The following is a 55,139-nucleotide window of genomic DNA, read 5'->3' as shown; positions in this document are numbered from 1 at the left end:
GGCGGCTATAACCGCCGCGGCAGTAAAGACAGTCAGTTGAGATGAGCACCCGTCGGCGCTGGCCGACGACGTGCGTCTGACAAAGGTCGGATCAGGCGCTACGCGCCAGTGCGGCTTCAATGGCGTTGACCAGTCGGGCGTCGTCCGGTGTCACATCGGGCGCGAAGCGCTCGATCACTTCCCCCTCGCGGCTAACCAGAAATTTTTCGAAATTCCACTGCACCTCCGGAACGGGATTGGCTTCTATGCCGTAGCCCTTGAGTTTTTCGCGCATGGGGCCTTCGCCGGTGGCATTCGGTTTGGCAGCCGTGAGCGCTGCAAACAGCGGATGCTTGTCTTCGCCGACCACGGACACTTTCGAAAACAGCGGGAATGTCACTTCATACGTGGTGCTGCAAAACGTTTTGATCTCTTCATCGCTCCCAGGCTCCTGTTCCTTGAAGTCATTCGCGGGAAAGCCGAGGACTTCGAGGCCTGCGTCTTTGCGCTGCTCGTAGAGCGATTGCAGCGCCTCGTATTGCTTGGTAAGCCCGCATTTCGATGCAACGTTGACGATCAATAGCACCTTGCCCTGATAGTGGGACAGTGACGTCGCCGCGCCGTCGATGGTGGTTACCGGTATCTCATGTAGCGTGGTCATAGGGTTCTCCTGGTCGATGTGGGGCGGCTCTGCGTCGGCTCGACGCTTGTACCTCTTTGCGCCTAGTATGGCGCTGCTTTGCGCTGCACTCGCGGCGTGTTCATGTGCCTTTTTAAAGGAAGTACGATGTCCGTATTCAATCGTCAAACCCTGTTCGCTCTCATGGCCGCTGCGGCGATGCTGGTCGCTGGCGAGCGTTCTGCGCTTGCGCAGGCTGCCGCTGGTGATTTCGATGCGGCTCAACAGGACGCGATCGGCAAGATTGCCGCACAGTACCTGATCGATCACCCGGAGGTCCTGGTTCAGGTCAGCCAGGCGTTGCAACAGAAGCAACAACAGCAACAAACCGAGCAGATGCTGCAGGGCGCCATCAAGTCGGCGTCCGAACTGACCAGTGATGCTGCCACGCCTGCCACAGGCCCTAAGAACGCCAAAGTCGCCGTCGTACAGTTCTTCGACTACCAATGCATCTACTGTTTCAAGATGTCCAGCGCCGTCGAGCAATTGATGGAGAAGAACGAGAACGTTCGCTTCGTCTTCAAGGAATTCCCCATCTTCGGCTCCCGCTGGCCTGCCTCCACGCTAGCCGCTGAAGCCGGCCTGCAAGTGTTCAAGAGCAAGGGTGCCGATGCCTACGTGAAGTACCACAACGGTCTTTACGCGACGGGCAAGAACGAAGGCAAGCTGACCGGGACCGATATCGAACAGGTAGCCAAGACTGCGGGCGTCTCGCTGGATGACGTGAAAAAGAACGCTGACGCACTGGATACACAACTGCAAAAACACATGACACTCGGCTCGAACGTCGGTGTTTCGGGGACGCCCACCTTTATCGTATTGCCGATCAAAGGTGCCAATGCCGACAACGTAACTGTTGTGCCTGGTGCTGCCGATCTCGCGACGCTGCAGCAGGCGATCGACAAAGCCAGCAAATGATTCGCGATTGAAAAAGCCCCGATGTGCGCAAGCGCATCGGGGCTTTTTTGTGCCGAATTGCCGCTGATCAGGGCTCGGCAATGTCCCAATCACCGTCCGCTTTACCGTCGCCAGTACGGTCCCCAGCTTTGGCATCCTTGGCATAGGTGTAAAGCGGATCGCCGTCGTAGGCCCACTGCATCGAGCCGTCGTTGCGGGTGATGATCGTCCACTCACCCATCGGCTTCGCGCCGTGCTCGGCTTTTAGCGGAGGCCAGTTTTCCGCGCATTTGTCGTTGCACATCGACTTGCCGTCGTCGTCCTTGTCGTAGGTGTACAGCGTCATACCCTTATGGTCGACGAGGATGCCGTCTTTTTCCATGCCGGGTGCGCCTGCGTGGTCTTGAGCGAACGCGGTTCCGGCAGTAGCGAGCAGCGCGCCCGCGAGCAAGTAATGAAGTTTCATAAGAGTCCTTGTTGTTCACGTTGTATAAAAACTTGCATTGCTCATTTTCGGACTTCGACGGGGAGAGAGACGTTCCACGCTCTCTCCATTGCCACTAAGCATTGAACCCTTCCATGCGATCGATAGCCGTATAGAGAACAGTGGCCTATCTTTTCGTAGAGCGCCTCTTGGTGGGCGTCCAAACTGCTTGAATGGCCTAGGGATATTGGGTTGAATGCCCCATTGGATGAGCGCAGGACAGGATGATCTTCATGAGGCGATGCGGCATCGTATGCGCGGTAATGGCGGGATTTTGGGCCGCTCAGGCTGGTGCGGCGTCAGGTGGGGTTCTGCCTGAGTGGGTGCGTTTCAGCGACGGTGCTAAGCGTTATACCGAAGAGAGCGCCCACTCGGCGGCGGGCAACGAGCACTTCATTTCGTTAGACATCGATGTCAGCTATCCCAATTACAAGATCATCCAGCGTGTCCAGCGTGAGGGGAACTACGCCGAGGTAGCACGGCGGGATGGTTACGGCGCTGGACAAATCGAAGGGCCAGCTGTCGAAAAACGCATCCTTCAGGCCTTTCATGGCTTCCTCTCCATTGACGACGAGTACGAACTCGGCGAACTCGAGTATCAGGAAGACGCCACTTTCCCACGCGGAAACTTCCGTATCGTCAGCGAGACGGTCGTCGCGTCAGCTCCGGGCGGACAACTCCGAGTCGAGCGTGACTGTCAGTTCGTCGAAACGGTGAAGGCGGAGACCCTGGTTTCCCGGCTCCCTGGCGACATCCACCAATATCGCTGCGATTCCAACATCGCAGGCACCACCACTCCGCCACCAGTCCTCCACTTTTTCTTTTCGGACTATCTCGACATGGTCATCAACCGTTACTACGACCATGAGCAGAAGGACGAACTTACCAACATGGAGAACAACCGCGAGCTGACCTTCATCGACAGCGAAGGGCAGAAACACGTTGCGCGGTACAGCAATTTCCCCATCTAAATTAAGCGTGACCCGCTCCTATCAAAAAAGTATCTCGTTGATTTTTAGGGGAAAAACTGAAGCGGTATAGATAGCCCATGTGGGAGCGAGCCGGGCTGCGATTAGCCATGCTCGCGATTGGCATGTGCACAACTTCATCGCGGGCATGGCCCGCTCCCACAAGGTCTGCACTCACTGCCATGTCCCTGTCTGCTGCGCGACAGCGCGGCGCCTCCTATAGTAAGAAGACGTATTTCGTCGTAGGCGGAAGGCGACGTTAATCCATGTGGGTAAGTTGCTTGTAATAAAGGGCAGTTGCGCAGTAGTGGCCTTTTGGATCAGCCGCATAGTCCGGGATTTCGCCTACCCGTTGGTATGCAAGCCGTTGATAGAGGCGCTCGGCATCCGAGTGAGCGAGGGTATCGAGATACAGTAACCGCCGACCGATTCCGCGTGCATGGCGTTCAACGGCTTGCATCAGGGCGGTTGCAATGCCGAGACGCCGAGCGCGGGAGTGGACGAGGAGCTTTTGCACTTCCGCTCGGTTCAGGCCGTTGGCTTTTGTTATCAGCGACAGTTGGACCGAGCCAACGAGCGCTTCTTCGCGCTCGGCGGCCCAAACCACAAGGTCACCCCGGGAAAGTCGTTCGCCTACCTCGTTCAGGTAGCGAGCCAACTCTTCGTCCGTCACATTCGCCAAGAAGCCAATTGAAGCTCCCGCCGCAACGCTGTCGCGTAGCAGCGAGGTCATGGCGTCACGTGAGATATCGAACGCGCGAGCGTCTAGCTGGCGTATGCGCATCAAGCGCGCGGCTCGAGGTTGAGCTGCATGAATGTTAAGTCTAGCCAACGTCCGAACTTCGTTCCGACCTCGCGCAGCTGTCCCACATGCAGGAAGCCCAGCTGCTGATGAAGATGAATCGAACCGCGATTGGCGCTTTCGATAGCACCCACCATTACATGCTTGCCATCCTGGCGCGCGAGGTCGATCAAGGTTTCCATCAGCGCGCGGCCGATTCCGCTGCCGCGCTGTCCTTCGCGAACGTATACCGAGTGCTCGACCGTATGCCGGAAACCATCGTGCGGGCGCCATGGCCCATAGGTCGCGTAACCGAGCACGCTGTCGTTATCGTCGGTGGCGACCAGCACGGGAAAGCCGTTCGCACGCCGCTCGGCAAACCACGCTTTACGGTTTTCAAGATCGACCGACGTGTCATTCCATATCGCGGTGCTGTTTTCCACAGCTTCGTTATAAATCTCGCGGATGCCTTTCAGATCGGCTTCCAGTGCGTCGCGAATGTGCATGTGTGATTCCGTCAGGCATTGGATCGAGGAAGAAACGGGAGCTATTGCTACCTGTTTCCATGAAAGTACACCGTTCATCAATAGTAAGCGGGAGGAACGGTAAAGTTCGACGTTCAGACAGCGCCGCTGCGTTCGAAACTGATAGCATGACCGCCGTCCGTTTCAGTGGCAACGCCCTAAAATCTGGACGCAAAGGTGCAGTCTCGCGGTAGGCGAATGCTTCTGGTCCACCTCAGATTTGCCCGTTTCGAGACCCTTCATGTTGGACGATCAAGACTCCACTCAATCCCCGGAGCGTCTGGCCGCACTGTATCGCTATCAGATACTGGACACGCCGCGCGAGCCCGCTTTCGATCAACTGGTGGAGCTCGCCGCCAGTATTTGTGAAGCCCCTATTTCGGTGATCAATCTTATCGAGGGGCATCGCCAGTGGTTCAAGGCTGAGGTCGGGTTGGGGATCCGCGAAACGCCGCTCGACATCTCGATTTGCCGCCACGTGTTGCTGCAGCCGGGTATCACGGTCATTGAGGATATGCGAGACGACCAGCGTCTCTGTTTTAACCCTTTGGTCAACAAAGACTCAGGGCTGCGTTTTTATGCAGGTTGCCTACTGGAAGATCCGAATGGTCAAGGCATAGGCACGCTATGCGTACTCGATCGCCGCCCTCGGGAGCTATCAGGTAGCCAGCGCAAGGCGCTAAAGACGCTCGCTGACCAAGTGCTCGCACAGATGGAGCTGCGGCTTGCGATCTCGCAGAAGAATGAATTGCTGGCGCAGAAGGATTTGCTGCTCCAGGAAGTCAATCACCGTACGAAGAACAATCTGCAACTGATCAGCTCTTTGATCCAGTTGCAGGCGCGGCGACTTACCAATCCGATCGCCAAAAAAGCGCTTATGGACACCCAAGCACGTATTTCGAGCATTGCCTTGATGCACGAGAAGCTTTATCAAGCGTCAGATACCGAGTCGGTGGACCTTAGTGTCTTCCTCGACTCGCTCATCGACGGCTTGAGGGATACGGTGTCCGCCAAAGTGCGCTTCGAGGTCGATACCGTTCCCGTTTACGTTTCACTGGACAAAGCGATACCGCTATCGCTGATCGTCAATGAGTTGATTACCAACGCCTTGAAGTACGCGTATCCAGGTGCAGGTGCAGGGACGGTATGGCTTTCGCTCGCCGAGCGCGATCAGCGCTTCGAGTTGCGTGTCTGGGATGAGGGTGTGGGGCTACCGCAGGGCTTCGATATCCATACCTCACGCTCGTTGGGTATGAAGCTGATTACCTCGCTGGCAAAACAGATCGGTTCCGAAGCCGAGTTGAAGGCGTTGAGCCCTGGCGTGGAGTGCCGGCTGCGATTCACTCGTTAAGGAGCGGTCGGCAAGTGCGTGTATCCATGCTTAATTCGAATGCCTCCGACGAATGACGGTTTCCGGCACTTGCCTGACCTGTTCAGCCTGATATCGATCAGCCATGATGCGCGCTTTCGATCTCCCCCATTTCTGACGCCTCTCCATGCTAAAGCGTATTCAAGTCACCGACCTCCAGCTCGGTATGTACGTCCAGGAGTTTTGCGGTTCCTGGATGGATCATCCTTTCTGGAAAGCCAAGTTTGTCGTCGATCAGCCGAAAGATCTGCAACGCATTCGCGAGTGTGGCATCACCGAGCTTTGGATCGATACCGAGAAGGGTAGGGATGTCGGGTGTGGCGAAAGCAGCGAAGCAGTCACTGCATCCACTAATGCGCTGTTGGCCGATGTGGCGCCCGTTGTTTCCTCTGCACCCGAGCCGCTACAAGTCGATTTTGAGGATGAGGCGCGTCGATCGCTCGCACTTTGCCGGCGCGCCAAGGGTGCCGTCATGAGCATGTTCAGTGACGCCCGAATGGGTAAGGCAGTCGATACCGAACAAGCCCTGGCGTTGGTCGAGGACATTTCCCAATCGGTGATGCGTAATCAAAGTGCGCTCATCAGCCTGGCACGTCTAAAAACGAGCGACGAGTACACCTACATGCACTCGGTGGCCGTTTGTGCGTTGATGATCGCGCTTGCCCGGCAGATGGGGTTGAACGCCGATCAGGTCCGCGAAGCGGGAATGGCGGGCCTGCTGCACGACCTCGGCAAGATGGTCATCCCCCTCAGCATTTTGAACAAACCAGGCAAGCTCACTGACGCAGAGTTCGCTGTCGTGCGCGGACACCCAGAGGCAGGCGCCCGCTTGTTGCAACAAGGTAGTGGTTTGATGGCGACCGTTATCGATGTTTGCCTTCATCACCACGAGAAAGTGGACGGCAGTGGGTATCCACACCGTCTCCAGGGCGACGCGATCAGTTTATTCGCCCGGATGGGCGCGGTGTGCGACGTGTACGACGCTGTTACCTCGAACCGCGCCTACAACCGTGGCTGGAATCCGGCCGAGGCCATTCGCAAGATGGCTGAGTGGAAGGGGCATTTCGATACCCAGGTGTTCAAGGCCTTCGTCAAAAGCGTAGGCATTTATCCGGTGGGCTCGCTGGTGCGTCTGGAAAGTGGCCGACTGGGCGTGGTGCTGGAGCAGAATGAGAAGTCGTTGTTGATGCCGCGGGTCCGGGTTTTTCTATCGGCGCGCTCGAAAGTGCCCATCCCCCAGCAGGTCGTCGATCTCGCGAAACCCATGGTCAATGACAAGATCGTTGGCGTTGAGTCTGCCGAGGCATGGGGCTTGAAGAACGTGGACGAAATCTGGTCTGGGATGCCGATGGGACAGGGATCGTTGTTCGGTTGATGAGTGATCGCCGCCCGGTCGCGCCTACAGGAGTGCCGCTGTTCGGAGGAATTGCGCAATGGATACATTCGCAGGTGGCTGCCTTTGTGGCAGCGTTCGCTTACTCGCATCGGGCCAGCCGTACCGTGTCGGCCTATGTCATTGCCTCGATTGCCGTAAACACCACGGCGCCCTTTTTTACGCCGCAGCCGTATTTCCCCTGGATGCCGTGGCGGTCGAGGGCGAAACACATCACTTTGCCGGGCGGCATTTTTGCCCGCGTTGCGGCTCGTCCGTATTCGCACGTACGGCGGATGAAATAGAAGTGAATCTCGGTTCCCTCGATGCGCCAGATCAGCTGATGCCAACCTACGAAAGCTGGGTCATTCGGCGCGAGGCCTGGCTCCCGTCATTCCCACTCAAAAGGCAATATGCGCGGGATCGCGATGCGTCGGGGTGTTTCGAAGAGTGAACGTCCGAGGCTTACGTACTTGATTCCGGATCGGTCGCGCAGCCTCTTTTGGCGAACGCCGGACTGACCCCGGCGATCTTGTCCACTGGCTCTAGGCGCGGGGTATTGAGCATTGCCTAATGGCGGAGTCGTGCCGGGAGTCAGCGAACATGTTGGTGTGTCTTGCATTCTTCGCGGGGCTCGTGCGGGGTTACAGCGGTTTCGGGTTTGCCATGCTGTTGTCGCTCGGCCTGCTGCTGCGGTATTCGCCTGCAGAAGCCGTACCCGTGGCCTTGATGCTAGACGTCGCAGCGAGCTTCAGCCTGTGGCCGTCCGCAATCAAGGCGTTTCATCGCCCGATCGGGATGCGCTTGATCGGCGGAATGTTGCTGGCGATTCCTCTGGGAACGGCCATGCTCAGCCACGTGCCTGCGCTCTGGATGACGCCGCTGGTGGGGTTGTTCTGCCTGATTGGCGGGGTACTTGTTTTGTGGCGGCCCGTGGTCTCCGCAGGCCCTGCTTCCAGCCATATGGCCTTGCCAGCAGGCGTGCTCGCGGGTTTGGCGATGTCGTTGGCGTCTTCGGGAGGGCCGCCGCTGATCCTGTACCTGCTACGAAGCGGCCTTGACCCCATTCGGCTTCGCGCCGTGGCCGTCGTCTTCTTCGCCGTTACCAGCACGGTATCGCTGTTGGGCTTCTGGTTGTTCGACGCATTGCATCATAGCCATGCATCGCTGGCCCTGACGCTGTTGCTGCCCGCATTGCTTGGGAATCTGGCCGGTCAATGGCTGTATCGGCGATGGCCTCCCGTTTCATTGCGCTGGGCGGTCGGTGGGCTGCTCGTCGTCATGTCCTCCATCGTCCTGTGTTCAGGGCTGTGGAAGCTTTATTGGTATGGCGGGTAAATCAGCAAGGTAGGGTGAATTAGCCGCCCCAAGGCGCAGCCCACCGCTCACCTCATCGCAGAGACTTCGCGGTAAACAGTGGAAGCCCTGCGTGTCTGAAACCTCACAGGTCCGGCGCGCTTTGGTAGGAGCGGCGGGGCGGCCATCCGCCTTGGCCGCGAAAGCGATCGCGAACATGGCTCGCTCATACAGAACAAACACTAGCGACTAGGCCCAGCAATGCCGGGGTGGATCAGCCACGCCGTGGCGTGATCCACCGTCCGCCGAATACCGCGGCTTATTTGTCGCGATCGACCGCGAACGGTGACCACGCCTGGCGGGAAGGCATGATCTCGAGGCGGTTGATGTTGATGTGGTCCGGCAGCGTGGCGACGTAATAGATCTGCTCGGCAATGTCTTCCGCCGTCAGGGGCGTCGTGCCCTGATAGAGCTTGTCGGAAGCAGCCTGGTCGCCGCGCGTGCGCACGAGGGTGAATTCGGTCTCGGCCATGCCGGGGGCGATGTCGGTGACGCGCACGCCAGTGGCGATCAGATCGCAACGCAGGTTGAAGCTGAACTGCTTCACGAACGCCTTGCTCGCGCCGTACACGTGGCCGCCTGGATAAGGCCACTCGCCTGCGACGGAGCCGAGGTTGACGATGCTCGCGCCTTTACCGGTCTCGAGCAGTTTTGGCAGTACGGCATGGGTGACGTTGACCAGGCCGGTAATGTTGGTGTCGATCATCGTGTGCCAGTCGGTGAGGTCGACGTTCTGCGAGGGTTGGGGCGCCAGGGCCAAGCCGGCATTGTTGATCAGCGCCTTGATTTGGGCGAACTCAGCGGGGAGGTCGGCTACTGCCTTCTTCACGGCTTCTGCGTCCCGTACGTCCAGCGTCGCGATATGGACAGGAACCTTGGCGCCCAGCTCGGCCTTGAGCTCTTCCAGACGCTCGCTGCGACGGCCTGTCAGCACCAGCGACCAGCCCGCTTCGGCGAAGCGCCGCGCAGTGGCACGGCCGAAACCGGAGGTAGCACCCGTGATGAAAACGACATTGCTCATGATTGACCTCGTTCTGGGGGAGTTTGGACCGGCGCACATCGGCACCGGCTCGAAATCTGGCCTTTTATAGCGTGTTGCGGCTTAAAAAGGGGCATGCATTTTTGTAGTGGCTGGCCGGCGGTGATCTTCTGTTGAAGAGCATCGCCAGCAAGCTAGCTCCTACAGGACCCCTGATAACATTTGACGATAGGGGTATCCGGCATATCCCTGGATGCGACCTAGTAGAAACCGCTCTCTTTATATGGGGAAGCTTCTCAGGCCGAAAGCTCCAGAAACCGGCGCACCCGCTCGGTCTCGGGCCTGGTGAAGAACTTTTCCGGCGCCGCTTTCTCGATGATCAGCCCCTTTTCCAGGAACACCACCTGGTCGGACACCGCACGGGCGAATTCCATTTCATGGGTGACCACGATCATGGTGTAGCCCTCGGCGGACAGGTTTTTCATCACCTGCAGCACTTCGCCTACCCGTTCCGGATCCAGTGCCGACGTCGGCTCGTCGAACAGAATCACTTCAGGGCTCATCGCCAGCGCGCGTGCGATCGCCACGCGTTGCTTCTGGCCGCCGGACAACGTGAAGGGGTAGGCATCGGCTTTTTCCGCCATGCCGACCTTCTCCAACAGGGCGCTGGCAACGGCGTGCGCCTCGTCTTTGTGCATGCCTTTGACCTGGATCGGTGACTCCATCACGTTTTGCAGCACGGTCAGGTGCGGCCACAGGTTGAAGCTCTGGAACACCATCCCCGTCCGTGCACGAATGGCGGCGAGCTCCCGATTGTTCATCTTGCGTCCCTTGTCGTCGACACCGATACGGGTACCAGCAATGCGAATGGTGCCCCTGTCCGGCTCTTCCAACCAGTTGATACAACGCAACATGGTGGACTTGCCGGAGCCAGAGGAACCCAGCACGCTGACGACCTCGCCCTTGTACACGGTCAGGTCCACATCACGCAGGACTTCGATACCGCCAAAACTCTTGGACAACCGATGAATCTGCACTGCCGGTGCGTCAGACATGTTCGAACCCTCGCTTGGCACCGAACCGGCCCGCCCACTTCAGGGCAAGCTCCAGCGCGATGCTGATGATCCAGTAGAAGAAGATGACCACCACGAAGGCTTCGGTCGGAATGAAATAGGTCGCCTGGACCGAATTCGCCGCGGCGGTGAGTTCCTGCACGGTGATGATGGTGAGGAACGCCGTGTCTTTGAGTGCGTAGATCAACTGGTTGCCCAGCAACGGGCGCGTCTTGATCACCAGTTGCGGCAGCAGAATGCGGTAGAACAGCCGGAAGGGGCGAAACCCGTGTGCTTTCGCCGCCTCGATTTGACCCGCCGGCAACACGATGCGGGCGCCGCGGAGGATCTCGGCGATATAGGCCGCGTGGTAGATCGTCAGCGCGATGAGGCCCGCAGTCCAGGCGCTCATGCGCAAACCGAGTTGCGGCAGACCGTAGTACAGGAGGTAGGCGAGAATCAGGAACGGCAACATGCGCATCAGGTTGATCACCCAGCGCAGCACGATCGACAGACGCGTACGCTCCTCCAGCAGGAACAGCATTCCGCAACCCAGAACGAACGCCGCCACGAACGACAGCACGAACAACACCAGCGTGTTCCATATACCCGCGAAAAACAGGTCGCGGGCCTCCCAGATAATGCTCCATTCGCTCATTCGTCTCGGACTCCCAATGGATCACATTGCCAGGCGATTGGCTTTTTTCTCGGCGATCGCCTGCAGTTTGAGCAGGGCGCCGATGATCAACATGTACAGCACCGCGGCCGCGAGGATCGGTGGTAGCGGCTCGTAGGTCACGGCGGTGATCCGGTTGGTGACGCGGGTCAGTTCGACCACACCGATGACGGCGATGGCCGGGCTGCTCTTGATCAGAAACGACATCTCATTGACCAGCCCCGGCAAGCTGCTGGTGAACATCTGCGGCAGCATGATGCGGCGAAAGAACGTGCCATTGGTCATGCCACAGGCCATGGCCGCTTCCTTTTGCTCGCGGGAAAAACTGAGAAATGCCGAACGCCAGACTTCTGCGTTGAACGCTGCGGTGTTCAACGTCAGGGCGAGTATCGCTGCGGTATTGCGGTCCATGGCGATCCCGAAGGTGGGGGTTGCCAGGAAGAGAAAAAGCGACAGCGTGACCAGGGGAGTGGCACGTGCAAGGCTCACGTAGAGCACGAGAATTTGGTCGATGAATGGGATGCGCGCCATGCGCACCATTGCGATGACCAGGCCAATGACCACGCCGAGCGCAATGGCGATTCCGGAGATCCAGACAGTGGTCCAGGCACCCTCCAACAACAACATCCAGGCCTGTCCGTTCATGGTGTCTCCTGTTTCGTGAACAAGCCCTCGGCGAATGCCGAGGGCGGGTGGATCACTTCATGCCGGCCAGTTCGTGGAATTGTTCGACGCTGCTGATGGGCGTCTTCGGCATCGCGGGGAACGCCTCGCCGAACCATTTGGTTTGCAGCTCGGCCAAGCGACCGTTGTCGCGAACGTGGTTCATGAAGCCGGTGAGGAACTCCAGCAGCTCCGGACTTTTCTTCGGCACCGGCCAGGCGGCGAAGCCGTCGCCGGAAACTGCGAAGCCTTTGGCGAAGGTATCGCCACGGGTTTTCACCAGGTCATTGATGGAAATGAGCGCGTTAATCACATAGTCGAGACGACCGTTGGCGAGATCTGCGTAGGCTTCCGGATAGGACTGGTACTCGACCACGTCGCCGGTTGCACAGCCTTCTTTTTCCAGCATGGCCTTGAGTTCGGGCAGACGTGCAAGCAGGGCGCTGCCGGCCTGCAAGCCGACGGTCTTACCGCACAGGCTCTTCATCTCGTCGGTAATGCTGCTGTCGTCCTTGCGCTTGGCGAAGAAGTGCTGGGCCGAGGCGAACGGCGGGGCGAAGTTGAACACGCGCAGGCGGTCATCCGTCACCAGGGCACCCGTGAAGGCCATGTCGTACTGGCCGGAAGAGACCGCTGCGAGCAAACCTGTCCACGGCAGGATTTCCTGCTTCACATCGAAGCCTTGTTCCTTGGCATAGGTTTTCAGGTCTTCGAGCAGCTCCTTGTGAAAGCCCTCAGGTTTGCCGTCGACGATGTAATTGAACGGCGCGTAATCATCTTCGGTGGCGACCGTCATCGTGCCCTTGCTCTTGATGTCGGACAGGTCGGCGTACGCCGTCAGTGACGCCGATAACAGGCACCCGGCCAGGGCAATCTTACGTACCAGCCCCCGCGACTTCGCGGCCATCGAATCCTTGCTCGAATACATCATGTGGGTGCTCCAGTCGTCGACAGTGTTCGGTTGGCCGTGCTCGCAGTCGACCACGGCTTCGTTTTCAACATAGAGAGCGGCCGGATCGCAGCGATAGGTGCAGTTCCTTGCAAAGGGCTGGCCAGTCGACGAACCGAGCGCGGCTGAGCGTCCGTGGCGTGCTAATTGCTACCGCAGGAGAGAGCAGGAGGGCGTGCCATGATCGACCATTTCATCCATCTCGATTTCGACCGGCAGCGTGGCTTGCAGGAGCAACTGCGCGAGTCGTTGGTCTCCACGATCCTGAGCGGTGGCTTTCCCGCCAACGAGCCGCTGCCGTCCTGCCGCAGGCTGTCGCAGCAACTCTCCATCTCGCGCAATACGGTGGCACTGGTTTACGAGAGCTTGTTGGATAACGGTTACCTGGTCAGTCGCCCTCGAAGCGGCTACTTCCTGCACCCGGATTATGCGATGGCTTCCGATCCGGTCTTGCGCATTACGCCGCTGTCGAAGACGGAAAATACGGCGGACAGTTCGATCGATCCTGCACCAAACTGGGGCGCGCGTTTGCGTATGCATCCTGGCTTGAAGCACGGCGTTCTACGGCCGACCAATTGGGCCAGCTTTACCTATCCTTTCGTTTACGGGCAGCCGATCCGAGACCTGTTTCCCCTCGAGCGGTGGCGCGAAGTTTCACGCAACAGTCTGCGCAGCGAGCGCGACCAGTGCTGGATGCGTGACCGCTTCGATCGCGATGACGAAATGCTGATCGAGCAGTTGCGTACGCGCGTGTTGCCCAAGCGCGGTATTTGGGCGCGGGCGGATGAAATCCTCGTCACCCTGGGGTCGCAGAACGCGTTGTATTTGCTGGCGACTTTGCTCATGGCCAAGGGCGTGAAGGTCGGCATGGAAAACCCCGGCTTTCGCGACGCGTTGAGTCTTTTCGAGTTGCAGGGCGCTGATGTGCAGCTGCAGGACGTGGATGAAGAAGGATTGGTCATCGACGCGCGGCTGAACGATTGCAGCTACCTGTACGTGACGCCAGGCCATCAGGTACCGACCGGGATCGCGATGAGCAGCGAGCGACGCGGTGCGCTACTCCGGCAGATTCGCACGCATGATCAAGTCGTCATCGAGGATGACTACGACGCGGAGTTCAACATCGACAACGGCGCGTTGCCGGCGCTCAAGGCCAGTGACAGCAATGGGCGCGTCATTTATTTCAGCAGCTTATCCAAGGCGTTTTCACCGGGTTTGCGTATCGGTTATCTCGTGGCCGATGCGGAGCTCATCGACGAGCTCCGCGCATTGCGGCGGCTCATGTACCGACATCCCCCGTTGAACAATCAACGCATGCTCGCGGAGTTTCTTTCTCAAGGGCATTACGATGCCCATCTTCGGCGCTTCCGTGAGGAACACCGGCGCCGGCGCGACGCCATGCAGCAAGCGTTGAGCGAGGCGCTCGGCAGTTGCCGCCAGATGGGCAGCTCAGGGGCGAGCGCCTTCTGGCTAGCGGCACCTGCGGGTGTCGACACGCAACGCCTGGCCTGGGCCGCAGCGCAACGCAGCGTGCTGATCGAATCGGGGGCGCAATTCTTCTTCGACGACGCTCCGCCGTCGAACTTCATGCGGTTGGGATTCCACGCCATCGACCTAGAGCGCATCCGGCCAGGCATAAGAGCCTTGGCGGAGGTGATGGAAGGGGTGTGACTCGGTGGGAATGGTCTTTCCTTGTGAGCGCAGGCGACTGAAGTCGCCCCTACAGGTACGGTAGCGCTCCCTTGTAGGGGCGACTTTAGTCGCCTGCGGTTTAAAGCCAAACCGCATCCCACCAAGGGTAATTGCCAATCCGCTTCACTTATCCTGCCCTAAGCGGGTTGGCAACGATGTACCGAGCGATGTCCGCGATATCCTCATCGTGACGCAGTGCGTGATCGTGGAAGCCCCGCTGCCAAAGCGTTTCAGTCAGGTACGTTCGCTCACGTATTTGGCGGGCGCTGGCGCCTTTTAAACGCTGAACGACTGTCGACACCGAAACGCTATTGCCCAACTCAAACAACCAGTGAAGGTGATCCGGCATCACCACCCATGCCAATGACTTAACCAAGTGTTCGTTATGTAACGCACGCATTTGCTGGATCAATAGCCGGGCACACGTCGCGTCTTGGAAAACCGCTCTGCGATCCGCCGTACACGTGGTGATGTGATAAACCCGGGCGCGTTCTGAATGCCGGCCCAATCGCAATCGATCTCTTGGCATGATCCTTTTGCCTTAACGAAAAGGATCGGACCTTACTCGCCCTCAGATAGCGCTGGCGTGTGACTTGTCCCATTTATCAGCGTTGCAACTAAGGGAGCCATGTAGAGGAGATTCCAGTGGCAATAGCCAATCCACATTCATGCGGCTGCGAATGGATAGAGCGGGGCACAGGATGTAAACCGCAGGCGACTAAAGTCGCCCCTACAGAGATCTGCGGTCTACTTGTAGACGGGCGTCTGCTTCCGTCGCTTGCGGCCTGCCCCGCCCTTAGCGACCTGCGTATTTCTCGGAGAACACCCTGATCACCTCATCCAGAATCGCTAGCGCATCCCCTACCTGTGCCGCCGTTACGATGCACGGCGGCACGACGTGCAGGCGGTTTTCCACGGTGAACGTCAGCAGGCCGCGCTGGATGAGTGCACTCTTCATCTCGGCAACGATAGGCCCGGCTAGCGGTGTCTTTGCCTTCGTATCGCTGACGAACTCTAGCGCCCAGAACAACCCAATCCCGCGCGCCTCGCCGATCAGCGGATATTTCTCCGCCAGCTTCGTCAGCCCCGGCGCCAGCACTTCCTGACCGATCTGCCGGGCATTGTCCACGATCCGTTCCTCGGCCATCGCGTCCAGCGTTGCGACGATGGCCGCCATGGCCAACGGATGACCCGAATAGGTCAGGCCACCTGGAAAGAAGTGGGTATCGAAATAATCGCAGATGGGCTTGGAGATCATTACGCCGCCTGCCGGCACATACCCCGAGTTGACGCCTTTGGCGAAGGTGATGAGGTCGGGTTTGGCGCCGAAGTTGTCGAGCGCCAGCCATTTTCCTGTGCGCCCGAAACCTGCCATCACTTCATCGAAAATCAGCAAGATGCCGTATTGATCGGCAAGCGCGCGGACGCCCTCCATATAGCCTTTAGGCGGTACGAGAATGCCTGCTGTACCCGGAATGCTTTCCAACAGGATTGCCGCGATCGCACCGGGACCTTCGCACTCGATCACACGATGCAGATGCTGCAAGGCACGTTCGCATTCTTCTTCTTCATTCGTCGCATGGAACTCTGTGCGGTACAGGTACGGGTTGAAGAAGTGCACGTGGCCACGCGCGTATTCGTTCGGCACTCGGCGTGGGTCACCCGTGGCGACGATCGCCGCGCCGGTACTGCCGTGATAGGAGCGATAGGCGGACAGGATCTTGTCACGGCCAGTGAACAGACGGGCCATGCGGATGGCGTTTTCGTTGGCGTCCGCACCCGCGTTGGTGAAAAACACCTTGCTGAAGCCTTCCGGCGCGTGGGCGAGAATGCGTTTGGCCGCCTCGCCGCGCATCAGGTTAGCGGTTGCCGGAGCGATGGTCACGAGCGTATCGGCCTGAGCCTTGATCGCCTCGATCACCTTGGGATGCTGATGTCCAATGTTGGTGTTCACCAGCTGGCTGCTGAAATCCAAATAATGTTTGCCATCGTAATCCCACAGTTCGCAGCCACGGCCGCCTGCGATCACAAGCGGGTTGAGGTTGCCCTGCGTCGACCATGAATGGAAAACGTGTTGGCGATCGAGATCGTAAACGTACTGATTGCTGACGGGCATGATGGCGGCCTTTGTCGGTGATAGGGCGGTATCGGCACCTTATGAACATCCACCGGTGCGACGTAGAGCCAGATCGCGCGGAAGGGCAGGTCAGCGCTGTCCCTTCTGATCCAGAGATCTGGCCCTACGGAGCAGTCGCTCAGCGGCTAGAGTGAGTGCACACCCATCTATCCGAGGCTGGCCCACATGGCACATGCATTCACCCCAGGCGCGATACGCGAAGGCAGCCCCATCTACGACACACTCGACAGTGCCGCCATACGGCAAGCACGCATAGACCTGGCGGCCTGTTTCCGTATGGCGGCGCGACTGGGCCTGGGGGAGGGTATCTGTAACCACTTTTCGTTCGTTCTGCCCGGACACCCCGACCTGTTTCTGGTGAACCCGTTCGGGCTGGCATTTGCCGAGGTCACGGCTCGTTCGCTATTGATCTGCGACTTCCATGGCAACGTCATCGCGGGTGATGGGCGCCCGGAAGCGACGGCGTTCTACATCCATGCCCAACTCCATCGGCTCAATCCGCGCGCAACCGCGGCTTTTCACACGCACATGCCGAATGCCACCGCCCTCTGCCTGTTGGAGGGCGCGCCTTTCGTCTGGGCAGGCCAGACTGCGCTCAAGTTCTACGATCGGCTGGTGGTCGACGAAGACTATAACGGGCTTGCGCTGGACAACGCCGAAGGCGAGCGCATCGCGCGTGCTGCGGGGGATGCGGATGTGGTGATGCTGAAAAACCATGGCCCGCTCGTGTTGGGACCGACGATCGCGGAAGCGTGGGACGACCTTTATTACCTGGAGCGCGCAGCAGAGGTGCAGCTCAAGGCGATGTCCAGTGGGCGGCCGCTGAAGACCGTGCCTCACGACGTCGCCCATGCTGCGTGCCAGCAGATGCTCGACGGCAACGCGGAAAGTGCCAGGCTGCATCTGGAAAGTGTGAAGCGGCAGTTGCTCGCGTCCGAGCCGGCTTTTGCAGAGTGAGCCGCGGAGTGAGCCGTTGCTGATGGAGCGTTAGCGGGGAGGGTGGCCGACATGGGAAGGAGTACCGCATCGCGAGCATGGCTCGCTCCCACCTATACACATGTGTACGGCCACCTAACGGAGCCAGCATGACACCTGTGGGAGCGGGCCATGCCTGCGACAGGTCCATCCAACCCTCACCTGCGAAGACAAAAACGCCACCCGAGGAGGTGGCGTTCTTGTTAGCGGAGCCGGCAGATCAATTGATACCGTCGAGCAGCCCGGCCATGTCATCCGCGTGCTCTTCTTCCTGGGCAAGGATGTCTTCGAAGATGCGGCGGGTGGTGGGGTCCTTGTCGCCAATGTACTGAACGATTTCGCGGTAGCTGTCGATGGCGATACGTTCGGCGATCAGGTTTTCCATCACCATCTCACGCAGGTTTTCACCTTCGACGTACTGGGCATGGGCGCGCTCGGTCAGGCCTTCGGGGTTGAAGTTAGGCTCGCCGCCCAATTGGACGATGCGCTCGGCCAGCCGATCGGCGTGTTCCTGCTCCTGGTCGGCGTGCTCCTGGAATTCATCCGCGACGACGCTGGCTTTGACGCCGTTGGCCATGAAGTAGTGACGCTTGTAGCGCATCCAGCACACCAGCTCGGTCGCTAGGGCTTCGTTCAGCAAGCGCAGGATGGTTTCGCGGTCGGCGGTGTAGGTTTCAGTGACGGCACCGTTTTCCACATGCTGTCGGGCGCGTTCGCGCAGGGTGTGCTTGTCGCTCAGTTGTACGTAGCTCATCTCGGTCTCCAACGTATCAGGGGGCGGTCTCTCGCTCGCAGGCGCCGCTATGTCGTCTCATCGATTGGAAAGCGGAGAGATGTAAAAAGTTTTATCGGCAAAGAGATCGACGTTTGTCGTTGACGCTGAACGGCATGTGCGTCGGCAAATCGAAAGAGGTGTGTCCAACGAAATGGCTAGGGGTGTCCCATGCCTCGCGGAGATAAGCGTAAATACACCGTCGAGCAACAGCGCAAGGCGGAGAAGATTGAAGAGAGCTACGAGCAACGCGGCGTTTCTTCGGAGGAAGCCGAAGCCCGGGCATGGGCGACGGTGAATAAACAGTCCGGCGGCGGCGAGCGCAAAGGCGGTTCGGGCCAGCGTAAAAGCGCATCCGCCAAGACCGCTGCCCGTGAGGACTCGGCGAAACGTGCCGTCGCGACCAAGCGCGGTCGTTCACCCAATAAAGGCTCGGCTCGTTCGTCCAACGGCGGCAGCGCGAATGACGGTTCGCTGGACGCGTTGACGGTCAGCGAGCTCAAGTCGCGTGCGGCCAAGAAGGGTATTAGCGGGCGGTCGACCATGCGCAAGCAGCAACTCATTCAAGCGCTGCGCGCGGCGTAATGGAGGCTTCTGTGGCCAATCGACTGGCTGATTCGGGCGTAATGCTCATCGTTGCAATGATGTTTGTCGTGACGGCGGTGCAGGTGTTTGCCTAGGGGTGAGGGGAGTCCGGGTACCCGTTGGAGCCGATGATGAAAGCATCGCGGGCATGGCCCGTTCCCACGGAATAGTGGTCTCTCATCCTCAGGGCGGCCTGGGCTGTCTGCGTCGTCTGCCGAGCGTCACGGTCATTCATGCTCCCTGCACCGACCTTGTGCAAAAAGTCCCATAGCCGCTACTGAAAACAAGTCGCATCACCGGCATACTGCCGTGCCCGAATGAATGGAGCGCAGGCATGGATGTGCAATGGTGGTACTGGCTGGTTGCGGCGGGTGTATTGATTGCAGCGGAGCTGCTCGTGCCTGCCTTCTTCGTGTTCTGGTTCGGTCTGGGGGCGGCGCTGGTCAGCGTCACGCTGTTGGTCGTGCCGGGGCTTTCGTTCGCCGCTCAGCTGTTGCTGTGGGCGGCCGCTTCTGCCCTCATGGTCGTCGTGTGGTTCCGCTTCTTCCGCAAGGAAGCACCGGCGGACCAGCGCTGGACTGCGCAAGCCTATGAAGGCACTTCGGGGATCATCCTGACTCCGGTGGATACCTTCACTAAAGGGCGAGTCCGCTTCGCCCGGTCAATCCTCGGCAGCGACGAATGGAGCTGCACGTCGAACGACAGTCTCGCTGTTGGCGAGCAGGTCATACTTGTCGAAATTCATGGAAACGTGGCGAAAGTCGCCCGCGCTTAAAGGAAGCTCCTATGCCTGAACTCATCGTAGCCGCCGTCATTCTCCTGCTCGTCGTCATTACCATTGGCGCCGGTGTGCGCCTTGTGCCGCAAGGGGAGGAGTGGGTCGTCGAGCGGCTGGGTCGGTACCGGGCGACGCTGCTGCCCGGTTTGAACCTGATCATTCCCTACGTCGATCGGGTGGCTTATCGGCTACCCACCAAAGATCTGATCCTCGATGTACCGCAGCAGGCGGTCATCACTAGCGATAACGCGGTGATCCTCGCGAATGCCATCGCGTTCATCAAAGTGACCGATCCCAAACAGGCGTCCTACGGCGTGGAAAATTATGCCCAGGCCGTCATCAGCCTAGCGACCACCTCGCTGCGCTCGATCATCGGTGAGATGGAGTTGGACAAGGCGCTGTCGTCGCGCGAGCAGATCAAGGCACAGCTCATCGATGCAATGGCGAACAGCACCGGCGATTGGGGCATCACGGTGCGTTCGGTCGAACTGCAGGACATCCAGCCGTCGGAATCCATGCAGCTCGCCATGGAGCAGCAAGCCGCTGCGGAGCGTCTGCGGAAGGCGGCGGTGACCAAGGCATCGGGTGAAAAAGAGGCGATGGTATTGGATGCGCAAGGGCGCCTCGAAGCCGCGAAGCTCGATGCCCATGCACAAGTTGCCCTCGCGCGGGCGTCTGCCGAAGCGATCCGCAGCGTGAAGGAGGCGCTGGGGGAAGACAGCAACGCGATGATGTACCTGCTCGGCGAGCGCTACATCAAGACCTTGGAAAACCTCGGTGACAGCAACAACTCGAAGCTGGTGGTGCTGCCTGCCGATCTGCCGGCAGCCATTCGCGGGTTCATGAAAAGTTGACCGACACGGCAGCCGCAGCGCTTCGGCATGCGCTGCCCCTTCTGGTACTGCTATTTGGTGCGTTAATAGGCTGCATCTCGGCTTCTGGCGTGCTGTCAGGGCTCGTCTTTATCGCGTTGGTTTTGCACGGCCGGCGATGGATGGGCGAGGTGTTCTGGAACGTTTTGATCTTGGTCGCGTCGATTGCGCTGGCCGCCCATGTGGTGCCGGGATTCCTTCCGCTGAACGTCCGTACGCCCTATACCGTCAGCGCCGATGCGCCGCCCTATCAATTGCGGTTGTCCTGGGACAAATGTCTGGTTGGCGCCGCGTTATTGGGGTTGTGGCCGTGGGGTGCGCCAGCGCGAGGTACTAGCCGATGCCGAATAGCCTCTGTGTGCATCGCGACGCTAATAGGCGTACCGGCGCTTGCGATGCTGATCGGGGTCGTAGGTTGGCAGCCCAAATGGCCAGAGATACTGCCTGTTTGGCTGGCGATCAACCTAGGCGTGGCGGTGCTAGCCGAAGAGTTGATCTTCCGCGGAATGTTGCAAGGGTTGCTCGTGCAACGTTGCGGAGCCGTCGTTGGCATCGGCCTGACAGCGGTGCTATTCGGGCTGGTGCACGTGCCGTTTAGCGCATCATTCGCGCTGGTCGCGGCTGTTGCCGGGCTTGGCTATGGATTGGCGTATCACTACAGCGGTCGACTATCTATCGCGATAGCGCTGCATGCGGCGGTGAACCTGCTGCACTTTCTCTTGTTGAGTTACCCGATTCGAATAGCGTGAGTCGTAGGGCGGGCGTAAACCGCGGCTTTTCGAGTCATTGGCGCGGATTGCCCCCACCCTACGAAAGCTGTCGTTCGGCTTAGAACATATAGCTCACCGTGCCTACCACCGCACGACGGTTGCCCGTAAAGCAGTCTCCACGTGCCAGGCAGGTCGTGTAGTAGGAGTCGTCCGCGAGGTTGGTGCCGGTGACGCTGAAGTCCCAGTTTTCGTAGCGATACCCTGCCATCGCGTCATAGAGCGTCGTCGAATCGGTCTTGATGGGGTCGTCGTAGCTGGCGCCGACATAACGAACGCCTGCGCCGACGCGAAAGCCGGGAATACCGGCGACGTTGAACCGATAGGTATTCCACAGTGACGCCATGTGCTGCGGCACGCTGGGCAAGCGATTGCCTTCGTCCACACCCGGCGTTCCCTTCAACACTTCAGTGTCGAGATAGGTGTAGTTGCCGATGACGTCCCAGGCGTCGGTCACGGCGACCTGTGCTTCCAACTCCAGCCCACGTACGCGGGATTCGCCCACTTGCGCCGACACCGTAGGGTCGGTCGGGTCCGGCACTTGTCGGTTTTCCTCGCGAACATCGAACACGGCAGCGGTGTAGAGGCTGTCCGTGCCGACCGGCTGGTATTTCACGCCGAGCTCCCATTGCTTGCCCATCAACGGCTTGTAGGACTCGCCCGTCACGGCATTCAAGCCGATGGTGGGTTGGAAGGATTCGCTGTAGCTGATGTAGGGCGCAATGCCACTGTCGAACAGATAGGTCAGCGCAACGCGCTTGGTCGTTTCGGTGTCCTTCTGCGCCTCGCTACCATCCACCGCGGTACGCGCCCAGTCCTTGCGGAAACCGAGCGTCAGCAACCAATGCTCGTCGAACTTGATCTGGTCTTGGACATAGATGCCCTTTTGCGCGATGCGCTGCTCCGGCTGCGCGGTCAACGTGATACCGCTGCCATCGAAGGAGCCATAGACGGGGTCGACGAGATCGATGGGCGTTGCCGTGCCCGAAGCCCTGTCGTCATTGGTAACGACGTGCTGATAGTCCAAGCCGAACAGCAGAGAGTGCTCGAAGCGCCCATGGTTGAAGCGGGTCTCCGCTTGATGATCCGCAGTCCAGACGGTGACCTCCGGCTTGGAAATGGAATAGACGCGGTTCATGGTTCGACCATCTGGATTGATCGTGGGTGGGAAGGCGCCGTACATCGTTTGGTAACTCACGTCACTGTTTTCCCAGCGCAGATTTTGGCGCAGCGTCCAGGCGTCATTCGGCTGATAGCTCATGAGCGACGTCACTGATTTGCGTTTGCTGTCGTACTCGTCGAAGCCGGGCTCACTGAAGAATCGATGGGTGGGGATGTGGCCGAACGGAGCGGAAAAGAGGGTGCCCTCGTGAGGGGGAAAGCCTGAGTTCGTACCGGATTCGTCCTTTTGGTAATCGGTCAAGACGGTCCATTCGAATGCGTCGTTCGGTCGCCAGGTAATGGATGGCGCCAGCAACAGGCGATCATCGTCTACATGGTCGACCTGGGTTTGGCTCTCGCGCTTGAGCGCTACCAGGCGATAGAGCAGGGTGCCGTCTTCATTCAAGGGTCCCGTCGTGTCGACGGCCAGTTGGCGACGATTGAAATTGCCGTACTGGAGCTGAATTTCACCTTTGCGTTCGGCTTGCGGACGCTTGGTCACCATGTTCAGCAATCCGCCCACCGGGCTTTGCCCGTACAACATCGACGAAGGGCCCTTTAGCACTTCGATGCGTTCGAGTTGAAACGGCTCCGGGCGGGTCGTGTTGAAAGAGCCGAACGTGCGTTGCAAGCCATCCTGAAACGTCGCCGGTGTGCTTCCCCGGACCAATGCGGAGTCGCCACGGCTGTCCTGGCCGTAGGCTTCACCTCGAACGCCGGAGACATAACGCAGCGCATCCTGCACGGTCAATGAGCCTTGGTCGCGCATGCGCTGTGCGGTGATGACCGAGACGGATTGCGGAACTTCGGTAATCGCCGCGTCGGTTTTACTCCCCGTGCGCGTTCGCTTGGCGGTGTACCCCTCTACGGGACCGTCACCGCGTTCTTCAATCTCTTCTGCGGTAATCGCTTGCGGTGCGAGTTCGAGGCTATCGGACTGGGCGTAGACATCGAATGCCGTCCAGGAAAGTGAGACGCTGGCCGCGCAAACGGCCAGGTTCAAGGGGCGGCGCAGGAAAGAGGAAGACATTCGTGGCTCCGGGCGGATCAGTGACGGAGCCTAAGTATTAATAATAAGGATTCTTATTTAAATCGTTGCGTTTTGCCACTGCAAAGCCGATAGAGACGGTGAAATGGCTCCGTTGCGATGCTCGGGAGCGCTTGGAAGTGGTGCTATGGCTTTTTCGGGACGCGCCTTACTGCTGCAAAAGATCGTGCAGCTCGACGAACTGCTGCGACAGTTTGTGGCGAGGGTCCAGATGAATCAAAGGTACGCACGCATGGTGGGATTCGCGCATCTTGACTGAGCTCATCAAATTCACCGGCAGGACGGGCAGGCCCTCGGCGACCAATTCGTCGATCATCTGCTGGGGCAGGCTGGCGCGCGGTTGGAATTGGTTCACCACGATGCCGTCTACCTCGAGGCTGTCGTTGTGGTCTTCCTTGAGCTCTTCGATTTCGCGGAGCAAGCCGTAAAGGGCGTTGCGGGAAAAACTATCGCAGTCGAAAGGGATGAGCACGCGGTTAGCGGCAATCAATGCCGATACGGTGTAGAAGTTCAGCGCCGGTGGGGTGTCCAGATAGATCTGGTCGTAGTCGTCTTCCAGGCTATCCAGTAATTTGCGCAGCTTGTTGATCTTGTGTTTCGACTCGAGCTTCGGCTGCAGGTCGGCAAGCTCGGGTGACGCCGTGACCAGGTGCAGGTTTTCGTGAGGTGTCTGGTAGATCTTGACCTTGCCTTTTTTGGCAGCAGGACCACCATCCAGCGAATGCTGAAAGAATTCGGCAATGCCGGTGGGGATATCGTCGACGTCCAGGCCCGTCAGGTAATGACTCGTGTTCGCCTGGGCGTCCAGATCCACGACTAATGTGCGGTAACCCTGCGATGCGCTAACCGCGGCCAGGTTGCACGTGATACTGGACTTGCCTACACCCCCTTTCTGATTGAACACCACGCGTCGCATCGCCTATTCGCTCCCTATTCCCTCTCTCTATAAGCGCTGGACTGTGCCACGTCTGCCGCGATGCGCGCTACCACGCTTGTATGACAATTGCGCGATAGGGGCGACATAGACGCGTGGCGATCGAAGCGCCCAGGGGGAGTGCCCGAACGTGGGCATAGCCCACTTAAAGAGAGCAGCTCAGGCCTCGCAGCGCGCCGTCAGGCGCGCATTGGCAGAGAATTAGAAAACGGGGACGTAGAGGAAGATCTGCGAGTCCTGCGCATCGATGCCGGTAAACGCTTCGGTGTAATGCTCGAAGCAGGCACCTGGCCGGGGCTGCAGGCCACGTGCGGGCAGCAGCTCTGCGAACAATCGGCGAAAGCTCGTGGCGACGCCAGGCGCGGTGCCCAAGTGGACGTAGCGGGCATAGCGGCCGGCGGGAATTTCTTGGCGCAGCAGCCCGGACGGCACGGAAGCGCCGGGCTCGGTCGCGACCGCAGCCAGGTAGTGAAGCGCCCCCGCCTGTTGCCAGCTGACACCGTACCAATCGCTATCCCCCACACGGTCTGGAATGGAGCCGACTTGGCTAGCAAAGCGCCGCCACAGTCCCGCGATGTCTTCGCCTTTGCCGGGTTCGAATAGCAGACCCATCACTTCGATAGAGGGATGGTCAACGATTTCAAGGGACATGGTGCAATCCTCGTTCAGAAACGGTCGACACCTTAACCGATTGCGGCCCGAGCAGCAGCCGCAACGCATTCCAACATCGCCGCCTTCCTGCGCCAGCCGCGCAGTCAATCGCCCGAGGAGGAAGCATGCCCCTGCGAAATGCAGTTCAGCTGATCACTTACCCAAACCGCCTGGGTCACAACCTCGGTCAACTGGCCGACTTTCTCGAACAGCATCTAGACGGCGCCGTCGGCGGCGTTCATATCCTGCCGTTGTATCCGTCCAATGCGGACGGCGGCTTTTCACCGTTGACGCATCTGGAAGTAGACCCGGCCTACGGCAGTTGGGCGGACGTCGAGCGAATCTCGGCTCGTTTCGATCTGTGTGTCGATCTCATCATCAGTCACATTGCTGACGCGTCACCCGAATTTCTCGACTATGTCGCGAAGGGCGACGCATCGGCGTACGCCGATTTGTTCGTGCAGGTGGAAACGTTGGGTGATATCTCGCAGGAAGACCTGGCGAAGATTCATATCCGCAAGGAAAAGGAGCCTTTTCGCGACGTCGAGCACGCTGACGGAACCGCCTCTCGCGTGTGGTGCACGTTCACCGAGCGCCAGATCGATCTCGATTACCGGTCACCGGAAACCTACCGCCTGATGGAGCGCTACCTGGCGTTTCTCGCGGCGCGCGGCGTGAAGCTGTTTCGTCTGGACGCATTCGGCTACACCACCAAGCGCGTTGGGACCAATTGTTTTCTGGTCGAACCGGATGTCTATCAGATCCTCGAGTGGTTTCGCGAAGCGGGGGCGAAACACGGCGCAGAAATGCTGCCGGAGGTACATGACCACATCAGCTACCAGTACGCCATTTCGCGGCGGGGGATGCGGCCCTACGGCTTTGCGTTGCCGCCGTTGGTGCTGCACGCGTTTCTTCAGGGCAGCAGCGTGCATCTCGAGCGCTGGCTACGGATGTGTCCGCGCAATCAGGTCACGGTGCTCGATACGCACGACGGTATCTGCATTCCCGATGTCGAAGGCTTGTTGCCGGAGGACGAAATTCGTCATTTGATCGAGCAAGTGTCCGCCCGTAGCGCGGACCCGATTATGCGTCGGTCTGCCGTCAATGTTCACAGCGTGGGTGCGATCTATCAGCTCACCTGCACGTTCTACGAGGCGTTGCAGAAGAACGACGACGCCTACGTAGCGGCGCGTGCGATCCAGTTGTTCGCACCCGGCATTCCACAGGTCTACTACGTCGGTTTGCTGGCCGGCAGCAATGATTTCGATCTGTGCGATGCGACGGGTGAGTCCCGGGACGTTAACCGCCACGTTTATACGCTAGAGGAGGCCGAAGCCGAGTTGCAGCGCCCAGTCGTACAGCGTGTGCTGGCGTTAATGCGCTTACGCAACGCGCACCCGGCCTTCGATGGGCGCTTCGAATTGCAGCAGTCGGGTCCGGGGCGTTTGGCGATGGGGTGGCGACAGGGCGACCATTTCTGTCGGCTGAGTGTCGACTTGAAGCACTACGAGACCCAGATCGAGGCATCGGGCAGCGGTAGCGGTTCGTACTGAAGATGCGCGACGTCCGGGCTGCGGACGCTTACTCGCGTAGCCAAGTTTGCGTTCGGCCCAGGGCCTCAATACCGATGTAGCCGCGTAGCTGAAGCTTTTCACCGTCCTCATCGAGGGTAAGCTTGGCGCGGTAGGTCTTGCCTTTCGACGGATCCAGTACGGTGCCACCGGACCAGACGTGGTCGCCATCCGGCTTGAGGTCCCAAAGGATGGTCATGCCTTCTATGGGCTGGTTCTTGCGCTCGCCATCGCAGGCGTCACAGAGGGGGTGAGGGCCTTTGTCGGATTGCAGGATCTGGACGACCTTACCGCTAAGCGTTCCGCTCGGTCCTGACTGTATTACGACGATGGATTTGGTGCGGCCCGTTTCATCATCGATGGTCTTCCAACGGCCTGTGGGCGACTCTGCACCAATGGCGGTACTGCAGAGCGCACCCAACGCCAGGGCGGTCACGACGGAGATACAAGTCTTGCGCATGTTTTGCTCCAGGGGTAAGGCGCGTACGGCGCCAGTTATCATCGACTCTATATCAAAGGCTGCTACCGCACTCACGTAGCTGCCCACCGGCGCACTGCATCAGATCGGTGTCGGCAATCGCTCGATCAGGCGAGCAAGGGCAATACGTTGGCTGTCGTCGGCATCGACGATTTGAAAGCCTGCCCAACCACCGATGCCATCACTGGCAGGGCGCGTCCACAAGCAATCCAGGGTGAGACTGACCGCTTCCGTCGGCGTGCCTGGAGAAGCAGGTACGAGTTGGCAAACCCAGACAGACTCTTCGACAGGGAGCGTTGGGCAAAACAGCATCGTACCGCCCACCGATAGATCCACCACCCGGCCCAACCGTGCGCCACTCGCGATATGAACCGCTTCCAACAACACGTCACCGCTGTACCGAATGTGCTTGCGACGCTCCATGCGTTCTCCTTGGTCAGTCACGCGTGGTCATCTTCGTGAGCATGCGGTGGATGGCGTGTATGGCGCGATCGACGAGCGAGGGCTGCTCGGTCTTGTCGAGCAGTCGTGCGCTACCCGATAGCATTTCCATGGCGAGCTGACGGATCGGCTTCACCGCGACCCGCTGGCCCATCTTGTCCACGAACATGTAGTTTTCCGTGGTTGGGCTGAACCACGATAGTTTCAGTTGAACCTTCCCGCCGTCTTGCTGGAATTCGAAATAGCGACCGTACTCGACGTGTTCGAGTACCCGCAGGTGTTCTTTCAGTGAATGCTCCAGCGCGGCATCCATCGGTGGTGTCATGGACGCTTCGGATGGCGGAGCGCTTGCGGCTGCCGGCGTGGCCACGGCAGCTCGGGTGGCAGCAGGCATCGGTGCCGATAAGGCACTGCCGAGCGCTTTCTGGATTTTCGCGATCTCCGTGCTCGAAAAGCGCCCGAGCAGGTTCAGGCCGGAGGCGATGCCCGCCATCAACGCTTCATGGCCCTGGGTGTTGCCAATGTGACGAGTATCGCCGCGTGCTAACGTCTGCGCGGTGCGCTGCGCAGCTTTGAAACTCTCGCTGTTTTCGCCTTCGCGCAGCTGAATGAACACCAGCACGTCGTTCCATGTAAGCCGCAGGAAGTCTTCGATCGCGGAAGGTAGCGCGTGGTCGGCCGTCAAGCGGGCAATGACCGCATTGGCCCGGCTCCGGGCGCTCGCAAGGCGGTCGTGACCTTTTGCGGTTTCCACTGCCCGTTGTTCCCGCAAGCGTGCTTTTTCTTCGAGCTCATTAATGAAACGGTCGACGGCGTCGGTCAGCTCGCGGATGGATGAAGGCGAGGGCAGGGCGTCGGCGAGCAGTGTGTTGTCGATCTGCCGAAATTCATCGATCAAACGGCTTTCGTTCGCTTCATTTCCCGCTGACAGGTCCACCGCGAGTGCTAGTCGATCGAGTAGGCGACGCAGGGGGTGCCCGGGATCGACGAACACGTCCGGCTCGTCCAGGGAGAACCGCAAAAACGGGATATGCAGCCGACCCAACGCCTGCTGGAACGTGTTGGGTACGCGGGCGTCGGCTTTTATATAGTCGAACAGCATGCCGACCAGATCGATTGTCTGCGCGTCGCCATCCGCCACGCGCCCTTTGGAGCGGTGACGCACGGCCAGCTCGCGTTGGAGCGCTTGCTTTAGATGTTCGGACGAGATTGATCCTGCCGTGTGGGTACGCGCCTGCTGTTGCAAATGGATCAGCAGGTCATCGATCGCCTCTCGCCCGATGACAGGCTCGCTCGTGGGTGCAGCGGATGTCAGCGGGTGACTGCCTCCGGGCAATCGTTGCGCCATGGACGTTTGTCGAACACGCTCGATGAGGTGCCGGATATCACTGACACGCTGGGCGGCGCGTGCGTATTCCGAGAGCGAGCTCGGGTCCACGGCGGTGCTGCCATGCGATTTGGCGGCTGGCGAGAAAGCTGCGTGGGTCGTTTGAGTCGCGGTTGGCTTTTGCGGCGGCTTCGCTGGCTTTTGGGGCGCCTTTAGTCCCGCCTGGGTGAAAAGTGCGTCAATTGCTTTATAGAGCGGGCCCGCTTCACGCATAACGTGTTGATCGAACAGCGTATAGACGACGCGTTTGACCTTCGAGGGCAGCGACGTCTGGCCGAGTGCGTGGTGGAAGCAGTCGGCGAGAGTGCGGGGCGTTAACGGCGATTCTCCGGACACTGCCGCGTGAGACACCAGCATATGCAGGCGCGCCTCTATGCCCGCTAGCAGCGCATGGTGCTCCTGCCGTGACCAGGCTACGGTGTTTTCGACCTGCAGCCGTTCTTCGAACAGGTCCTGCTCTATCAATGCCAGCGTGTCTGGGGCGGCAGCCGGTTCTGACGAGCGGATCCGGTTCGGCTGGAAATAGTGGACATAGCTTTGGCTCAGGCGCCGAATGAATGCCTGCTCGATCGCGCCATGTTGCTGGCGTACCGCGCGCAGGCTATCGAGAAACATCGTCTGCACCTGATTGTTCTCGGCGCGCTCGGCACATTCCAGAAGCGTGTCGTCGGCATGGGTAAAGACGTGTTCGAGGCCGGCAGCCACGTGGTCCAGTTGGAGTTTTCGACAGGTTTGAACCAGGAGACCGTATCCAAATCCGGGTTGGCTTCCCTTCGATGAGGAGGGCGGAAGTTCGTTCGACATAGTGGTGATCTTCAGGGCTGCGAGCGGCGCAGAGAACGTGCCTGACCGGGGCTCATATATAGCACTGTGCCAGTGGGCTGCAAATGCTTGAAGAAAAAAGAGGTTTTGGGGTTGACAGCGGTTCGCGGAAACGTAAAATGGCGCGCCTCTGAGACGCGAATCGCATTAGCGGGGCGGGTCAAGGAGGCTAGAAGTACTGTTCCGCGATAGCTCAGTCGGTAGAGCAAATGACTGTTAATCATTGGGTCCCTGGTTCGAGTCCAGGTCGCGGAGCCAACTTCTAATCGGGGTATAGCGCAGTCCGGTAGCGCGCCTGCTTTGGGAGCAGGATGTCGGGAGTTCGAATCTCTCTACCCCGACCAAGGGTCGTTAGCTCAGTCGGTAGAGCAGTTGGCTTTTAACCAATTGGTCGTAGGTTCGAATCCTACACGACCCACCACATTTCGATCGAAACCCTCCCTCGTGGAGGGTTTTGTCGTTCTGGGCTCGAATTCAGTCGGCACGCAAGCTGCTGCAGCGTGTAGGTAGATCCGGTCGGGTAGATCCGGTCGGGTAGGCCCGGACGGCGCAGGCGTCCGGGAATTCGTTGAGCGGCTACGGCTCGGTGGTCAACACCCTCGCTCGTTTCGTTCGAATGTTGGGGCATTGAAGGCTTCGTTCGACGAACTCCAACAACAGCCTCGCTGCGGTCGGCGTGGTGTCGAGGCCTTCGATCAAGGCCGTGACATTCAAGCCTTCAGCTTCCAGAACACTTCGCTTGCGTTCCAGGCACGTCGCCAAGAGTTCCGGTGTGAATTCCGGGTGGAACTGGCTGGACCAGGTCTCGCCGCCGTAATGAAGAATCTGGTGCGGATCTCGTTTCGTCCCGGCTAGCACGCGTGCGTCTGGTGGAAGGTCCAGTACGCTTTGCTCATGGCTAAGGATGGCGGTAAACGTGTCCGGGAAATGCGCGAGCCGCGGATGTGTCCGGCCCTCGGGGCTTAGCCTTACCGTATGGGCGCCAAGCTCTCGACCGCCAGGCAAGTAGTCGACGCGACCACCCAATGCATGTGCAATCAGCTGATGTCCGTAGCAAACGCCGAACAGTGGTACGTGCGCGGCGTGCATATCCTGAATCCACTGCGCAGTGCGTTCGCTCCAGTCCGCACGGTCAGTCACCATCGACCAGGACCCGCTGATGATGGCTGCGCCTACGCACGACGCGCTGGGCAGCGGTTCGCCCAAGTGCGGGCGGACGCAAACGGATTCGACCGGCAACTCTTCGAGCAAGGCGTTGAACCAGTCCAGTTGCTCGCCCACCTGTCGTCGTAGGTCTTCCGGAGGAACACTCATCTGAACGATCAGCAATGGTGCGAAAGCGGTGGCGGTCATCTCTCTACCTTTGAGTCGACGTGACCACCGTGTGGGCTGGCCACGAGGGAACGGAGTCCGCTCGAGCGCGTACGTGCCGGTTGGTCGTCACGCGCAAAAGCGGCGCTTTGGATCGTCAATGCAACTTCAGTCTTGGCTCCGTACTACGGCCAATTCGGTCGCTCAGCATCAGCAGGGCGGTACGAACCGGGCCGTAAAGCGCGGTTTGGTGCAGCCGGTACAGCGAGACGTAGAACATCCGAGCAAGCCAGCCTTCCAGTTTCACGCTGCCCATCAAGTTACCCATGAGGTTGCCCACGGCGCTGAAACGGGACAGCGAAATCAGTGACCCGTAATCCTTGTAACGGTAAGTTGACAGTGGTTTGCCTTGCAGCCGTTGTTGCAAGGATTTTGCCAGCGTTGAGGCTTGCTGATGGGCGGCTTGGGCACGGGGGGGGACGTTTTGCTCACTGCCGTCCCCTTTCGGGCAGGCGGCGCAGTCGCCGAAGGCGAAGATATCGTCATCCAGCGTCGTTTGCAGGGTTGGCCGAACCACCAATTGATTGATGCGGTTGGTTTCCAGCCCGTCCAGGTTCGCGAGAAACGCCGGTGCGCGGATGCCCGCCGCCCAAACTTTGAGCGAAGCCGGTATGACGCTGCCATCTTTCGTAGTGAGACCTTCGGCACTGACTTCGGCGACCGCTGAACCTACCAAGACCTTCACGCCAATCTTTTCGAGCGTCTGGTGCACCGAGGTGCTGATTCGCTCGGGAAGCGCGGGCAATACCCGTGGTCCGGCTTCGACCAGGCTGATGCGCAAGTCATCGGGTTGGATGCGGTCGAGACCGTAGTCGGCCAGTTCGCGCGCGGCATGGTGCAACTCGGCAGCCAACTCCACACCGGTCGCACCGGCCCCGACGATGGCGATGTCAATCGTCGATCCCGCCGTCTGCCCGGCATGCGCCCGCATGTAATGCGCAAGAAATTGACGATGGAAGCGTTCAGCTTGTGCGCGGGTATCGAGAAAAATGCAGTGCTCGGCCGCACCGGGCGTGCCGAAGTCATTGGTGTTGCTACCCACGGACAGTACGAGCGTGTCGTAGGCGAGCTCACGCTGGGGGAGAATTTCGACGCCATTCTCATCCAGGGAGGCCTGCAAGGTGATGACCTTACGTTGGCGGTCGAGACCGCCCATGCGGCCCAGTTGAAAATGGAACGAGTTCCACTTTGCCTGTGCGACATAGTTGAGCTCGTCTTCCGACGAATTCAGCGACCCTGCCGCCACTTCATGGAGCAGGGGCTTCCAAATGTGCGTCATGTTGGCGTCGACCAGGGTAATGGTCGCCTTCTTGCGTTTGCCCAGGGTTTTACCCAGACGGGTTGCTAGCTCAAGGCCACCGGCGCCGCCGCCGACGATCACGATACGTGGGTTCATTGGAAAGTCTCGTAAGGTTGAAAGAAAGCGGTGTCGATCGGGCGAGCGCTGAGATCGCGCCTGCGAGAACCAGAAAGGCCGCGGGCAATCCCGTGCAGCTGCGAGCGCCGATCGTAAAATTCGTGGGAAGCGCGCCAGGGTGGCATTCGAGCGCCTGCTCAAGGTGTCCGCAGACATGCCGAGCCTCGTACCTCAGGGGGCGCGATGGGGGCGCGAGCGGGGCGGATCGATGCATCTGACGCATGAGCGTTCCTGATCGAGAGGTAGGCATTCTAGCCGCGCCCAATAACCCGCTCAACGTGCTTTCCCGTAAAGGCGGACCGGCGAATCGCTCGATTTTGAACATGCTGCAGGCGGGGATCTGCCGATGAAAAGAGCCTGTTTGAGTGGCACTGTCGCCCGGTGTTCCCGGACTGGGCGCAACGGAACGTAACGATGCACCCGGCCTGCATCGCCGAGATGGTGCGAACGTGTGGATTTTCTGCACCTAAATCGACCGCGCTGCGCCTGCTGATCTCTTTCTGCCGCCGCTTTGAAGATGCTTCTTCCGGCGTGCCGCCCAGATGACCGAAACACAATTGAAACAATGGTTTAGGCCATGCATATCGGCACCATCATGGGTGTCCCATCCTCGGGCCTGTAATGGGGGCACCTAATCCGCTGGCATAGGCTTTGCTCAAGCCTCTGCGTCCACTCAGCGAATTCTCCTCAGGAGCAGCACATGCCACACAATGGTTTCCGTAAAGCGGTAATGGCAATGGCGATCACCTACGCGGCCGGGCTAACGACGCTCGCGCAGGCTGACGTCATTATCGGTGTGGCAGGCCCCATGACGGGCGGGAACGCGGCCTTCGGCGAGCAGTTCTGGCGCGGTGCGGAACAGGCCGCAGCCGATATCAACGCCGCCGGCGGGATCGATGGCGAGAAGATCACGCTCATCAAAGCCGACGACGCATGCGAGCCCAAGCAGGCGGTGGCGGTTGCGAACCGCTTGGTGGACTCCGATAACGTCGTCGCGGTCGTTGGACACTTCTGTTCGTCGTCCACGATTCCGGCGTCCGAGGTCTACGATGAAGCGGGCATCATTTCCATTACGCCTGGCTCGACCAACCCGCAGGTGACCGAACGCGGTCTGACGGGTGAATTTCGCATGTGCGGCCGCGACGACCAGCAGGGCACCATCGCCGGCGACTACATCGTCGATACGTTGAAGGCTACGAAAGTCGCCGTCATTCACGATAAGGATACCTACGGGCAGGGCTTGGCGGACGCTACCCGCGCGCAACTCAACAAGCGTGGGGTGAAGGAGGTCATGTACGAAGGCCTGACCCGTGGCGAAAAGGACTTCAATGCGTTGGTGACGAAAATCCGCGCGTCCGGTGCGGATGTCGTCTACTTCGGTGGCCTGCACCCGGAGGCGGGTCCGCTGGTGCGTCAAATGCGCGAGCAAGGTGTCACGGCCAAATTCGTGTCCGGCGATGGCATCGTCACGGATGAACTCGTCGGCACTGCCGGTGGGCCGCAATTCGTGGATGGAGTGCTGATGACGTTCGGCGCAGATCCTCGCTTGATTCCAGACGGCAAAGCCGTCATCGAGAAATTCCGCGCGAATGGCTACGAGCCGGAAGGTTACACGCTGTATTCCTACGCGTCGGTCCAGGCCATCGCGGCGGCCTTCAATGGGGCAGGCAGTACCGATGGCGCCGAAGCCAGCCAGTGGCTGAAGAGCCATCCCGTCCAGACCGTCATGGGAACCAAGTCATTCGATGAGAAGGGTGATCTGAAGGTATCCGACTACGTGATGTACCAGTGGGGTGCTGACGGCAAGTACAAACAGCTCTAGGTCGCGAATCGTTGAACGCCTGCCGTGCCATAGCGCGGCAGGCTAATAGAGGGTTGCGCGCGACACGTACTTCTTTCCCGCGTTCGAGCCGCGTCGGCGGTTCGAGTCGGTCAGTCGTTTTCGTTTTGGCTTCGAGCCCGTCCCGCGCGCGATCCGCTTTTCAGTCCCAAGCGAGACTCGATCGATGGATGCGATTTTCTGGCAGCAAATGGTCAACGGCCTCACCCTGGGCGCGGTGTATGGGCTGATCGCCATTGGCTATACGATGGTGTACGGCATCATCGGCATGATCAATTTCGCCCACGGCGAGGTGTACATGGTGTCGGCGTACCTTGCGGCCATCGCCATCGCGCTACTGGGTTTCTTTGGGATTCATTCTTTCCCGCTGGTGATCCTGGGGACATTGATCTTCACCATCGTGGTGACCGGGGTGTACGGTTTCGCCATCGAGCGCATCGCCTACAAACCGCTGCGCAACTCCACGCGGCTCGCACCGCTGATCTCCGCCATCGGCATGTCGCTGATCCTGCAGAACTACGTTCAGCTCAGCCAGGGTGCGCGTCAGCAAGGCATTCCTACGTTGCTCGAAGGCAGCCTACGCCTGCATATCGGTGACGACTTCGTGCAGCTCACCTATACCAAGGTGTTCATCCTCGTTGCGGCCGTGCTCGGCATGTTGGCGCTGACCTTCATCATCCAGAAGACGCGGCTAGGGCGGATGTGCCGGGCGACCCAGCAAGATCGCAAGATGGCGCAGATCCTCGGTATCAACACCGATCGGGTGATCTCCTACGTCTTCATTATTGGTGCCGCCATGGCGGGGCTTGCCGGTGTCCTGATCACGCTCAACTACGGTACGTTCGATTTTTATGCGGGTTTCATCATTGGCATCAAAGCGTTCACCGCTGCGGTGTTGGGCGGCATCGGGTCGTTGCCCGGCGCGATGCTCGGTGGGCTGATCCTCGGCATCGCCGAAGCGCAGTTCTCCGGCATGGTCAACACGGATTACAAGGACGTGTTCAGCTTCTCGCTGCTGGTGTTGATCCTGATTTTTCGGCCGCAAGGGCTCCTGGGGCGTCCCCAGGTGACGAAGGTGTAGCGCCATGAGCAGTCCTTCGATCGATCTCAAAAAGGCGGTACTGGATGCATTGATGGCCGGCCTGTTGGCCTTGGTCGTGTTCGGGCCCATCGTCGGCGTCGTGCTGCAGGGCTACGCCTTCCAGATGGAAGCCGGGCGAGTGGCATGGATGGTGGGCGTGTTCATGGTTGGGCGCCTGCTGCTCAGCGTGTTCCTGCAAACCGCGCGTGGGCAGCGTCTTCTCGATAGTTTCGAACAAACCAGTGGCGGAGTGGGCGTGCTGCCGCCGGGGCACAAGTCACGGATCAAGTGGGTCATCCTCACGCTGATCGTACTGGCGTGCATTTTCCCGTTCTTCGCCAACAAGTACCTGCTGACGGTCGTCATCTTCGGGCTGATCTACGTGCTGCTCGGCCTCGGGCTGAACATCGTGGTTGGCCTCGCCGGATTGCTGGACCTCGGTTTCGTTGGTTTCTATGCGATCGGTGCCTACGGACTGGCGCTGGGGTACGAGTACCTGGGGCTGGGCTTCTGGACGGTATTGCCGCTGGCTGCCGTCACCGCGGCGCTGGCGGGCGCGATTCTTGGGTTTCCGGTCTTGCGCATGCATGGCGACTATTTGGCCATCGTGACGCTCGGCTTCGGCGAGATCATTCGCCTGGTGCTGAACAACTGGCTGTCGTTCACCGGCGGACCAAACGGGATGTCGGCACCGGCGCCCACCTTCTTCGGCCTGGAGTTCGCACGCCGTGCCAAGGATGGCGGGACGCCGTATCACGAGTTTTTCGGGGTCAGTTATGACGCCGACATGAAGTTCCTCTTCATCTACGCCGTGCTGTTCGTCGTCGTGCTGCTGGTGCTCTACATCAAACATCGCCTGAGTCGCATGCCCGTTGGGCGCGCCTGGGAGGCGCTGCGCGAGGACGAGATTGCCTGCCGCGCCATGGGGTTGAACCATGTGCTGGTGAAACTCTCGGCGTTCATGCTTGGCGCCTCGACCGCGGGCCTTGCCGGGGTGTTTTTCGCGACCTATTCAGGCTTCGTCAATCCGGCGTCGTTCACGTTTTTCGAGTCGGCGCTGATTCTGGCGATCGTCGTGCTTGGCGGAATGGGATCGACCGTCGGCGTGGTCATCGCCGCCTTCGTCCTGACGGTGACGCCCGAGCTGCTGCGCAGTTTCGCGGACTATCGGGTATTGCTGTTCGGCGTGTTGATGGTGGTCATGATGATCTGGAAGCCGCGGGGGCTCATTCGTATCAACCGGATTGGCATTGCCCCGCGTAAGGGAGTGGCGCCATGAGCGACGTCATTCTTTCCGTAGAGCGATTGATGATGCATTTCGGCGGCATCAAGGCCCTGAATGACGTCAGCTTCGAGATTCGGCGGGGGTCCATATCGGCCTTGATCGGGCCAAACGGTGCCGGCAAAACGACGGTGTTCAATTGCCTGACCGGTTTCTATTCGGCCACGGGGGGGAAAATCCTGCTCAATGCCCAGGGCCGGAGCACCGATGTCATCCAGATTCTCGGCGAACCCTTTCAATTCGATGATTTCGTCAAGCCGAGTCAGTTCGGCTCGCGCGTCTGGTACAAGATGTTCGGCGGCACCCATCTGGTGAACCGAGCGGGTCTTGCCCGTACCTTCCAGAACATCCGTCTGTTCAAGGAAATGACGGTGCTGGAAAACCTGTTGGTGGCTCAGCACATGTTGGCGAACCGCAATTTGATCGCCGGCGTTTTCAACTTGCCGAGTTACCGCAATGCCGAAAGTCGTCTGCTAGACACCGCCTTCTATTGGCTGGAAGTGGTCGATCTGGTGGAGCACGCCAATCGGCTGGCGGGCGAGCTCTCCTATGGCCAGCAACGGCGCCTGGAAATTGCCCGTGCAATGTGTACTGGCCCCGAAATCATTTGCCTCGATGAACCCGCTGCGGGGCTCAACCCTGCCGAGACCGCTGCGCTGGCGAACATGATCCGCGTACTGCGCGATGGGCACGGCATCACTGTGCTGTTGATCGAACACGACATGAACATGGTCATGAGCATTTCCGACCATATTGTCGTGCTCGATCACGGCTTGGTCATCGCCCAAGGCGGGCCGGAGGCAGTCAAGAACGACCCGAAAGTGATCGCAGCCTACCTCGGTGCGGAAGAGGAGGAGGTGGCATGAGCGCTGGCCCATTGATGGAGTTCAAGAACGTCGATGTGTTTTATGGGCAGATCCACGCCTTGAAGCGTGTCAGCCTGCACATCGATGAAGGGGAAACGGTGAGCCTGATCGGCGCCAACGGCGCGGGGAAGTCGACGCTGTTGATGTCGATCTTCGGCCAGCCCCGTGCGGCATCCGGACAGATTCTTTACCGCGGAGCGGATATCTCCAAGAAGTCCGCGCATTACGTCGCTTCCAACGGTATCGCCCAGTCACCCGAGGGGCGACGTGTATTTCCCGACATGACGGTCGAGGAAAACCTGCTGATGGGGACGATTCCAATTGGTATGAAGCACGCGGATGAGGACAAGCAGCGGATGTTCGAACTCTTCCCGCGTTTGCAGGAACGGCGCAATCAGCGGGCCATGACCATGTCCGGCGGTGAGCAGCAGATGCTGGCGATCGCGCGTGCGTTGATGAGCCGGCCGAAACTACTACTGCTGGACGAACCCTCGCTCGGCTTGGCGCCCATTGTGGTGAAGCAAATTTTCGCGACCTTGCGTGAACTGGCGAAGAGCGGCATGACGATATTCCTCGTCGAACAAAATGCCAATCACGCGCTTAAGCTCAGTGATCGTGCCTATGTCATGGTGACTGGGGAAATCCGCATGACGGGTACGGGCAGCGAACTGCTCGGTAACGAAGAGGTGCGTAACGCGTATCTGGGCGGGCATTGAGCGGTCGCCGTAGGGAGGCCGAAGTCGCCGCCCACGGAGCGCGGATGTCGTCCGTGGGTGGCAAGGCCCGAAGCTACAAGCCGCCGCATCAGCCGATCTGACGACCCAGTGGCGTACGTTCGAAACCGTCGGCCGCGAGCGTTTGATCCTGTTCCGCAGGGCTGAGTTTGTCATTGGAGATAAAGCGACCCAGGGGTGTCTTGTCCGAGCCGTCATCTGCGAGCGCTTCGCCAAGCGGAGTACGTTCAAAGCCATCAGCAGCGATCTTCTCGCCAAGCGGAGTACGTTCGAAGCCGTCAGCAGCGATCTTCTGACCAAGTGGGGTACGTTCGAAGCCATCAGCGGCGACCTTCTGGCCAAGCGGAGTACGCTCGAAACCATCCGCAGCGATCTTCTCGCCGAGCGGCGTCCGATCGAAACCGTCCTGCGCGACAGGGCTTTCCAGTCGGCTTGATGAAGGCGTGTCCTGTACCTCGCCAACCGGCGCTTGCGGCGTAGCAGGCAATGCGAATGCAGTGCTGGTAGCGGTGGCTAATATAAGAGCGGCGAGGAAGTTCTGTTTAACGTTCATGAGTGTTCTCCAGTTCGGGGGGGAAGTGAATCTGGGAACAATGCTCGCGCTGTAGACGCATTGGCGGAAGACAAACGGGCCGATAGCAAACATCGACGTTCGTGATTCAATTCGAGCAGGCCGTCAGGGATGCACGTTTCGGCAGTGATCGCGTAGCACGACGTGGCCGCCGAGACGCCCGGATGGAGGTGACGAATCGAGCGTTGTACAACGCTGAGCGTGATTAGGATGAGTCATCCCGGCATCCGATCAGTCAGACCTTTTGTGAAGGCGGTGCTTCCGTCGTACGAAACGAGTATCCGATGAAGCGATTTCGAATAGCGCTCTACGCCGTAGCAGGCTTGCTGGTCTTTCTGCTGCTGGTGCTGGTCATCTTCATGGCGGTTTTCAATTGGAACCTGCTCAAGCCCACGATCAATGAACAGGTCTCCGAGACGCTTGGGCGTCCGTTTGCCATCGAGGGTAACCTGGACGTCCATTGGGCACGCGATCACGAGGCAGAAGGTTGGCGGCGTTGGGTGCCTCACCCGACCGCAAGCGCGGAATCGATCACCCTGGGTAACGCCGACTGGGGTAAGGCCCCGTATTTCGTAAGGCTGGAACGCGTCGAACTCGAGCTTTCTCCGCTTGCGCTGCTGGGCAAACGTATTGCTATCCCCCGGATCCAGCTAACAGGCCCCTCTGCGCACATCGAGCGTTTGGCTGACGGCAGAGCGAACTGGACGTTCGAAAAGCTCACGACGGATACCAACGATGCGGAGAAAGAGAAGGCGCCGTCCGCCTGGACGTTGGATATCGGCACTATTGGGTTCGACAAGGGCGCGGTGACTGTCGCTGACGAAGCGCAACGCGTCGATGTCGCCCTGAACGTCACGCCGCTCGGCAAGCCGATTCCCTACAACGAGATCGTTGGCGGGGCGGTCGGCAAGCGGAACGACGAAGCGGCCGCTCCACAAGACTACGCGTTCGCCTGGGACGCCAAGGGGCGTTATCGTGGGCAGGCGTTGTCCGGTGAGGGCAAGATTGGCGGTTTGCTCGCCCTTCAGGATGCAGCGATCCCGTTTCCCGTACAGGTCGATCTCCGGGCTGGCAATACGCGTGCGGTGGTCGAGGGCACGTTGACCGACCCTCGCAACCTAGGCGCGCTGGACCTGCGGCTTCGGTTGTCCGGCGACAGCCTGGGCAACCTGTACCCACTGACCGGCGTCACACTGCCGGACACCGGTGCCTATGCAACGGATGGCCGTCTGCGGGCCGAGCTGCAAAATGCGGAGGGCCCTACGTTCCGCTACGAAGGCTTCAATGGCCGTATCGGCGGCAGTGACATTCACGGGGATCTTGCCTTCATCAGCGGTGAGCCACGGGCCAAATTGACCGGCGATCTCACCTCCAATCAGCTGCTTTTTGCAGACCTTGCGCCCCTAATCGGCGCGGACTCCAGCGAAGAGAAGAAGGCCCGCGGCGTCGAAGATAAGCAGCCAAGCGAGCGAGTGTTACCAACCGAGGAATTCAAAACAGACCGCTGGCGCGACATGGATGCCGACGTCCGCTTCACCGGCAAGCGCATCGAGCATGGCGAAACCTTACCCATCAGCGACCTGAGTACGCATGTGGTGCTGGAGAACGGTGTGTTGAGTCTGCAGCCGTTGAGCCTCGGTGTCGCAGGCGGCCGGCTGGATACGCAAATTCGCCTGGATGGGCAGCGCTCGCCGTTGAGCGGTCAGGTGACGCTGAAAGCACGCAGTTTCAAGCTCAAGCAGTTGTTCCCCACGGTCGAGACCATGCAGAACAGCCTTGGCGAATTGAACGGCGATGCGGATATTCGCGGGACTGGCAACTCAGTCGCAGCCCTGCTTGGCACCGCGAATGGCGATCTGCGACTGCTGATGAACGATGGCACCGTCAGCCGGAGCCTGATGGAAATTGCGGGCTTGAATGTCGGTAACTACCTGGTTGGACGGCTGTTCGGTGACGATGAGGTCCAGATCAACTGCGCAGTGTCCGACATCAATTTCAAAGACGGTCTGGCAACACCTCGCGTCTTCGTGCTGGACACGGAAAACGCCGTGATCAACATCGCCGGCAGCGTGAACCTGAAGACCGAAGGGCTGGATCTGGATGTGGTTCCCCGTTCCAAAGGGCTACGCATCATTTCGTTGCGTTCGCCGTTGTACGTCGACGGTACGTTCAAGAACCCAAGCCCAGGCGTACACGCCGGCCCGCTCGCGCTTCGCGGCGCAGGGCTTGTCGTCCTCGGTGCAACCGTGGGACCCGCCGCTGGGCTGCTGGCGCTGATTGCACCCAGTGGTGGTCAGGCCGATCAGTGCGGCCCGTTGCTGGAGCAAGTCAAGAAAGCGCCTTGATGCACCCATCCTGCGGGAGCGAGCCATGCTCGCGATAGGGGATGGAGCAAAACGCATTTCTGCACGGTGTCATTCCATCGCGGGCACGGCAGATCGTTGTCGCGCCCGGCTTTACAGCGACGTGGATAAGGCGGCGCCGTTATCCACCCTACGTCGGCCAAGCCTGTGGGCATGGCCGATCACCGCCTGGGTGGGCACCGGCTCGTAGGGTCGGTGCATTTTCGCGTTAAAACGTAACGACGCCAAAGGCGATTGCGGAGGCCAGCATTACCAGACTGACGCCCCATGCCCAGAAAAACGTGTAGCGAATGTGGGTGCGCAATTCTACGCCCGCCAGTGCGATCAGCAGGTAGACGCTCGGTACGACCGGGCTGATGGCGAACCCGGCGTTTTCTCCGATCAGCATGGCTCGTGCGACGGACTCCAGCGGTACACCCGCCGTTACGGCGATATCGCGAATGATTGGCAACAGGGCGAAGTAATAGGCATCAGGCGAGAACAGCATGCCGAGCGGCACACCGAACGCGCCAACGATCACGTGCAGGTACTGCGCGGAGCCCGCTGGCAGCACGTCGATCATCGCCAGCGCCATGCCTTCCGACATCTTCGCGCCGGACAACACGCCCAGCAGAATGCCCGCCGCGAACATGACCAACGTCATTTGCATCGCATCGCCGGCATGCGCTTTCAGGCGCTCACCTTGCTGGTCCAACGACGGAAAGTTGAGCGGCAGCGCGATAGCCACACCGACCATGAAGCTGACATGCAGGGGGAGGGCACCGGTGAACAGACACGCGAGAATTCCAATAGTCAGCGCTACGTTGGCCCAGTACCGCCAATGGGTCACGGGAAGTGCGAACGGTTTTGCCTCCATTTCACCGGGCAACGCTTGCGTAGCAGCCGCGCCCAGTGAACCCGGCATACGGCGTTGGGCTCGCAAGCCCAGAAAAGTGGCGATACCTAGCATGCAGAGCAGGCCCACGAACTGGACCGGGATGAGGTGTGTCCAGAGCACGGTGGGATCGAGCCCTGTCGTTGCGGCTGCGCGCGCGGTCGTACCACCCCAAGGCACCATATTCATGACTCCCGCGCTGGTCCCGACCAGGCAAGTCAGCATCAATGGGCTCATGTTAAGGCGCTGATAAAGCGACAGGAACGCTGGAATGACGAGGAGAAACGTCGCAGCGCCGATGCCATCCAAGTGCACCACGAACGTCACTGCGACGGTAACGAGTGCGACGGCGAGGGGACGCCCGCGGGTCGAACGGATCAGGAAGTTCACCAGCGGATCGAACAGTCCACGATCGCGCATCAGTCCGAAATAAAGGATGGCGAAGATGAACAGAACGGCGGTGGGTGCGACGGCGCCCAGCCCGGTTTTCACGAAATCGCTGATTTGCTTCAGATCGAACCCAGCGATCAAACACGCCAGGATCGGAAAGGTGATGAACGCCACCAGCGGGCTGATCCTCCGGACGAGAATCAGGGCGATGATGCTGAACATCATGATGAAACCGAGTGCGGTAATCATGGTGAGGCCTCGATATTGTTTTTATTGGGCTTGATGATGGAAGTCGGAAGATCAGGGTTTGGGTAGTTCGATCGCGAGCAACAGGTAACTAAGGCTCTTGCCGTGGCGGTCCAGACCAGCACTGCGATTCACGCCACCTTCCAGCGTGTCCTCCAGCACGAAATTGAGCGCCTTCAGGCCAGGCACCTCGTAGCGCTGAATCGTTGAGGGATTTCTGTGCGCAAATTGGGCGCGGACGCGTTCTGTCGTCAGTTCCCGGCACAACCATGCGTAATGGTCATCGTCGAAGGGGAAAACGGCGATGCTCAAGGTGTTGCCTTTGTCGCCGGCCCGCGCGTGGGCGTAGTCGGCCAGCAGAATAGGTGTACTCATCAGAACCACTCCACAGTGGTGGGAACCGCTTCGCGCGGTAGCCGGAAATCCTGCGTGCCCAGTGCCTCGCTTATATGTCGCCGCACGCCGCCGCCCCCGGCAGGGCCATTGGTGTAAAGCGATTCGAGATCCTGCAGCAGGATGTTGATGAGGTCGCGATCGGCATGCAGTAGCCCTACCCGCACGCGAACGTCGTCGAGCGCGATCGCACTCGACAGTTGGCGGTCGAGGTATTGCCCTTGGTGATCGTTGAACACGCTAGCGACACCGGACAGATCGATCCAGGGAGAGACATCTGGCGCCAACTGGGCGAAGCGTTCGCGAAGAATGTCCCGTGCCAACTGCGCACGCGCAAGTGCACCGGGGCCTGCGTAGGAAATCTCGCCTTCGCCGAACCACAAACCCCGCAGGCCGACCAGTCCTTTTAGGGTGTCGGGTCGCGGATGACCGCGCACGCCGCTGATCGCGACCCGGTCCGGGCCAACGGCCTGCGCTGTGACCGCGCTTAGGTCCATGATCACGTCTGGCGTCAGGTACGCCGCGGGATCATGAACCTCATACAGTAGTTGCTCGCGCACCGTGCGAACGGTCACGCAGCCGCCAGATTCTTCTGTCTTGCCGATGACTACGCTGCCATCGGCAGAGATTTCAGCGATAGGACACCCGGGGTTCGCAGGGTTCGGAACGTCTTTGCGACCAGGGTGGGCGAAATAGCCGCCGGTGACCTGCGTGCAGCATTCCAGAAGGTGCCCGGTTGCGGTAGCAATCGCCATCTTGTCCCAGTCGTCCGCCGCCCAGCCGAGGCCATGGCGAATGGCGCCGACCGCCAGCGATGGATCGGAGACGCGACCACACAGGACGATATCAGCGCCTTCGTTCAGCGCGTCGACGATCCCATCGGCGCCCACGTATACGTTGATCGATACGGTTTCACGACCGTCACTTGGTTGCGGTGCCCACTGCGTTTGCCCTTGTTCGAGCAGATCATCACCCAGAACGCAGGCGATCTTCGCCGTGCTATGCCGGCCGCTGGCGAGCTGCTTGCGCAAACGGCGCGCCGCTGCACGAGGGTTCGCCGCGCCGCCGTTGGTGATGATAGGAATGCCGGCGTCGAGGCAGAGGTCGAGCACGGGGTCGAGGAAATCGAATAGGCGGAGAGCATAGCCGGTGTCAGCATCGGCAAGGCGCCGCATCTGGGTTTCGGCGAGCGTGCGTTCGGCAAGGAGCTCGAACATCAGGTAGCGGGGACCCTGTCGTGTGGCAAGATCCAAAGCTAACGAACGTGCGGCGTCGGGCCTGTCATTGGCAAAGCCCGCGCCACAGCCGACGTAGATTGTTTTTGTCATGGCTGAGGCTTTTCGGTAATGAGAAGCCAGCTTGCGCGACGCACAGTCATTTGAGAATTTTAAATGTAGGATGAACTCATCTAATTTTTCTATGAGCAACGCATGGACATCAATTTCCGACAGCTGCGTGCGTTTGTATTAGCCGCTGAAACACGAAGCTTCACCCGCACGGCCGAGCAGTTGCATTTGTCCCAGCCCTCGTTGAGCTATGTGATCCGCAAGTTGGAGGATGCCGTCGGTGTCTCGCTACTGACGCGCAATACCCGCAGTGTCGAACTCACCGAAGCAGGCGCGCAGTTCCTGCCTCAGGCTCGGCACCTGTTGCGCGGGCTGGAGGACGCGTTGCGTGAGGCTGATACGCAGCGCAATCTCAGCCGGGGACGCGTCCGCATTGCGGCGTTGCCGTCGGCGGCAGCCGCGTTCATTCCGCTGAAGATCGCCGGTTTTAGCCAGCAGTACCCCGGCATCCAGATCGACCTGCGTGACGGCCGCGCGGGGGAAATTCGGGGCTGGATCATGAGCGGTGAGGTCGACGTAGGTTTGAGTTCCTTTCCGGACGACATGGCTGGCTTGAGCTTTACGCCGCTTTTCGACGATGGACTCGTGCTGGTCCGCCCACACCCCGAAAGCTGCGCTTCCGCACACCTCAACGACCAGCCCTATATCGCGTTGGGTACTGATACCTCGATCCGTCCATTAGCGGATGCTGCCCTCGAACGATTGGGCTATTGCCGGCCACCGTGCTGGGAGGTGTCCTACATGAGTACCGCTGCATCGCTGGTGCGTGCTGGGCTTGGCTTTACCCTGCTGCCGGCGAGTTGCGCAGAAACATTCAATGTGAACGACGGGCTCGTGATCGAACCGCTTTCAGTACAAGCGCCACGCCCGATTGGCCTGCTGCGACGCAAACCGGAGCGAAGCTCGCCGGCTATCGAACGGTTTCTCGAATGGCTGCGCGATCCCACCTGAAACCGGCGCATCGTTCGTGTGGCGCGGGTTCAGCTTTTCAGGTGTTCCAGGGGTAGCTCGGTACTGGCGAGAATCTGATTCAGGACAAAGCTCGAGCGGACACTCGTAACGCCTTCGATCCGCGTGACCTGGCCCAGCAGGAATTTCTGGTAGTGGTCCATGTCGGGCACCACGACTTTCAACTGGTAATCAGCGTCCATTCCCGTCACCAGGCAACACTCGAGGACTTCCGGGCAATTGAGGATGATGCTCTGGAAATGCTCGAAACGCTCCGGCGTGTGCCGGTCCATGCCGATCAGCACATAGGCGGTCAGGCTCAGGCCGAGTTTCTTACGGTCAAGCAACGCGACTTGGCGCGTGATGAATCCTTCGTCTTCCAATTGCTTGACCCGGCGGGAGCAGGGAGAAGGGGAGAGACCGATTCGCTCTGCGAGTTCCTGATTGGAAATACGCGAGTCTTTCTGAAGTTCGGCAAGGATACGAAGATCGTAGCGATCCAGCTTTTCCATGGGTTTATCTCGAATTGCTATTTGAGAGTTAAATGAGACGAAACGTTGCGCAAATATGCCCAAGGTGCGCAATGTTAGCAATGATCTGCTCCCTGCTTGAGCGTAACCTGTACGCATTCGATGGCCCGGACGACCTGTCCAACCCGACTCGCCGAACCAGGCGATCGGTGCCTACCAGTCCAACCGGGCTGTGTGTGGCCCGGGCTCGCACTGCCTAACCCGGCGGGCGGAACAGAGGCGACGACACAATCGATGCGAATGGGACAGCAGGCAAAAGGGCGAAGGTCAGGCGCTGACCTTCGCCCTTTTGCTGTCTGTCGTTCAACCGTGCTGAGCAGAACGAGAAGATGGGCGAACCGTATCGGGATCGGCGTGGACCAGCACCTCGGCGCGAGGAAATGCCGCGGTGATGGCGTGCTCGACAGCGACGCAACAGTCATGGGCCTGGGTCAGCGATAGCGCGCCGGGCAGCTCGATGTGCAGTTGCACGAACCAGTGCGATCCCGACATCCGCGTCCGCAGGTCGTGCGCATCCAGAACGCCGTCCACAGCGCAGGCCAAGCGGTACATCCGCTCACTCACATCGGTAGGCAATTCCTTATCCATCAACACCGATCCGGCCTCGCGCGCGATGCTGAAGGCGCTGTAGAAGATGTAGAGCGCGATGCAGAGTCCGATAAGCGCATCGCTGCGCGGCCAGCCCATGGCCGTGAGCACGAGTGCGATAAGGATGCCGGTGTTTAGCAGAAGGTCCGAGCGATAGTGCAGGGAATCCGCACGGATGGCGGTAGAGCCCGTGACCCGCACCACGTGCCGCTGATAGAGAAGCAGCGCTGTCGTCAGCGCGAGCGACAGCACCATGACGAGGATGCCGATGCCTGTCGTGCCGAGGGGTTGTGGATCAGCTAGGCGCTCGATGGCCTGCAGCCCGACGAGGATCGCACTCGCCGCAATGAAAAGCGCTTGCCCTAATCCGGCCAGGGCTTCCGCCTTGCCATGCCCATAGCGGTGGTCGTCATCGGCGGGGCGCAGGGCGTAGTGAACAGCCAGCAGGTTCAGCAGCGATGCAGCGCTATCGAGCAAGGAATCGGTGAGGCCTGCCAATAGGCTGACGGCGCCGCTCATCCACCAAGCAATGGCCTTGGCGGCGGCCAGTAAAAGCGCTGTCGCCAGCGCAGCACAGGTCGCGCAGCGTAGTAGCCTGGCATGGTCGAGCTCGCTGGCGTTCACGCGTGGACACTCACGTGGTGGGGCGCAACCCGTAGGCGGCCAACTGCTGAATGTTCCCGCTGTGCTGGATCAAACGCGGATCGGTGAGGGGCAGGCTGTGGCCGGTCTCTTGCTCGATCAATGCCTTGAGCTTGGCGCGGTCGACTTCGCCGTTCTCGCCGATGGTTTCCTGTAGCGACTCTGGCGCGACCGAGTAGGTTTGACCATCCGGCAGGTAGATCGCGCCCGTGGCGAAGTCCACACCCAGAGCAACGAGGCCGGGAATGACATAGAACAAGATGCCGATGGCATCGAGTGCCACGATGACCGGATCGACCTTGCCTTCGATCTGGCCGCGGCGGTCCGGATAGAAAATCGTGCCGCATGCACTGAGTTGGGTAACCAGCACAGCGGCCAAAGCACCGCCGATAACGCGAGTACGCATGCCCATTCAGGCTTCTCCTGTGTGAAGTGGGCGCCACTATAGCAAGCGCCAATTAGCAAATCTGCGCTGTTGAGACCGTCAGAAGACGTGCTCTGTTCGCCGTTATACTCGCGGGCTGTTTAACGGGAGATGCCATGAACGCCCTGCCCATCGATGCTGTATTGCCTGCATTGCGGGCCGCCCTGTCGAGTGCCGACGAGGCCGTGCTCGAAGCGCCTCCAGGCGCGGGTAAGACAACCCGTGTCCCGCTGGCGCTGCTCGGTGAGTCTTGGCTGGCTGGACAGCGCATTCTCATGCTCGAACCGCGCCGGCTTGCGGCGCGGGCGGCGGCCGAGCGCTTGGCAAGCGAATTGGGCGAAACCGTCGGTGAAACCGTGGGGTATCGAATCCGGTTGGAAAGCCGCGTGGGCCCGCGCACCCGAATCGAAGTGGTCACCGAGGGCATCTTAGCGCGTCGTCTGCAGGACGATCCTGCTTTGGAAGGCGTGGGCCTCGTCATCTTCGACGAATTCCACGAGCGCAGTCTGGATGCTGATCTCGCGTTGGCCCTGACCCTAAGTGGTCGCGAGCTTCTGCGCGAGGGCGAGCCCTTAAAGGTGTTGGTGATGTCGGCGACGCTGGAGGGGGAGCGCCTGTCGCAACTGTTGGGTGGCGCCCCGGTGGTTCGTAGTGAAGGCCGGCTGCATCCCGTAGAGGTGCGTTGGGGGCGGCGTTGGCAGACTGGCGAGTGGATCGATGCGCGCGCGGTGGAAACCATCCATCAGGCGCTGGATGAGCAGGCCGGCAGCGTGTTGGTGTTTCTGCCGGGGCAGGCCGAGATACGCCGGGTCCATCAGCGTCTCGAGAACGCGGTTGGCGACAGACCGGATGTATTGCTTTGTCCCTTGCATGGCGAGCTCGATCTGCACACACAGCGTCTGGCCATCGAAGTCGCACCGCCGGGTCGACGCAAGGTCGTACTGGCGACCAATATCGCTGAGACCAGCCTCACGATCGAAGGCGTCCGCGTCGTCGTCGATACCGGGCTGGCACGTGTGCCGCGGTTCGATCCCGGTAGCGGGATGACACGGCTCGATACCGGGCGCATTTCCCAGGCATCCGCTACCCAACGGGCCGGTCGCGCAGGGCGGCTCGAGCCAGGCGTGTGCTATCGCCTGTGGTCGCAGGATCAGCACGAGCAACTGCCCGCCTACGGCACAGCGGAAATTCTCCAGGCGGATCTTGCGGGACTGGCGTTACAGCTGGCCCGTTGGGGCATGGCGGCAAGCGATCTCGTCTGGCTCGACGAACCGCCGGGTGCGGCATTGGCTCAGGCGCGCGACCTTCTGAGCCGTCTGGGCGCATTGGACGATGCGGCGCGGTTGAGCGCGCACGGTCAGACCATGGCCGCGTTGCCGGCTCATCCGCGTATCGCACACATGCTGGCGAGGGCCGAAGGGTTGGGTCTGGCGCCATTGGCCTGCGACATCGCCGCGCTGCTGGGGGAACGAGACCTCTTGCGCGGGGAAGGTGCAGATCTGGCGTTGCGTATCGGGCTATTGGCAGGCGAGCGAGTGGGGGCAGCGAGCCGCGGCGGCGTACAACGCACGCGCCAACTGGCACGGCAATACCGTGCGGGCTTGCGTGGCTCGGCGACCGATCCGGTAGCCGACCCCGACAATGCCCGTTGGCAGGGGGCGTTGCTTGCATTGGCCTATCCCGATCGCATCGCCCGGCAACGCCGACCGGGTGGGGCGGAATATCGGTTGTCCAACGGGCGCGCGGCGATGTTCACTGACGCCGATGCGCTGATGAAGCACGAATGGCTCGTGGTCGCAGATCTTGGCAGTCGTCAGGGGCAACGCGAGGAGCGTATCCATTTAGCCGCGGCACTCGACCCGACCTTGTTCGATACCGTCCTGGCCGAGCAGGTTACGGTCGTCGACGAGCTGGACTGGGATGATCGGGAAGGTGCGCTACTCGCCGAGCGCCAGCGGCGCGTCGGCGAACTGGTGCTATCGCGTGAGCCGCATCCGGGGTTGGATGAGCAGACAAGGGTGGATGCCTTGCTGCGTTACGTCCGGCGCAAAGGGTTGGAACTGCTGCCGTGGACCGCCGAGGTCCGTCAATGGCAGGCGCGGGTCGCACTGTTGCGGTCGCTGGACATGGCGGATGCAGCCGTCAGTGAGTGGCCGGATGTATCCGACGCCCATCTATTGCAAACGCTCGACACCTGGCTTGCCCCGTACTTGGCCAAGGTGCGCCGTTTGGCCCATTTCGGCCACCTGGACCTTGCCGCGATCTTGCAGGGCATGCTGCCGTGGCCATTGCCTGCGCGATTGGACGAATGGGCGCCGCCGTCGATCAAGGTGCCGTCCGGGTCGGCGGTGCGGATCGATTACAACGAGCAGCCCCCGGTTCTGGCGGTGCGTCTACAGGAGCTGTTTGGCTTGGAAAGCACGCCGCGTATCGCGGGCGGGCGGGTGCCGTTGAAACTTCATCTGCTATCGCCAGCGCGCCGTCCGGTACAAGTGACACAGGACCTTGCGAGCTTCTGGGCCAATACGTATGCGGACGTGAAGAAAGACCTCAAAGGGCGTTATCCGAAGCACTATTGGCCCGACGACCCGCGGGTGGCAGAGCCAACGGCGCGGGCCAAGCCTCGCGGGACATGACGTTCAGGCGTGTCCTTCTGCCTGGCGCAGCATGTACAGCCGGTAGAGCACCACGCTGCTGAACATCTGCACGAAACCAATCAGGCTGCCACTGAGGATTTCCGCTGCGGCGTCCATTCGCGGTTCGTCCGGCGCATCGGTGAGCCAGAACTCGAGTGTCCAAACGGGCACCAGGACGACGATCAGGCACAGCAGAATCGTCCAGAAATGCCCACGCGTCAGTTCGTAGCTGTCCCGCATCGCCTGCAGCGGCGTACGGCCCTCTAGGATCAGCAGGTACTCGGCAAACGCCAGGCGCGTCATTACCCAAAGGGCGGGAAGGACGAACAGCGACATGCCCAGCATGATCAGCAGCGTACTGATACCGGCGAGCACGCTCATTCGCGGCCAGAGCAGCGCGCTCGACAACCACAGCGCGCCGACGCGCGGCATTTCCCCGCGAGTCCGTGCGTCCATGAACAGGATCAGGGACGTACTGTAGATCGGGTAGATGACGAGTGCGATCAGCATCGGATACAGCGGCGGTACTTGATGGTCCAGCGCTTCGCCGAGCACGCGTTGCAGTGAAGATTCCAGAGCGATGAACGGCAAGCAGATCAATGCCAGGGGCAACAGGTTACGAATACTGAAATAGCAGGCATCGCGAAGTACGTTGAATGGATTCATCATGACGGGGTAGTGAACACGAAGGGGCGCCACTTTACGGGCGTCCCGCGCCGTGAGCAAACATCGAAAGGCCCCTGGAGGAGTCCTAAACGCGTGCCTCGCCCAGCAACATATCGGTATCGACGACCCTGGCGAACTCCTGCGCCAGGTTAGCGAGGGCCATGTCGTGCACCTCCTCCGCCGTGCGCAATCGGCCGGCATGATCGGCCTTGGCATAAGTGAAGCAGGCGTCTTCGACGACGAGGGTGTCGAAGCCTAAATTGCTCGCCGTCCGTGCAGTGGATTCCACCGAATTTTCCGTGGCGACGCCGACGATGACGAGTCGCTGGATTCCTCGCACACGTAGCCAGCGTTCGAGCCCCGTGTGCAGGAAAGCATCCGTTACATTCTTTTCAAACACGGCCTCATCGCGTCGCGGTGCGACTGCAGGGTGAAAAACGCATCCGGGCTGGCCGGGCGCGAACACTGAATCATCGTCTCGCGAAATGTGCCGAACATGCGCGACCGGGGCATTCGCTTCGCGCCATGTGGCGAGCAGTGCGCCGATGCGGCTGAGCGCCGACGGGTTGTTCCGCTGGCGTTGCGCAAGGTCTTGGATGCCCTGTTGCATGTCGATGATGATCAAAGCCATCGGATTCATTGCGACTCCTCGTGAATTCAGCGGTCAGAAGGGGACGCGCCAGGATGAAAGCAGAAGGCGATGTTGGCGGAGAGGCATTGAAATTCAAGCCCGCCAGCGCCAGAACTGCACGCAACGACCCTACCTCTTTTTGACGTAAGCGAGGCACTGCCATGCAATCTCAAGAGCAACAGTTGATCGATGGTCTTTTTTCCCGTTTGAAAGAGGCCGAGCGTCAATCCGTGCCTCGTGATGCAGACGCGGAGCGGGCGATCACCGGGCATGTCGACCGCCAGCCCGCGGCACCGTATTACATGGCCCAGACCATCCTGATTCAAGAAGCCGCACTCAAGCAATTGGAACAGCGCGTGCGCGATCTGGAGACGCAGGCAGAGCGCAATCGACAACCCGCTACCGAACAAAGCAGCGGTGGCTTTCTGGCTGGCCTGTTTGGCAGCGGCCAGCGCGAAGAGGCGCGTCAGCCCCGCGCTGGCGGTGGCTGGAACGAGCCTGGGAGCCGATCGGGCATCGGCAATGTGTCTGGATTTCGGCAAAGTCCCCCACCCACGGGCAGCAATTTTGGCGGCGCACGGGCGGGTAGCGGATTTCTTGGTGGCGCATTGCAAACGGCCGCTGGGGTCGCCGGTGGTCTGGTGCTGGGAAACATGCTGATGGACATGTTCGGCCAGTCGCAACCCGAAGAGATCGTCAACGTCATCAATGATGCGCCGCCGGTGGATGACCTGCAGGGCCAGGACTTCGCGGGTACTGACATGGGCCAGGACTTCAACGATCAGGGCGGCGGTGGGTTTCAGGATGCCGGTGCTGACGAAGGCGATTTTGGTGACGCCGGTGGGATCTTCGGCGACGACGACAGCTTTATCTGACCGATTCGCCTGGTCTCGATGCCAGGCGCCAGACGGCGCGACATGCTGGCAGGGGACGGGAGCAGGTGTGCGGCTTATACTGCCGCGCACCTGATGCCCGGTTTAAACCCTCGTGAAACGTATCGCGCTGTTCGCAGACGTCCAGAACATTTACTACAGCATTCGGCAGGCGCACGGCCGGCACTTCGATTATTCCAAGCTGTGGGCGGAAGTCGCCGCACGCGGGCAGATAGTGGAAGCGGTGGCCTATGCGACCGACCGTGGCGACCCTAAACAGCGCCAATTCCAGCAAATTCTCCGTAACCTTGGCTTCGTCGTGAAGCTTAAACCCTACATTCAACGCAGCGATGGCTCAGCGAAGGGCGACTGGGATGTCGGTATTACGCTCGATATCTTCGAGGCGGCGAGCGGCGTGGACGAGGTCGTGCTCGTGTCGGGCGACGGTGACTTCGACATGCTGCTCGAGCGCGTTCGCGAACGTTACGGCACCGAATCGCTCGTCTATGGCGCGCCCGGCCTCACGGCACAATCACTTGTTCGCGCGGCCACCACTTACATCCCTATCGAAGAACCGTTGCTCATTTAGCGATCATCGAACGTGCATGCGCTCCCACAACGTTGAAGGCGGCTCACCCCTTGGCCAAGCGCGCCTTGCGTGTGTCCGGCAGCAACACGGTAAAGATGCCCAGTAAGGGAAGGAACGAGCACAGCCAATACACGTGCTCGATGCCGTTGATGTCCGCCAGGTGTCCCAGGTAGGCAGCAGCGATACCGCCGAAACCGAACATCAAACCGAAGAAAATGCCGGCGATCATGCCGACGTTCCCCGGCACCAGCTCCTGGGCGTAGACGACGATGGCCGAGAACGCCGACGACAGAATCAAGCCAATGATCACGCTCAGTACGGCCGTCCAGAACAGGTCGACGTAGGGCAGGGCCAGGGTGAACGGCGCGGCGCCGAGGATGGAAAACCAGATCACCGCCTTACGCCCGATGCGATCGCCGATCGGTCCACCCATGAACGTCCCCACTGCCACCGCACCAAGAAACAGGAACAGGTACAGCTGAGAGCTGGCGACCGACAGGTCGAAGCGCTCCATGAGGTAGAAGGTGTAGTAGCTCGTCAGGCTGGCCATGTAGAAGTATTTCGAGAAGACCAACAGGGCGAGTACCAGTAACGCGCCTTGAACCTGGCGGCGGGTCAGGCCAGTTTCGTGATCGTGCTTGCCGCTCCGCCGGAAGCGTTCGAGGTTGGCTTCGTACCATTGGCTGACCCGGTAGAGGATGAGGATCGCAACGACGGTGAACAGCGCGAACCACGCCACATGGCTCTGGCCGAACGGTACGACGATCGCCGCTGCCAGCAGCGGGCCAAGCGCAGACCCGGTATTGCCGCCAACCTGAAAGGTCGACTGCGCCAGCCCAAAACGGCCTCCGGACGCCATGCGCGCGACGCGGGAGGCTTCCGGGTGAAACGCCGATGAACCCATTCCGATCAATCCTGCCGCCACCAGCAACGCGCCGAAACTGCCAACTGCGGCCAGCATGAGAATGCCGATGAGGGTGCAGGTCATGCCGATCGGCAACAGGTAAGGCTTCGGGTGGCGGTCGGTGTAAAAGCCGATTCCAGGTTGCAGCAGCGACGCGGTGAGCTGGAAGGTCAAGGTAATCAGGCCGATCTGCGTGAACGTCAGGTCGTAGTTGACCTTGAGTAGCGGATACACCGCCGGCAGTACCGCCTGGACGAGGTCATTGATGAGATGGACTAGCGCAACAGCGCCAACCATCTTGAACACCATTGGATTGGCAGAGGTGGTAGACGCAGCGGAAGTGGGCACAGACATGGGAAGGTATCGTCCGGTGACTGAATAAGGTTTCTTTTTGTGTCGTCGATTTGAGCATAACGAAGCGGTGTCGCCCACTCGTTCGCACTGCATCGCTGTGTTGCAGCGTTCTGTCGACGGACTAAAATCGTGCGCTTCGTCGCCGAGGCCGTCTTATGCTTGCCGTCTTTCTGTCCGCTCTGCTGTCCGGTTTTGTCTTTTGTCTTTCTCCGGGCGCAGTGCTGGCCGAGACGCTGCGCCGCGGCCTCTTGCACGGGTTTCGTCCAGCGCTGCTGGTGCAAATCGGCTCGCTGCTGGGAGATGCATTGTGGGCCGTCATTGGGTTGACCGGGCTGGCGTTGCTGTTGACGCTGGACGCGGTGCGCGTGCCTTTGACGTTCGTTTGCGCGGCGTACCTGGCCTGGCTGGCCTTCCGCAGTTTCCAAGACGCCTGGTCGCCATCAGCGGACGAAAGCGCTGCGGCCCCGCAGGCGCGAAATGCATTGTTGGCCGGCGCTGCGCTTTCCATCACGAACCCCAAGAACATTGTCTTCTGGGGAGCGCTGGGCAGCGCGTTGGCGGGAATCGTGGGCGATTCACCAACATTCACCCAGACGACGATGTTCTTTGCTGGCTTCATGACGGCGGCGGTGTTGAGTTGCTTCATCAGCGCGGCGCTCGTCGACTGGCTGCGTCGGGCGAGTTCGCCTACCTGGCACCGTGTCAGCCATGGGCTTTGTGGTGCCTTGCTGCTTGTGCTGGCTGCGATTGCCCTGAAAGGGGTGTGGTAGGTCGCGGGCCGC

Annotated in this window: 55 protein-coding genes and 3 tRNA genes (1 of these 58 only partly in view); 28 read left to right on the top strand and 30 right to left on the bottom strand. The window is 60.1% G+C overall.

Features of this window, described 5'->3' with window-relative positions; all coding sequences use genetic code 11:
• Positions 1 to 45: the 3' portion of a DksA/TraR family C4-type zinc finger protein gene (locus IEY47_RS14100; protein WP_188983893.1), read on the top strand. 222 nt of this gene lie to the left of the window's left edge; only the last 45 of its 267 coding nucleotides appear in the window; its start codon lies off the left edge, out of view; it ends in the stop codon at positions 43 to 45.
• A gap of 46 nt (positions 46 to 91) precedes the next feature.
• On the opposite strand, the gene IEY47_RS14095 is transcribed toward IEY47_RS14100, so the two are convergent.
• Positions 92 to 640 carry a glutathione peroxidase gene (locus IEY47_RS14095; RefSeq protein ID WP_188983892.1) on the bottom strand — a complete coding sequence of 183 codons (549 nt, stop codon included), beginning with the start codon at positions 638 to 640 and terminating at the stop codon, positions 92 to 94.
• A gap of 126 nt (positions 641 to 766) precedes the next feature.
• Between IEY47_RS14095 and IEY47_RS14090 the strand changes: the two genes are divergently transcribed.
• A complete protein-coding gene (locus IEY47_RS14090; RefSeq protein ID WP_188983891.1) occupies positions 767 to 1,576 on the top strand; it encodes a DsbA family protein in 810 nt (269 codons plus the stop codon).
• Between the two features lie 67 nt (positions 1,577 to 1,643).
• On the opposite strand, the gene IEY47_RS14085 is transcribed toward IEY47_RS14090, so the two are convergent.
• Positions 1,644 to 2,021, bottom strand: coding sequence for a COG4315 family predicted lipoprotein (locus IEY47_RS14085; RefSeq protein WP_188983890.1), 378 nt, complete (start codon positions 2,019 to 2,021; stop codon positions 1,644 to 1,646).
• A 251-nt stretch (positions 2,022 to 2,272) separates the two neighbouring features.
• On the opposite strand from IEY47_RS14085, the gene IEY47_RS14080 reads away from it, so the two are divergent.
• On the top strand, positions 2,273 to 3,010 hold the full coding sequence (locus IEY47_RS14080) for a hypothetical protein (RefSeq protein WP_188983889.1): 738 nt from the start codon (positions 2,273 to 2,275) through the stop codon (positions 3,008 to 3,010).
• A gap of 256 nt (positions 3,011 to 3,266) precedes the next feature.
• Here IEY47_RS14080 and IEY47_RS14075 read toward each other — a convergent pair whose 3' ends face one another.
• Complete coding sequence (locus IEY47_RS14075) at positions 3,267 to 3,740, bottom strand: GNAT family N-acetyltransferase (RefSeq protein WP_229779439.1); 474 nt, start codon at positions 3,738 to 3,740, stop codon at positions 3,267 to 3,269.
• A gap of 50 nt (positions 3,741 to 3,790) precedes the next feature.
• Positions 3,791 to 4,294 (bottom strand): GNAT family N-acetyltransferase, encoded by a 504-nt coding sequence (locus tag IEY47_RS14070; RefSeq protein WP_188983887.1) that lies wholly within the window; start codon positions 4,292 to 4,294, stop codon positions 3,791 to 3,793.
• Positions 4,295 to 4,553: 259 nt separating this feature from the next.
• Here IEY47_RS14070 and IEY47_RS14065 point away from each other — a divergent pair, with 259 nt between their 5' ends.
• From IEY47_RS14065 to IEY47_RS14050, 4 genes are all read left to right on the top strand, one after another.
• Complete coding sequence (locus IEY47_RS14065) at positions 4,554 to 5,663, top strand: sensor histidine kinase (RefSeq protein ID WP_188983886.1); 1,110 nt, start codon at positions 4,554 to 4,556, stop codon at positions 5,661 to 5,663.
• Between the two features lie 145 nt (positions 5,664 to 5,808).
• Positions 5,809 to 7,056 (top strand): cyclic di-GMP phosphodiesterase, encoded by a 1,248-nt coding sequence (locus IEY47_RS14060; protein ID WP_188983885.1) that lies wholly within the window; start codon positions 5,809 to 5,811, stop codon positions 7,054 to 7,056.
• A gap of 58 nt (positions 7,057 to 7,114) precedes the next feature.
• Positions 7,115 to 7,507: a GFA family protein gene (locus tag IEY47_RS14055; RefSeq protein WP_188983884.1), complete on the top strand. Its 393-nt coding sequence runs from the start codon at positions 7,115 to 7,117 to the stop codon at positions 7,505 to 7,507.
• 149 nt (positions 7,508 to 7,656) lie between these two features.
• Positions 7,657 to 8,391 (top strand): sulfite exporter TauE/SafE family protein, encoded by a 735-nt coding sequence (locus IEY47_RS14050; RefSeq protein WP_188983883.1) that lies wholly within the window; start codon positions 7,657 to 7,659, stop codon positions 8,389 to 8,391.
• A gap of 277 nt (positions 8,392 to 8,668) precedes the next feature.
• Here IEY47_RS14050 and IEY47_RS14045 read toward each other — a convergent pair whose 3' ends face one another.
• The 5 genes from IEY47_RS14045 to IEY47_RS14025 form a co-directional block, all read right to left on the bottom strand.
• Positions 8,669 to 9,430 carry an SDR family oxidoreductase gene (locus tag IEY47_RS14045; protein ID WP_188983882.1) on the bottom strand — a complete coding sequence of 254 codons (762 nt, stop codon included), beginning with the start codon at positions 9,428 to 9,430 and terminating at the stop codon, positions 8,669 to 8,671.
• Between the two features lie 254 nt (positions 9,431 to 9,684).
• Positions 9,685 to 10,443 (bottom strand): amino acid ABC transporter ATP-binding protein, encoded by a 759-nt coding sequence (locus IEY47_RS14040; RefSeq protein WP_188983881.1) that lies wholly within the window; start codon positions 10,441 to 10,443, stop codon positions 9,685 to 9,687.
• The gene (locus IEY47_RS14035; RefSeq protein WP_188983880.1) at positions 10,436 to 11,098 is read right to left on the bottom strand and encodes an amino acid ABC transporter permease; all 663 of its coding nucleotides are present in this window, start codon (positions 11,096 to 11,098) and stop codon (positions 10,436 to 10,438) included. The genes IEY47_RS14040 and IEY47_RS14035 overlap by 8 nt, the downstream gene beginning before the upstream one ends.
• A gap of 21 nt (positions 11,099 to 11,119) precedes the next feature.
• Complete coding sequence (locus IEY47_RS14030; protein ID WP_188983879.1) at positions 11,120 to 11,761, bottom strand: amino acid ABC transporter permease; 642 nt, start codon at positions 11,759 to 11,761, stop codon at positions 11,120 to 11,122.
• 52 nt (positions 11,762 to 11,813) lie between these two features.
• On the bottom strand, positions 11,814 to 12,710 hold the full coding sequence (locus IEY47_RS14025) for a transporter substrate-binding domain-containing protein (RefSeq protein ID WP_188983878.1): 897 nt from the start codon (positions 12,708 to 12,710) through the stop codon (positions 11,814 to 11,816).
• Between the two features lie 198 nt (positions 12,711 to 12,908).
• Between IEY47_RS14025 and pdxR the strand changes: the two genes are divergently transcribed.
• On the top strand, positions 12,909 to 14,399 hold the full coding sequence (gene pdxR / locus IEY47_RS14020) for a MocR-like pyridoxine biosynthesis transcription factor PdxR (RefSeq protein WP_188983877.1): 1,491 nt from the start codon (positions 12,909 to 12,911) through the stop codon (positions 14,397 to 14,399).
• Positions 14,400 to 14,547: 148 nt separating this feature from the next.
• On the opposite strand, the gene IEY47_RS14015 is transcribed toward pdxR, so the two are convergent.
• Together IEY47_RS14015 and IEY47_RS14010 are read right to left on the bottom strand one after the other, a co-directional pair.
• The gene (locus tag IEY47_RS14015) at positions 14,548 to 14,949 is read right to left on the bottom strand and encodes an REP-associated tyrosine transposase (RefSeq protein ID WP_188983876.1); all 402 of its coding nucleotides are present in this window, start codon (positions 14,947 to 14,949) and stop codon (positions 14,548 to 14,550) included.
• 267 nt (positions 14,950 to 15,216) lie between these two features.
• Entirely contained in the window at positions 15,217 to 16,536 is a 1,320-nt protein-coding gene (locus tag IEY47_RS14010) for an aspartate aminotransferase family protein (protein WP_188983875.1), read from the bottom strand.
• Between the two features lie 186 nt (positions 16,537 to 16,722).
• Between IEY47_RS14010 and IEY47_RS14005 the strand changes: the two genes are divergently transcribed.
• A complete protein-coding gene (locus IEY47_RS14005) occupies positions 16,723 to 17,514 on the top strand; it encodes an aldolase (RefSeq protein ID WP_188983874.1) in 792 nt (263 codons plus the stop codon).
• Between the two features lie 238 nt (positions 17,515 to 17,752).
• On the opposite strand, the gene IEY47_RS14000 is transcribed toward IEY47_RS14005, so the two are convergent.
• Complete coding sequence (locus IEY47_RS14000) at positions 17,753 to 18,286, bottom strand: ferritin-like domain-containing protein (RefSeq protein ID WP_188983873.1); 534 nt, start codon at positions 18,284 to 18,286, stop codon at positions 17,753 to 17,755.
• A 189-nt stretch (positions 18,287 to 18,475) separates the two neighbouring features.
• On the opposite strand from IEY47_RS14000, the gene IEY47_RS13995 reads away from it, so the two are divergent.
• The 4 genes from IEY47_RS13995 (at position 18,476) to IEY47_RS13980 (ending at position 21,288) form a co-directional block, all read left to right on the top strand.
• A complete protein-coding gene (locus IEY47_RS13995) occupies positions 18,476 to 18,889 on the top strand; it encodes a Rho termination factor N-terminal domain-containing protein (RefSeq protein ID WP_188983872.1) in 414 nt (137 codons plus the stop codon).
• A gap of 334 nt (positions 18,890 to 19,223) precedes the next feature.
• On the top strand, positions 19,224 to 19,664 hold the full coding sequence (locus IEY47_RS13990) for an NfeD family protein (protein ID WP_188983871.1): 441 nt from the start codon (positions 19,224 to 19,226) through the stop codon (positions 19,662 to 19,664).
• 11 nt (positions 19,665 to 19,675) lie between these two features.
• Entirely contained in the window at positions 19,676 to 20,521 is an 846-nt protein-coding gene (locus tag IEY47_RS13985) for an SPFH domain-containing protein (RefSeq protein ID WP_188983870.1), read from the top strand.
• Positions 20,518 to 21,288 (top strand): CPBP family intramembrane glutamic endopeptidase, encoded by a 771-nt coding sequence (locus tag IEY47_RS13980; RefSeq protein ID WP_229779438.1) that lies wholly within the window; start codon positions 20,518 to 20,520, stop codon positions 21,286 to 21,288. Before IEY47_RS13985 ends, IEY47_RS13980 begins: the two co-directional genes overlap by 4 nt.
• A gap of 79 nt (positions 21,289 to 21,367) precedes the next feature.
• Here the strand turns inward: IEY47_RS13980 and IEY47_RS13975 are convergent, their stop codons facing one another.
• From IEY47_RS13975 to IEY47_RS13965, 3 genes are all read right to left on the bottom strand, one after another.
• Positions 21,368 to 23,497: a TonB-dependent siderophore receptor gene (locus IEY47_RS13975; protein WP_188983869.1), complete on the bottom strand. Its 2,130-nt coding sequence runs from the start codon at positions 23,495 to 23,497 to the stop codon at positions 21,368 to 21,370.
• 166 nt (positions 23,498 to 23,663) lie between these two features.
• On the bottom strand, positions 23,664 to 24,431 hold the full coding sequence (locus IEY47_RS13970; protein ID WP_188983868.1) for a ParA family protein: 768 nt from the start codon (positions 24,429 to 24,431) through the stop codon (positions 23,664 to 23,666).
• A 219-nt stretch (positions 24,432 to 24,650) separates the two neighbouring features.
• Positions 24,651 to 25,100, bottom strand: a complete 450-nt coding sequence (locus tag IEY47_RS13965) for a GyrI-like domain-containing protein (RefSeq protein ID WP_188983867.1) — start codon at positions 25,098 to 25,100, stop codon at positions 24,651 to 24,653.
• Positions 25,101 to 25,225: 125 nt separating this feature from the next.
• Between IEY47_RS13965 and gtfA the strand changes: the two genes are divergently transcribed.
• Entirely contained in the window at positions 25,226 to 26,653 is a 1,428-nt protein-coding gene (gene gtfA, locus IEY47_RS13960; RefSeq protein WP_188983866.1) for a sucrose phosphorylase, read from the top strand.
• Positions 26,654 to 26,681: 28 nt separating this feature from the next.
• On the opposite strand, the gene IEY47_RS13955 is transcribed toward gtfA, so the two are convergent.
• The 3 genes from IEY47_RS13955 to IEY47_RS13945 form a co-directional block, all read right to left on the bottom strand.
• The gene (locus IEY47_RS13955) at positions 26,682 to 27,131 is read right to left on the bottom strand and encodes a DUF2147 domain-containing protein (protein WP_188983865.1); all 450 of its coding nucleotides are present in this window, start codon (positions 27,129 to 27,131) and stop codon (positions 26,682 to 26,684) included.
• A 99-nt stretch (positions 27,132 to 27,230) separates the two neighbouring features.
• Entirely contained in the window at positions 27,231 to 27,572 is a 342-nt protein-coding gene (locus IEY47_RS13950; RefSeq protein ID WP_188983864.1) for a PilZ domain-containing protein, read from the bottom strand.
• Positions 27,573 to 27,585: 13 nt separating this feature from the next.
• Positions 27,586 to 29,781, bottom strand: coding sequence for a DUF1631 family protein (locus IEY47_RS13945; RefSeq protein WP_188983863.1), 2,196 nt, complete (start codon positions 29,779 to 29,781; stop codon positions 27,586 to 27,588).
• A gap of 200 nt (positions 29,782 to 29,981) precedes the next feature.
• On the opposite strand from IEY47_RS13945, the gene IEY47_RS13940 reads away from it, so the two are divergent.
• From IEY47_RS13940 to IEY47_RS13930, 3 genes are all read left to right on the top strand, one after another.
• Positions 29,982 to 30,057: transfer RNA gene (locus IEY47_RS13940), tRNA-Asn, on the top strand.
• A gap of 9 nt (positions 30,058 to 30,066) precedes the next feature.
• A tRNA-Pro gene (locus tag IEY47_RS13935) sits at positions 30,067 to 30,143 on the top strand.
• 1 nt (position 30,144) lies between these two features.
• A tRNA-Lys gene (locus tag IEY47_RS13930) sits at positions 30,145 to 30,220 on the top strand.
• 155 nt (positions 30,221 to 30,375) lie between these two features.
• On the opposite strand, the gene IEY47_RS13925 is transcribed toward IEY47_RS13930, so the two are convergent.
• Positions 30,376 to 31,152, bottom strand: a complete 777-nt coding sequence (locus IEY47_RS13925; protein ID WP_188983862.1) for a glutamine amidotransferase — start codon at positions 31,150 to 31,152, stop codon at positions 30,376 to 30,378.
• Between the two features lie 115 nt (positions 31,153 to 31,267).
• Complete coding sequence (locus IEY47_RS13920) at positions 31,268 to 32,566, bottom strand: NAD(P)/FAD-dependent oxidoreductase (RefSeq protein ID WP_188983861.1); 1,299 nt, start codon at positions 32,564 to 32,566, stop codon at positions 31,268 to 31,270.
• A 721-nt stretch (positions 32,567 to 33,287) separates the two neighbouring features.
• On the opposite strand from IEY47_RS13920, the gene IEY47_RS13915 reads away from it, so the two are divergent.
• The 5 genes from IEY47_RS13915 to IEY47_RS13895 all read left to right on the top strand — a co-directional run bounded on the left by IEY47_RS13915 (position 33,288) and on the right by IEY47_RS13895 (position 38,372).
• Positions 33,288 to 34,409: a branched-chain amino acid ABC transporter substrate-binding protein gene (locus IEY47_RS13915; protein WP_188983860.1), complete on the top strand. Its 1,122-nt coding sequence runs from the start codon at positions 33,288 to 33,290 to the stop codon at positions 34,407 to 34,409.
• 184 nt (positions 34,410 to 34,593) lie between these two features.
• The gene (locus tag IEY47_RS13910) at positions 34,594 to 35,508 is read left to right on the top strand and encodes an ABC transporter permease subunit (RefSeq protein WP_188983859.1); all 915 of its coding nucleotides are present in this window, start codon (positions 34,594 to 34,596) and stop codon (positions 35,506 to 35,508) included.
• Positions 35,509 to 35,512: 4 nt separating this feature from the next.
• Entirely contained in the window at positions 35,513 to 36,787 is a 1,275-nt protein-coding gene (gene livM / locus IEY47_RS13905; RefSeq protein ID WP_188983858.1) for a high-affinity branched-chain amino acid ABC transporter permease LivM, read from the top strand.
• Positions 36,784 to 37,656 carry an ABC transporter ATP-binding protein gene (locus IEY47_RS13900; protein ID WP_188983857.1) on the top strand — a complete coding sequence of 291 codons (873 nt, stop codon included), beginning with the start codon at positions 36,784 to 36,786 and terminating at the stop codon, positions 37,654 to 37,656. The genes livM and IEY47_RS13900 overlap by 4 nt, the downstream gene beginning before the upstream one ends.
• Complete coding sequence (locus tag IEY47_RS13895) at positions 37,653 to 38,372, top strand: ABC transporter ATP-binding protein (protein ID WP_188983856.1); 720 nt, start codon at positions 37,653 to 37,655, stop codon at positions 38,370 to 38,372. Before IEY47_RS13900 ends, IEY47_RS13895 begins: the two co-directional genes overlap by 4 nt.
• Positions 38,373 to 38,460: 88 nt before the next feature.
• On the opposite strand, the gene IEY47_RS13890 is transcribed toward IEY47_RS13895, so the two are convergent.
• Entirely contained in the window at positions 38,461 to 38,943 is a 483-nt protein-coding gene (locus IEY47_RS13890; RefSeq protein ID WP_188983855.1) for a hypothetical protein, read from the bottom strand.
• 302 nt (positions 38,944 to 39,245) lie between these two features.
• On the opposite strand from IEY47_RS13890, the gene IEY47_RS13885 reads away from it, so the two are divergent.
• Positions 39,246 to 41,306: an AsmA family protein gene (locus tag IEY47_RS13885; RefSeq protein WP_188983854.1), complete on the top strand. Its 2,061-nt coding sequence runs from the start codon at positions 39,246 to 39,248 to the stop codon at positions 41,304 to 41,306.
• A gap of 226 nt (positions 41,307 to 41,532) precedes the next feature.
• On the opposite strand, the gene IEY47_RS13880 is transcribed toward IEY47_RS13885, so the two are convergent.
• The 3 genes from IEY47_RS13880 to IEY47_RS13870 are packed head-to-tail and all read right to left on the bottom strand — an operon-like array spanning position 41,533 to position 44,555.
• Positions 41,533 to 42,837, bottom strand: a complete 1,305-nt coding sequence (locus IEY47_RS13880; protein WP_188983853.1) for a CitMHS family transporter — start codon at positions 42,835 to 42,837, stop codon at positions 41,533 to 41,535.
• Between the two features lie 51 nt (positions 42,838 to 42,888).
• The gene (locus IEY47_RS13875) at positions 42,889 to 43,209 is read right to left on the bottom strand and encodes an AtuA-related protein (protein WP_188983852.1); all 321 of its coding nucleotides are present in this window, start codon (positions 43,207 to 43,209) and stop codon (positions 42,889 to 42,891) included.
• Positions 43,209 to 44,555: an acyclic terpene utilization AtuA family protein gene (locus IEY47_RS13870; RefSeq protein ID WP_188983851.1), complete on the bottom strand. Its 1,347-nt coding sequence runs from the start codon at positions 44,553 to 44,555 to the stop codon at positions 43,209 to 43,211. Before IEY47_RS13870 ends, IEY47_RS13875 begins: the two co-directional genes overlap by 1 nt.
• Positions 44,556 to 44,657: 102 nt before the next feature.
• Here IEY47_RS13870 and IEY47_RS13865 point away from each other — a divergent pair, with 102 nt between their 5' ends.
• A complete protein-coding gene (locus tag IEY47_RS13865) occupies positions 44,658 to 45,524 on the top strand; it encodes a LysR family transcriptional regulator (RefSeq protein WP_188983850.1) in 867 nt (288 codons plus the stop codon).
• A 29-nt stretch (positions 45,525 to 45,553) separates the two neighbouring features.
• Here IEY47_RS13865 and IEY47_RS13860 read toward each other — a convergent pair whose 3' ends face one another.
• From IEY47_RS13860 to pmcY, 3 genes are all read right to left on the bottom strand, one after another.
• Positions 45,554 to 46,033: an Lrp/AsnC family transcriptional regulator gene (locus IEY47_RS13860; protein ID WP_188983849.1), complete on the bottom strand. Its 480-nt coding sequence runs from the start codon at positions 46,031 to 46,033 to the stop codon at positions 45,554 to 45,556.
• A 321-nt stretch (positions 46,034 to 46,354) separates the two neighbouring features.
• Positions 46,355 to 47,263, bottom strand: coding sequence for a cation diffusion facilitator family transporter (locus IEY47_RS13855; protein WP_188983848.1), 909 nt, complete (start codon positions 47,261 to 47,263; stop codon positions 46,355 to 46,357).
• A 10-nt stretch (positions 47,264 to 47,273) separates the two neighbouring features.
• Positions 47,274 to 47,693, bottom strand: a complete 420-nt coding sequence (pmcY, locus tag IEY47_RS13850; protein ID WP_188983847.1) for a periplasmic Zn2+ metallochaperone PmcY — start codon at positions 47,691 to 47,693, stop codon at positions 47,274 to 47,276.
• A gap of 128 nt (positions 47,694 to 47,821) precedes the next feature.
• Here pmcY and hrpB point away from each other — a divergent pair, with 128 nt between their 5' ends.
• Positions 47,822 to 50,341, top strand: a complete 2,520-nt coding sequence (gene hrpB, locus IEY47_RS13845) for an ATP-dependent helicase HrpB (protein ID WP_188983846.1) — start codon at positions 47,822 to 47,824, stop codon at positions 50,339 to 50,341.
• A 3-nt stretch (positions 50,342 to 50,344) separates the two neighbouring features.
• On the opposite strand, the gene IEY47_RS13840 is transcribed toward hrpB, so the two are convergent.
• Both IEY47_RS13840 and IEY47_RS13835 read right to left on the bottom strand, forming a co-directional pair.
• Entirely contained in the window at positions 50,345 to 51,040 is a 696-nt protein-coding gene (locus IEY47_RS13840; protein ID WP_229779437.1) for a YciC family protein, read from the bottom strand.
• Positions 51,041 to 51,092: 52 nt separating this feature from the next.
• On the bottom strand, positions 51,093 to 51,647 hold the full coding sequence (locus tag IEY47_RS13835) for a cysteine hydrolase family protein (protein WP_188983845.1): 555 nt from the start codon (positions 51,645 to 51,647) through the stop codon (positions 51,093 to 51,095).
• A 152-nt stretch (positions 51,648 to 51,799) separates the two neighbouring features.
• Between IEY47_RS13835 and IEY47_RS13830 the strand changes: the two genes are divergently transcribed.
• Together IEY47_RS13830 and IEY47_RS13825 are read left to right on the top strand one after the other, a co-directional pair.
• Positions 51,800 to 52,513 (top strand): DUF2076 domain-containing protein, encoded by a 714-nt coding sequence (locus IEY47_RS13830; protein ID WP_188983844.1) that lies wholly within the window; start codon positions 51,800 to 51,802, stop codon positions 52,511 to 52,513.
• Positions 52,514 to 52,625: 112 nt separating this feature from the next.
• Positions 52,626 to 53,099 carry a LabA-like NYN domain-containing protein gene (locus IEY47_RS13825; protein WP_188983843.1) on the top strand — a complete coding sequence of 158 codons (474 nt, stop codon included), beginning with the start codon at positions 52,626 to 52,628 and terminating at the stop codon, positions 53,097 to 53,099.
• Between the two features lie 43 nt (positions 53,100 to 53,142).
• Here the strand turns inward: IEY47_RS13825 and IEY47_RS13820 are convergent, their stop codons facing one another.
• The gene (locus tag IEY47_RS13820) at positions 53,143 to 54,357 is read right to left on the bottom strand and encodes an MFS transporter (protein ID WP_188983842.1); all 1,215 of its coding nucleotides are present in this window, start codon (positions 54,355 to 54,357) and stop codon (positions 53,143 to 53,145) included.
• A 155-nt stretch (positions 54,358 to 54,512) separates the two neighbouring features.
• Here IEY47_RS13820 and IEY47_RS13815 point away from each other — a divergent pair, with 155 nt between their 5' ends.
• On the top strand, positions 54,513 to 55,127 hold the full coding sequence (locus IEY47_RS13815) for a LysE family translocator (RefSeq protein WP_188983841.1): 615 nt from the start codon (positions 54,513 to 54,515) through the stop codon (positions 55,125 to 55,127).
• The last annotated feature ends 12 nt before the right edge of the window (positions 55,128 to 55,139 follow it).

Source organism: Pseudomonas matsuisoli (assembly GCF_014647635.1).
In the GTDB taxonomy this organism is placed as follows: domain Bacteria; phylum Pseudomonadota; class Gammaproteobacteria; order Pseudomonadales; family Pseudomonadaceae; genus Pseudomonas_P; species Pseudomonas_P matsuisoli.
This window is presented reverse-complemented; position numbering and strand designations above follow the sequence as displayed.

Bases quoted from the DNA above. Each gene is read 5' to 3' on its own strand.
- IEY47_RS14040 (WP_188983881.1), bottom strand. From the start codon at position 10,443: ATGTCTGACGCACCGGCAGTGCAGATTCATCGGTTGTCCAAGAGTTTT.
- gtfA (WP_188983866.1), top strand. From the start codon at position 25,226: ATGCCCCTGCGAAATGCAGTTCAGCTGATCACTTACCCAAACCGCCTG.
- hrpB (WP_188983846.1), top strand. From the start codon at position 47,822: ATGAACGCCCTGCCCATCGATGCTGTATTGCCTGCATTGCGGGCCGCC.
- IEY47_RS14025 (WP_188983878.1), bottom strand. From the start codon at position 12,710: ATGATGTATTCGAGCAAGGATTCGATGGCCGCGAAGTCGCGGGGGCTG.
- IEY47_RS13910 (WP_188983859.1), top strand. From the start codon at position 34,594: ATGGATGCGATTTTCTGGCAGCAAATGGTCAACGGCCTCACCCTGGGC.
- IEY47_RS14095 (WP_188983892.1), bottom strand. From the start codon at position 640: ATGACCACGCTACATGAGATACCGGTAACCACCATCGACGGCGCGGCG.
- IEY47_RS13990 (WP_188983871.1), top strand. From the start codon at position 19,224: ATGGATGTGCAATGGTGGTACTGGCTGGTTGCGGCGGGTGTATTGATT.
- IEY47_RS14055 (WP_188983884.1), top strand. From the start codon at position 7,115: ATGGATACATTCGCAGGTGGCTGCCTTTGTGGCAGCGTTCGCTTACTC.
- IEY47_RS13870 (WP_188983851.1), bottom strand. From the start codon at position 44,555: ATGACAAAAACAATCTACGTCGGCTGTGGCGCGGGCTTTGCCAATGAC.
- IEY47_RS14060 (WP_188983885.1), top strand. From the start codon at position 5,809: ATGCTAAAGCGTATTCAAGTCACCGACCTCCAGCTCGGTATGTACGTC.
- IEY47_RS13880 (WP_188983853.1), bottom strand. From the start codon at position 42,837: ATGATTACCGCACTCGGTTTCATCATGATGTTCAGCATCATCGCCCTG.
- IEY47_RS13895 (WP_188983856.1), top strand. From the start codon at position 37,653: ATGAGCGCTGGCCCATTGATGGAGTTCAAGAACGTCGATGTGTTTTAT.
- IEY47_RS13970 (WP_188983868.1), bottom strand. From the start codon at position 24,431: ATGCGACGCGTGGTGTTCAATCAGAAAGGGGGTGTAGGCAAGTCCAGT.
- IEY47_RS14070 (WP_188983887.1), bottom strand. From the start codon at position 4,294: ATGCACATTCGCGACGCACTGGAAGCCGATCTGAAAGGCATCCGCGAG.
- IEY47_RS13945 (WP_188983863.1), bottom strand. From the start codon at position 29,781: ATGTCGAACGAACTTCCGCCCTCCTCATCGAAGGGAAGCCAACCCGGA.
- IEY47_RS13860 (WP_188983849.1), bottom strand. From the start codon at position 46,033: ATGGAAAAGCTGGATCGCTACGATCTTCGTATCCTTGCCGAACTTCAG.
- IEY47_RS14080 (WP_188983889.1), top strand. From the start codon at position 2,273: ATGAGGCGATGCGGCATCGTATGCGCGGTAATGGCGGGATTTTGGGCC.
- IEY47_RS13900 (WP_188983857.1), top strand. From the start codon at position 36,784: ATGAGCGACGTCATTCTTTCCGTAGAGCGATTGATGATGCATTTCGGC.
- IEY47_RS13925 (WP_188983862.1), bottom strand. From the start codon at position 31,152: ATGACCGCCACCGCTTTCGCACCATTGCTGATCGTTCAGATGAGTGTT.
- IEY47_RS13915 (WP_188983860.1), top strand. From the start codon at position 33,288: ATGCCACACAATGGTTTCCGTAAAGCGGTAATGGCAATGGCGATCACC.
- IEY47_RS14075 (WP_229779439.1), bottom strand. From the start codon at position 3,740: ATGACCTCGCTGCTACGCGACAGCGTTGCGGCGGGAGCTTCAATTGGC.
- IEY47_RS13920 (WP_188983861.1), bottom strand. From the start codon at position 32,566: ATGAACCCACGTATCGTGATCGTCGGCGGCGGCGCCGGTGGCCTTGAG.
- IEY47_RS13955 (WP_188983865.1), bottom strand. From the start codon at position 27,131: ATGCGCAAGACTTGTATCTCCGTCGTGACCGCCCTGGCGTTGGGTGCG.
- IEY47_RS14035 (WP_188983880.1), bottom strand. From the start codon at position 11,098: ATGAGCGAATGGAGCATTATCTGGGAGGCCCGCGACCTGTTTTTCGCG.
- pdxR (WP_188983877.1), top strand. From the start codon at position 12,909: ATGATCGACCATTTCATCCATCTCGATTTCGACCGGCAGCGTGGCTTG.
- IEY47_RS13975 (WP_188983869.1), bottom strand. From the start codon at position 23,497: ATGTCTTCCTCTTTCCTGCGCCGCCCCTTGAACCTGGCCGTTTGCGCG.
- IEY47_RS13950 (WP_188983864.1), bottom strand. From the start codon at position 27,572: ATGGAGCGTCGCAAGCACATTCGGTACAGCGGTGACGTGTTGTTGGAA.
- IEY47_RS14045 (WP_188983882.1), bottom strand. From the start codon at position 9,430: ATGAGCAATGTCGTTTTCATCACGGGTGCTACCTCCGGTTTCGGCCGT.
- IEY47_RS14000 (WP_188983873.1), bottom strand. From the start codon at position 18,286: ATGAGCTACGTACAACTGAGCGACAAGCACACCCTGCGCGAACGCGCC.
- IEY47_RS13865 (WP_188983850.1), top strand. From the start codon at position 44,658: ATGGACATCAATTTCCGACAGCTGCGTGCGTTTGTATTAGCCGCTGAA.
- IEY47_RS13830 (WP_188983844.1), top strand. From the start codon at position 51,800: ATGCAATCTCAAGAGCAACAGTTGATCGATGGTCTTTTTTCCCGTTTG.
- IEY47_RS14050 (WP_188983883.1), top strand. From the start codon at position 7,657: ATGTTGGTGTGTCTTGCATTCTTCGCGGGGCTCGTGCGGGGTTACAGC.
- IEY47_RS14010 (WP_188983875.1), bottom strand. From the start codon at position 16,536: ATGCCCGTCAGCAATCAGTACGTTTACGATCTCGATCGCCAACACGTT.
- IEY47_RS13885 (WP_188983854.1), top strand. From the start codon at position 39,246: ATGAAGCGATTTCGAATAGCGCTCTACGCCGTAGCAGGCTTGCTGGTC.
- livM (WP_188983858.1), top strand. From the start codon at position 35,513: ATGAGCAGTCCTTCGATCGATCTCAAAAAGGCGGTACTGGATGCATTG.
- IEY47_RS14005 (WP_188983874.1), top strand. From the start codon at position 16,723: ATGGCACATGCATTCACCCCAGGCGCGATACGCGAAGGCAGCCCCATC.
- IEY47_RS13835 (WP_188983845.1), bottom strand. From the start codon at position 51,647: ATGAATCCGATGGCTTTGATCATCATCGACATGCAACAGGGCATCCAA.
- IEY47_RS14065 (WP_188983886.1), top strand. From the start codon at position 4,554: ATGTTGGACGATCAAGACTCCACTCAATCCCCGGAGCGTCTGGCCGCA.
- IEY47_RS13995 (WP_188983872.1), top strand. From the start codon at position 18,476: ATGCCTCGCGGAGATAAGCGTAAATACACCGTCGAGCAACAGCGCAAG.
- IEY47_RS14090 (WP_188983891.1), top strand. From the start codon at position 767: ATGTCCGTATTCAATCGTCAAACCCTGTTCGCTCTCATGGCCGCTGCG.
- IEY47_RS13875 (WP_188983852.1), bottom strand. From the start codon at position 43,209: ATGAGTACACCTATTCTGCTGGCCGACTACGCCCACGCGCGGGCCGGC.
- IEY47_RS13815 (WP_188983841.1), top strand. From the start codon at position 54,513: ATGCTTGCCGTCTTTCTGTCCGCTCTGCTGTCCGGTTTTGTCTTTTGT.
- IEY47_RS14015 (WP_188983876.1), bottom strand. From the start codon at position 14,949: ATGCCAAGAGATCGATTGCGATTGGGCCGGCATTCAGAACGCGCCCGG.
- IEY47_RS13965 (WP_188983867.1), bottom strand. From the start codon at position 25,100: ATGTCCCTTGAAATCGTTGACCATCCCTCTATCGAAGTGATGGGTCTG.
- IEY47_RS13985 (WP_188983870.1), top strand. From the start codon at position 19,676: ATGCCTGAACTCATCGTAGCCGCCGTCATTCTCCTGCTCGTCGTCATT.
- pmcY (WP_188983847.1), bottom strand. From the start codon at position 47,693: ATGGGCATGCGTACTCGCGTTATCGGCGGTGCTTTGGCCGCTGTGCTG.
- IEY47_RS14030 (WP_188983879.1), bottom strand. From the start codon at position 11,761: ATGAACGGACAGGCCTGGATGTTGTTGTTGGAGGGTGCCTGGACCACT.
- IEY47_RS13820 (WP_188983842.1), bottom strand. From the start codon at position 54,357: ATGTCTGTGCCCACTTCCGCTGCGTCTACCACCTCTGCCAATCCAATG.
- IEY47_RS14085 (WP_188983890.1), bottom strand. From the start codon at position 2,021: ATGAAACTTCATTACTTGCTCGCGGGCGCGCTGCTCGCTACTGCCGGA.
- IEY47_RS13890 (WP_188983855.1), bottom strand. From the start codon at position 38,943: ATGAACGTTAAACAGAACTTCCTCGCCGCTCTTATATTAGCCACCGCT.